Raw genomic sequence first — 44,208 nt, forward strand, 5'->3', positions numbered from 1 at the left:
TGTGTCCTACTTCCGTTTAAATAACGAAATCAACCGTCCTGTCAATGGACAAATCCCCCTCCACAAGGATCAGGAGGCCCTTAAAGCCTTTTTCAAGGAAAACGTTATCCCTAACAGCAAGCAATTCGATAGTATTTTGGATAAAATCAACTATCTTGTCGAGGAAAATTATTTAGAAAAAGAATTTTTGGAGCAGTACAGCCCAGAATTTCTCATTAAAATTGACCAATTTTTGAAAGACCAGAACTTCCAATTTAAGTCTTTCATGGCAGCCTACAAGTTTTATAACCAGTACGCCCTCAAGACAAACGACGGTGCTTACTATCTGGAAAGCATGGAGGACCGCGTCCTCTTCAACGCCCTCTATTTTGCGGAAGGTGACGAAGAATTGGCCTTGGATTTGGCAAACGAGATGATCCACCTGCGTTACCAGCCTGCAACTCCTTCCTTCCTCAATGCTGGTCGTGCTCGCCGTGGTGAATTGGTATCCTGTTTCTTGCTTCAAGTAACAGACGACATGAACTCTATCGGTCGTTCTATCAACTCTGCTCTGCAATTGTCCCGTATCGGTGGTGGTGTCGGTATTTCCCTTAGCAACTTACGTGAGGCAGGCGCACCAATCAAGGGCTACGAGGGGGCTGCTTCTGGGGTTGTTCCTGTTATGAAACTTTTCGAAGACAGCTTCTCCTATTCTAACCAACTTGGGCAACGCCAAGGAGCTGGGGTAGTCTATCTGGATGTTTTCCACCCAGATATTATCGCCTTCCTTTCGACTAAGAAGGAAAATGCGGATGAGAAAGTTCGTGTAAAAACCCTTTCTCTCGGTATCACTGTTCCTGATAAGTTCTACGAATTGGCTCGTAAAAATGAGGACATGTACCTCTTCAGCCCTTACTCTGTTGAGCTAGAATACGGCGTGCCATTCAGCTATTTGGACATTACAGCTAAATATGACGAGTTGGTGGCCAACCCTCGCATTCGTAAGACAAAAATCAAGGCCCGCGATTTGGAGACAGAAATTTCAAAACTCCAACAAGAATCAGGCTATCCGTATGTCATCAACATTGACACGGCCAACCGCAGCAATCCAGTTGACGGCAAAATCATCATGTCCAACCTTTGCTCAGAAATCCTGCAAATCCAGACACCAAGCGTCATCAACGATTCGCAAGAATATTTGACAATGGGTACTGACGTTTCATGTAACTTGGGTTCAACCAACATTGTTAACCTCATGAAATCACCTGATTTTGGCCGTTCTGTTCGTGCTATGACACGTGCCTTGACCTATGTTACTGACCATTCGCACATTTCTGCTGTGCCTTCGATTGAGGCAGGTAATGAGCGTGCACATTCGATTGGTTTGGGTGCCATGGGACTTCATTCTTACTTGGCGCAAAACTTGGTGGACTACGGTTCAAAAACAGCCGTTGAATTTACCAATATCTACTTCATGCTCCTCAACTACTGGACTTTGGTAGAATCAAACAACATTGCACGAGAACGCAAGGCGACTTTTGATAACTTTGAAAACTCAAAATATGCAGACGGCACATATTTCGATAAGTATGTGACAGGCAACTACCAACCACAATCTGACCGTGTTAAAGAATTATTCCAAGGTATTTTTATTCCAAGCGGACAAGATTGGGCTGACCTGCGTGATAAGGTGATGGTAGACGGTCTCTACCACCAAAACCGCTTGGCAGTTGCACCAAACGGCTCTATTTCCTATATCAATGATGTCTCTGCTTCCATCCACCCAATCACTCAACGGATTGAAGAACGTCAAGAGAAGAAAATCGGTAAAATCTACTATCCAGCAGCAGGCTTGGCAACGGAAACTATTCCGTTCTACAAATCAGCCTACGACATGGATATGCGCAAGGTGATTGATGTCTACGCTGCTGCTACTGAGCACGTCGACCAAGGTTTGTCACTGACCCTCTTCCTCCGCAGCGAATTGCCAAAAGAGCTTTACGAGTGGAAAAATGAGAACAAGCAGACAACCCGTGACCTCTCTATCCTGCGCAACTACGCCTTCAACAAAGGTATCAAGTCTATCTACTACATCCGCACCTTCACCGACGACGGAGAAGAAATCGGATCAAACCAATGTGAAAGTTGTGTGATTTAAGACACTAACATTCATTGATGCTAAAGCATCTAATGAATGAACGGTACTGACTATATGGTCAGTACCTAAGTGGCTTACTACCTCGAAAAGTCGTTAAGTTCGAACGACTTTTCTCAGGTCGTAACTTGCAAGGGATTAGCTGTTGGCAAGCCAACTACCTAATCTACGCCAACCGCTATGAGCGGATTAGCTAGTTACCATACGTCAATTTGTGCTGCTTGCGAACAAAGCAATCTAATGAACGTCCTTGGGGCGTTTTTTAGCAAAAAATATGATACAATAGTGTAGATATTTCTAGAAAAGAAAGAGAGAAATATGGAAACCTACTACAAAGCCATAAACTGGAATGCCATTGAAGATGTCATTGACAAATCGACCTGGGAAAAATTGACCGAGCAATTTTGGCTCGACACGCGTATCCCTTTGTCCAATGACTTGGATGACTGGCGTAAATTGACTGCCGAAGAGAAAGACCTGGTTGGCAAGGTCTTTGGTGGTCTGACACTCTTGGATACCCTTCAATCTGAAACAGGTGTTCAAGCCCTCCGCCAAGATGTGCGGACACCACACGAAGAGGCTGTTTACAACAACATCCAATTCATGGAGTCTGTTCACGCCAAGTCCTACTCTTCTATCTTCTCCACTCTTAACACCAAGTCAGAGATTGAAGAAATTTTTGAATGGACCAACAGCAATGAATACCTGCAACGCAAGGCTAAAATCATCAACGAAATTTATGAAAATGGCACAGCGCTCGAGAAGAAAGTAGCCAGCGTATTTTTAGAGACCTTCCTTTTCTATTCTGGTTTCTTCACTCCGCTCTACTATCTTGGAAATAACAAGCTGGCCAACGTTGCTGAAATTATCAAGTTGATTATCCGTGACGAATCTGTCCACGGTACCTATATCGGCTACAAATTCCAGCTCGGTTTCAATGAATTGACCGAAGAGGAGCAAGACAAGCTCCGCGACTGGATGTACGACCTACTCTATCAGCTTTATGAAAATGAAGAAGGCTACACTCGTTCGCTCTATGATAGCGTTGGCTGGACTGAGGAAGTTTTGACCTTCCTACGCTACAATGCCAACAAAGCCCTAATGAACATGGGACAGGACCCACTCTTCCCAGATTCAGCGGATGATGTCAATCCAATCATCATGAACGGTATTTCGACCGGTACATCCAACCACGACTTCTTCTCTCAAGTTGGTAACGGCTACCTGCTTGGTGAAGTAGAGGCCATGCAGGATGATGATTACCTTTATGGTTTGTAAAATAGATAAATAAAAAAAAGCAGTCGACCACTGCTTTTTTTCTATACCCCAACCAATATCATGCCGTAGGCAATCAGGTTGTTGACTAAATGGAGCGCCATTGAATAGCGGATATCTCGTTTGAGCAAGAAAATCCATCCCAGATTGACTCCCATTGTAAAGTAAATCAAGAACTGAGGAATGGTTGCTGGTCCGTGTGGTAGGCTGAACAAAAGCCCTGACACAATCAAGTAAATCCCCACTGTTTTCATGCTCTGCATTTTCGGGAAGAAATAGGTGGCCAGAAAACCACGGAAAATCAATTCTTCCAGGATAGGGGCAAATACCACTACGGAGAAAAAGGCAAGAATGGGGTAAGCAGAAACAAACTGCACCACTATCATCTGGTTTTGGCTTTCCTCTACAGGAATGAGAAACTGAATGACAAAATAGACCAGGTAGACCAGAATAGGCCAGTGTAGCTTGTGGAACCAGCTACTTTCGACGGTGTAGGCAATGGTCTTGCGTGGATAGACGACCTTCCAGAGGACCACAGCGAGGATTGTGGTCAGCACGATGCCGATAATGCCGCTAATCCAGACTGCTTGTTCCACAATTGGAGCTGGTAGCTCTGCTGCTAGTTGGTCCTTGAAGATGCCCAGCGAGATAAAGCTGCTGGTGACCTGGCTTGCTAGGAAATAAAGCACTATCAAGCCTAAGTGTTTGATAAATTTTAACATAGATAACCCCTAATCTACTTTTCTAAATTCAGCAATAGCATCCAGTCTGACCAAGCGAGTCGTGGTCTTACCGGCCTTGCCTGTCTGACTGAGCTTGACCCAATCCTCATCGCAGGCCCCAATCGTAAAATCCTGTCCAATCCCATCTTCAAAGACTACATGAACTGTAGCACCAACCAATTCTTCCACCATTTTTGACATGACATTTCCTCCATTTATCTGTTTTTTGAGTTTCTTGATCTGTTTTGCCAATTTCTTGACTTTTCCATCGTAGGAAAAATAGGATACAAACAGGAAACCAACCGCTGCAAGGGCAATATACTCCATACTTTCACCTCCGACTTATCCTAATGAACCATTCATGAGCATTTGCATCAAAAGCATGAGCAAAAATCCGATGATATTGTTGATGAAATGCACCAGCATGCTGTACTCCAAGCGTTTGCCTAGGCGGTAAATGAGACCTAGCACCAGCCCCATGCCCCCATACATAATCCAAGAACCAAGCCCTGTCGGAGCGTGCATGAGACCAAAGAGTAGGCTGGATAAGATGAGACCGAAGATAGATTCCTTGCCAAAGATTTTACCCATGATAAAGCCTCGGAAGACGATTTCCTCGACAATAGGAGCAAAAATAGATGTCAATAAAAACAAGATAATCGGAGGAAATCCCATATCTTCAATGGCTTGCTGATTGACTGTGTTGAGCCCTTCACCCGACAATTGCATGACAATGCCTGCTATGATTTTAACAGTAAAAACTGCGATAAATCCAAGACCTACATAGGCCAACATCTTGAGAAAACCGTCCTGCCAAAATTTTGAGAGTAACTTCGCTTTACCTGCTAAGAAGATTTCCAAACCTGTCACTACCAGCAAGGCAGCGCTTGCCCAAACTAGATTGAGCCCTTGGTAATTGTCCAACCGAACTAAAACAAAGGTCGCTCCTATATTTAATGCAAAAGCCAAGAGAAACCATAAAATATAGGGCCAATTTTTCACCATATTCCATTCTTTAATTTTCATCGCAATCTCCTTTTTTCTATATTATTTATAATAATTTTTTGCCATTTTTAACTGCATGACCATAATATAGATATGAATACCTCCTGCAATCAATAGGCCTGTCAATTCTACTTCTCCTTGAATAGCTGAAAGAGCAAAACAAAATAGATAAATCCCCGGTAAAATCATACTGCTCAAGTTCATCACGATTTCAAAAGACATTTTGTAGTTTGCCTGCAATTCTGCCTCATCCAACCCTAAAACGTTAGCCTTTACTTCTTTCAAGGTTGGCACAAGAGGCGCCTTAATACCTTTTATCTTATTGTGCCGTTTCATCAGCAACATTTGCATAACAGTGGTGTAAACCAAGACAACAAATGGCCAAATTGAAAAGAATATAAATAACCCATTAGAAGAAATATCCAATTTCAAATTGAGCATCAAACTGACCATTCCCAAAACTGACATAAGACCTGTAAATGTCACTGCGTACGAGTAGTCTAAACTCAGTACTCGATATAGTTCATCAATGCGCTCATCGTCATCAGCTAAATCCTTATATATTTTATAGTTCTTTTCTGCTTTTATAAAATAATAAAGCTGTGCCAATAAGGAAACAAGTGTCATGAACAAGAGTACTCCGCTAGCTATATCAAGGATAGTTTGGAAGGGTAGTTGCAAAGGATGATCTAATAAGCCAAAAAATCCAATTAAAAAACCTATAGGCGCACCAATTAAAACACCAATACCCAGTTGTTTACCCAATCTGAGAAGACTATTTTTTGATTTTTCTTTCTTCATCCCTCTACCTCCACTAATTGAAAGACATTCTCCATATTTTCGTTAAAAATCTGTGCTATACGCATGGCAATGACCACCGAGGGCGTGTATTCTCCCCGCTCAATCAAGCTAATGGTCTGCCGTGATACTTCTGCTAATTTTGCCAACTCAGTTTGGTTGAGGCTATCCCGTGCCCGCAACTCCTTGAGCCGATTTTTTAAGACATATTCCATGATGTTTCCTTTCTAGGCTTGGTAGATAATCAAGCCTTTTTCTGTTACAGCTACTTCTACCACCACTTTTTTGAATTTTGCCATCAGTAAATAGGTATAATAGAAATCCCCAATACAAGCTGCTGCATGCATGGTTGCTAGAACCTGATAAGCCCCTTTGTCAATCCAACCAAACATTGCAGATGCTGTCAACCCCAAACTAATCAGAACGAAGGGGGCAAGGGCAATTACAACTATTTGAAAACGATTATAAAGGGAGTTGGGACTGATTGCATAAGCCATCCCGCTTTTCCATTTAATTCCATATTTGACAGGATTTTTGGGACAAAAAATTTTAAAAAACAGTCCATGAATCCATTCATGAATGATAGTAAGCATTAGTAAAACAAATAGTGCTTCAATGAATTGCATCTCATTCGTAACATTTTGAAGCTCAACTTTAGAAGCTATAAATCCAAATAGCCAAAAAAACGGAAACACTAATAAAACTGTAGTTGCATACAACCTTACTGCCAACTTTTTATCGCTTCTAACATCTACTTCATATAATTTCTTTTTATTTTCCATTTTTCTTCTCCTTCTATTTCACCTAGCTCAAACTCAATAATCTTAGAGCAACTCCAATCAGTAAGCCGAATATAGTTGCCCCTGTAATCATAATCGCTGCCATATCTGCTGAAATGTATCGTTTCATAAAGTTCCTCCTATCTTTTCCTAGTTTTTTTCACTATTTTTCTTTTTGTTAAATTGCAGAACTAACACCAGTGTCGCCAGCAAAGGAGGAAAGAGGTAACTCAGTTCCGTCAAACTAAGGTCAAATCCTAGTAAGGCTAGAACTTTGAAGACCAAAATATTTATCAAGAATAAGCTGAGGAAAAGTACCAACACTTTCATTCCATTTTTAACTGTCTTGTTCATTTTTCTTATCCTTTTTGTTGCTGAGAGTATCGTCTAAAATAAGGAGAGAACTCATCATCATCAAGAGTATCATGGTATCTATCTCTTGACCAAATACAAAGAGTTGAACGAAACTATAAATCAAATATAGTGCAACTAGAACCTGCACTCCACGCACAACGCTTGTTCCTGTAATCAAAATTCCTTTTTTATTGCTATTGTTTTTCATAACGACCTCCAAGATCAATCAATACGCTTTTCTGTTTTCAATTCCTTATCCTAGAACCAGGCCGTCAAAGCCTGTCCAAACTCCAATCCAATGTGATAGAGAGTAAATATAATCTCTTTAATATCAATCAACGTAATAATAAGTAGAGTTAGAAGAACTTTCTCACGTTTGGTCCAATTATTGAAATTCACTTCAGATTTTGTAGGTGACATATTTTTACTCATGATGATTTCCCGCTTTCTTTATTTTTACTTACTTTATTCTTTTCCCGTTTTTCTCTTTTCTGCCAGCTAGTTTCCACAAGTTCTCATCTGTCACTACGATGGCACAAATGGCAAGAACGACATGAGTATTATCCAACTGCTGCCACTTCATGATGTCAGCTAGCAGGACAAAAACTAGATAGGCAATTGCCAGTACTTGTACGAAGCGCGCAATGTGAAGATTGTTTAACTTTTTCATAATAGTTTCCTACTTTCTTTTTATATGATGATTTCGCTTTCATCTCTTATCTTGATATCATTGTAACACTTCTTTTTCTTTTTGACAAGTATCTTTGTCAAAAAAACAATAAAAATTGTCAAAAAGTTTATAATGATAGTCAAAATGTAGCTGATAATGGGCAATTAGACAAGCAAAAAAGCCCAAATGGGCTCGAATTTATAATTCTGATAAATACTTTCTTAAATCCTCATAGGTTGATGAAGGCAGGTGTACGCCGGGGTTGGCCACAATATAACTGGTGACACGATTGGCAAAGTCGAGCAACTGGTCCAAGGATTTTCCACTAGCTAATCCTGCCAATAGAGCGCCAACATGACTATCCCCCGCTCCCACCGCGTCTACCACTTGCGCTGGATAAGACCTTTGCTCATGCCATTGTCCATCGTAGGCCAAAGCTCCAGCCTCTCCTCTGGTTACCACCAGCGCTTGACCGGTGCGTTCATTTAAGGTCTGCACAGCCTGCCTGATGTCAGTTTGACCTGATAATGTCAAAGCCTCTTGCTCATTAACATGGAGGATAGGAGACAAATCCAAGACTTGCTCCATACGCTGCTTAACTATCAGATGTCCTCGCGGTCCCGGCGCAAAAATGAGCTGGGCAGGAATAGTTTCCAAACTGTCCACTAATGCCTGACCTGTTTCTTCCTCCACTTCTAAACCACAAACGTAAACATAGTCGTACTCCGATAAATCCAACTGGTCCAGCCAAGTAGGGTCAAAATGGTATTCCACACCATGGTCGGACAGAAAGGTCCGTTCTCCGTCGCTTTCGATAAAGCAGTAACAACAGCCGTTGGCTCTTTCCACTAAAACCCGTGGTTCAATTCCAATTTTTTCCAGCTCATTCCTGACAAAATGACCGTAAATGCCCGTCCCTACAGGTGAAATGAAATCATAGTCCACACCCATGTGGTGCAGGATATTGACCACATTGAAAGCACAACCGCCCAGAGACAGGACCTGTTTGTCAATATGCGCATCGCCTTGCCGCCCCGGCAACTGATCCAGATAAATCATCACATCACAAACGGTCGAACCGATTACCAAACATTTTCCCATAGCAAAACCTCCGCTTTAAAGATAGTATAGCACAAAAACTCCCCTATCCAGAGATAAGAGAGTTTGGGAATGTTACAAATTTTCAGCGACAGCCTTCAACAAATCTGCAATCTTAGACGCATCGCTACCACCTGCCATGGCCATATCTGGCTTACCACCACCACGACCTGCTACGATTGGAGCAAGGACTTTGATAAGATTACCAGCATGCACATTACTTGATTTGCTGGCTACAAGGACATTGACCTTGTCACCGATAGAAGCAACCAACACCAAGACATCCGAGTAGTCTTTCTGCTTCCAGTTGTCAGCGAAGGTACGGAGAGCACCCGCATCTGAAACTTGGACCTGGCTAGCGATGTAGCGGACACCGTTTGTCTCTTTGACATCTTTGAAGACATCTCCAGCAGCTGCTGCCGCTGCCTTTTCTTTCAGACTAGCGTTTTCTTTTTGCAAATCGCGGAGCTCCGCAGCCAGTGCCTCCACTTTTGTCGGCACTTGGTCGATTTGTGGCACCTTAAGAGTCTGCGCAATAGCTTTGAGAGCATCCTCGCGGTCACGAAGAGCTAGGAAAGCTTCCTTGCCTGTCACCGCTAAAATACGACGGGTACCTGAACCGATACCTTCTTCTTTGACAATCTTGAAGAGGCCGATTTCAGCTGTATTGCCAACGTGGGTACCACCACAAAGCTCGATAGAATAGTCACCGATTGTAACCACACGGACCACTTTGCCATACTTCTCACCAAAGAGGGCCATGGCACCCATTTCTTTAGCCGTATCCACATCCGTTTCAACTGTGACAATATCCAAGGCTTCCCAGATTTTTTCATTGACTTCATTTTCAATACGACGAAGTTCATCAGCTGTCACTGCTTCAAAGTGTGTGAAGTCAAAGCGGAGGAATCCTTCCTCGTTCAAAGAACCAGCCTGGGTTGCATGCTCACCGATAACATTGTGAAGGGCAGCATGGAGCAAGTGAGTTGCTGTGTGGTTTTTCTCAACGCCACGACGACGGTTTGTGTCGATTTCAAGTGTGTAGGTTTGACCTAGTGAAATGCTAGCAGATAGTTCTACGGTGTGCAATGGCTGACCATTCGGTGCTTTTTGCACATCCACAACTGTTGCAACGACATCACCTGAAGCATTTTTAATCACACCACGGTCGGCAACCTGACCACCCATTTCAGCGTAGAATGGTGTTTGGTCAAAGACAAGAAGGGCTTGACCTTCTGACACAGCTTCTGTCCGCTCATTGTCCGCGATAATCACTGCCAACTTGGCATCTAAGCTAGTTTGACCATAGACAAAAGTTGAGCTTTCGGTAATACCTGCTAGGGTTTCATTTTGCATACCCATTGAGCCACCTTTAACAACGGCCGCACGGGCACGGTCCTGCTGTTCTTTCATGGCAACCTTGAAGCCTTCATGGTCAATCTTATAACCCGCATCTTCAGCCAATTCCTCGGTCAATTCCACAGGGAAACCATAGGTATCGTAGAGCTTGAAGATATCCTTACCTTCAAGAGTATCCTTACCAGCTGCTTTCAAGTCAGCCAAAAGTTCTTCCAAGTGACCGCTACCAGCATCAATGGTGCGAGCAAAGGTTTCTTCCTCACGTTTAACGATTTTCTCAATAAAGTCACGTTTTTCAAGCACTTCTGGGTAGTAGCTTTCCATGATATTGCCAACCGTTTCCACCAATTTGTACAAGAATGGCTCGGTGATGCCCAAACGGCGACCGTGCATGACCGCACGACGAAGCAGACGACGGAGGACATAACCACGGCCTTCGTTACCTGGAAGGGCACCATCACCGATAGCAAATGACAAAGCACGGATGTGGTCTGCGATGACCTTGAAGCTCATGTTATCGCCGTCTGGATCGTAAGTCTTACCAGAAATCTTTTCTACTTCACGAATGATTGGCAAGAAGAGGTCGGTTTCAAAGTTAGTCTTAGCCCCTTGGAAAATAGCTGCCAAACGCTCCAAACCTGCACCCGTATCGATGTTTTTATTTGGCAATTCCTTGTACTCTGAACGCGGAACTGCTGGGTCAGCGTTGAATTGTGAAAGAACGATGTTCCAAATCTCGATGTAACGGTCGTTTTCAATGTCTTCTTCCAGCAAACGAATGCCAATGTTTTCAGGGTCAAAATCTGTACCACGGTCGAAGAAAATTTCCGTATCTGGTCCAGAAGGTCCCGCACCGATTTCCCAGAAGTTATCCTCAAGCGGAATCAAGTGACTTGGCTCAACACCGAGAGCAATCCAGCGGTTGTAAGAATCCATATCGTCTGGATAGTAGGTCATGTAGAGCTTGTCTTTTGGAAAGGCAAACCATTCTGGACTTGTCAAAAGCTCAAAGCCCCACTCAATCGCTTCATCACGGAAATAATCTCCGATAGAGAAGTTCCCAAGCATTTCAAACATGGTGTGGTGGCGGGCTGTCTTACCAACGTTTTCAATGTCGTTGGTACGTATTGATTTTTGAGCGTTGGTAATCCGTGGATTTTCAGGAATGACAGATCCATCGAAATATTTTTTAAGCGTTGCTACACCAGAGTTAATCCACAAAAGAGTTGGATCGTTTACTGGGACAAGGTTTGCGGAAGGCTCAACAGAGTGGCCTTTTGATTTCCAGAAATCCAACCACATTTGACGAATTTGAGCAGAAGATAAATTTTTCATAATTAAGATACCAAGCCCGATTAGAAGGCGACTGAAAAATAGGAAACTGGCAGGAAATCCTTACTTCCTAGACAGTTTACTTTTTTTCCGAACCTTCCGGGCGGGTTCAGTTAGACTGATTAACTGAACCATTCCTTTCGTTTTTTGTTTGTTTAATGATGTTTAGCTTGATGCAGATTCCAGCATCTCCACATAGTCAATGGCGATGACTAGGGAAATAACTAAATCAGCATAGTCGTCGTGGTAAACTTTAACCGAATAATGAGAAGTTAGGTGAAAAAGTTCTTTGGAGATTTCAGCTACCAGCTGACCGTCGACCGTCCGCAGTCGAAAATCCAAATCCCAGATATTGCCCTCAAGAGCTAGCCCCAGATTTTCCACCGAGTATTTATCTCTAAAGAAAGTCAATTTCTGTTTCAGATAAAAGGAATGCCCGCTGGCCATGTCAATGGTAAATTGAGGTAGCCAGGTCAGAAATTTCTTGGTAATCTGACTGATTTCCTGTCCTTGGCTGTTTACAATAGTGAACCGCTTGGGAATTTCCAGGAAGGAACCCTGAACCTGATAGGCTAGATTGCCCTGACTATCCTGAATATCGAATTTTTCTCCACCAAAGGTGAACCGCTGTTTCACAAGAAATTCTTTCATGATAACCTCCAAAAAAATGACAAGAAACCAAACGAAGGGCGAAAAACCGCGGTACCACCTTCATTCAATGACTTGTCATTCTTCATTCAGAATCTGTATTCACAGGTAAGCCAACCTCGACTTAGGTACTAAGGTACTGAGCTCTGGATACAGGTTCTCACTATTCAATTGTGCTAACGAGTAGCAAGATGATTTACTCAGATGGCTCGCAGCGACCGCCAATTTTCTGAACTGAGTGGATAACCATCCATTCTCGATAGATTATTTGTTTTCATCTTTCTTTTCTCCAGAGCTTGATGAAGCATCTGTCGAAGACGAAGCGTCTGTTGAAGATGAATTAACTTCAGATGGAATATACTGAGAAAGAATGTTTTGGAAGGCTGGGTCTTTAACCTTAACGTTAGCTGCTTTCAACTCTTCTGAAACAACAGTCGAAATGAAGGCTGCATCGTTTTGCTTAGCTGTAAGAATGACTTCTTTCAACTTGTCTTTGTATTCTTTCCAATCTTTTGCTTTTTCAGTTTTGCTTTCCAATTTTACAACATAGTAACTTGTTGTATAAGTTGTCGGGTCAACCACAGGGACGATAGACGCACCAACTTGGCCATTGTCAAGTGCAAAGACTGCTTGTTGAACTTCTTTTGGCACTTCTGTTGAAGTAGAGTCAAACTTGACTTCTCCCCCCTTGTCCTTAGCCTTGCTGTCTGCTGAATTATCCTTAGCCAATTGGGCGAAATCAGCACCGTCTTCCTGAGCTTTTGCCAAGATTTCTTTCGCCTTAGCTTCGTCTGTCAATTGGATGACACGCGCAGTTACTTCTGGCGTATAGTTTTCATAGGCAGCCTTATAGTTGTCATCTGTCAACTCTTTTTCTGCTGCTTGTTTAACAGCATACTCAACCAATTTATTGGTACGGATTTGTTGCTTATAGCTCTCTGTATTCAAGCCAGCTGATGCCAGGGCCTGCTGGAATGAATCACCATACTGCTCTGCCATTTTATCAAAGGCCTCAGTGACTTCCTTGTCTGATACCTTGTCTCCGTAATTTTCTTCAAATACTTCTGTAATCAGCATAGACAAGAGAACCTGCTGAGCATTTGGATTGTTTTTTACTTCGTCATAGAATTCCGAAACAGTAATGGTTTGCCCTTTTAAGCTGACAATATCCTTATCAGTTGATGAAGTACAAGCTGCTAGGGTAACTGCTGCTAACAATGTTACCGCACCAGCAATAATTTTTCTTGATTTCATTCGAAAATTAACACTCCTTCTTTCTTTAACCCATCCATTATACCATAAAATCTTATAAAATTCTTAAATATCATCTAGATTCAGCTCAACATTTTCCAAATTTTTACGGAGCATCAGGAGCCCATCACTGAGTGAAACAAGACTGGCTGTCAAATCTGGATTATCCAAGGTCGCATTGAAGAGTTTCTGTAAACCCTTGTAAATGGTCCGCTGACCACGACGCACTTCCATGATGTCCTTAGCCACATCGCCTCCCTGGAAAATATCATCGATGACAATGATACCACCCAGCTTAACCTTCTTCAGAACTTCAGGCAAGAAAACGATATATTTGGACTTGGCAGAATCCATGAAAACAAAGTCATACTGGTCATCGACCAGAGTTGGAAGTAACTCCATGGCCTCCCCTTCCAGCAAGGAAATCTGCTTGCGACTATCATATTTGGCAAAATTTTCTTTGGCTAGACCAATCATTTCCTCGTTGCGATCAATAGTCGTAATCTGAGCATATGGACTATTTTCAGCCATCAAAAGGGCCGAAAAGCCGATTGCTGTACCAATTTCAAGAATATTCTGCGGTTGCAGGGTCTGCAAGAGCAGGCGGAAAAAGGCTACCGTCTCATGTGGGATGACCGGAATATTTTCCTTCTGAGCAAAGACTTCGAGCTCTTTCAAAAATCCTCTATTCTGCGCCTGACGTGTCCGCATAAAGTCCACAATTTCTTCCTTGACAACAGGCCGGCGCATATTGTGGTTTGCGTTTTCTGAGTATGATTGTACCATGTTTCCAAGTATATCACACGCCCGAAATTCGGTCAAGAATAGCTATTTCACAAGAAAAAGACAGGCTAGAGCCCATCTTTCCATGCTTGTGATATTTTCAGAATGCGTGCTATTTGTTCAGCTGTTCTTTCCAGGTTCACTTCCGCTAAAGCCAGCGACTCCTCTAAGCTCGCTAGTTTAGAGATAATGGGAAATGCGGCGCAGATATTTTCAAAAGGAAAATCAGGCAAATCGTCCGCAAGACTACCACATATCGCAACAACAGGTACTCCCTGCTTGACCCGGCGGGCAACACCAATCGGAGTCTTACCAGAAAGACTCTGTCGATCCAGACGGCCTTCACCAACTATCACCAGATTAGCCTGGCTAGAACGTTGTTCAAAATCCAGCTGATCCAGCACAAACTCAATACCCGAATGAATTGTAGCGCCGGCAAAGGCACAAAGCCCTGCAGCCATACCGCCGCCCGCACCAGCTCCTTCCTTTTCAATCAAATCAGGATTAACGAGCTGATAAAAATCGTGCATCTCCTTATCAACTTGGGCAAATCTTTCCGGTGCCAATCCTTTTTGAGCTGCAAATACATAGGTCGCCCCATTCTGCCCGCACAAGGGATTGGTCACATCAGTGATTAAATCAATCTGAATAGCAGCGCTATCAAATCCTGTATCGGATTTGGAATAGCTGACCACCTTGCCCAAATTGGCCCCTATCGGCTCCAACTCCTGACCATCCTTATCGAAGAATTGAAATCCCAAGCCAGCCGCCATGCCCATTCCACCATCATGACTAGCGGAACCACCCACTCCAATCATAATTCGCTCCATACCGGCCTCAACCAGATGGACAATGAGCTCCCCAAGTCCTCTGGTCTGAATCTGTAATGGAGCCCGACTTTCTATTGGAATAGAAGCCAGGCCCACAAGCTCAGCCATTTCAAACATGGCCAAACTTCCTTTTACCGCATATTGAACCTGAATGTTCTCACCAAAAGGACCGGTAACCTGGGTTGATTGCCTGTTTAATCCCAAACTATGCACCAGGCTATCCAGTGTCCCCTCTCCTCCATCTCCAAGCGGCATCAAATCGTAGGAGGCCTCTGGAAATACCTTTGAAAATCCATTTTTTATAACCCTAGCCACATCTGGAGCAGCCAAGGATTCCTTAAAAGAATCAGGCGCAATCAAAACATGCATCTAGCTGTCCTCCGAGCATCTACTCATTTTCGACTTGGAATTGAATCAAGTAATTCTTCTTATCCAGCTGACCGGTAAAGTTATCGCCGACTTTGATAAATGGTAACCTGTCTGTACTGTCTTCCGTCGCCTTAACCTTATAAATCTTGCCTTCCGACTGGATATAGTAGACCGTTGAGCCAGCAATCATCTGACTACCCAAGGCCTCGATTTTACCAGAGACAGTCTCGAGCTCTTCTGCCCCTTGTCCATCTGCTGTGCTTGCCAGACCTGACAAGCTAGAGGCATCTGCCCCGGATACCTGAGAAATCAAGGTTGCCACGTCATTGTTAACTGTCACCTGCTGGTAATCTTCGGCATCGACCAGGGCATAGGATTTTACTAGACCGGCGTCGTCCTTGAGAGAAACCAGGTAGTAGGCGGTGTCGGCTAGCTTGACCAGACTTGGTGCCGTTGCTTGGTAGCCTTTTTCTTGAACTTCTCCTTCAGCCGATTCTTGGGCGGCTGTCTCGGTTGCTGATGCCAGCTTGTAGTTGGTTATATCACGGGTCCGCATATTGACTAGAATAAAGCCCAGGTTAGATGAATCTGCTGTAGCTGAAGTAATCCCTGTGTAGAGATAGATATCCGAACCGATTGAAATATAGTTGTAGCTGTCAGTCGTATTTTTAACGCCGGTTTGGCTAAAGACCGTATTCCAGAAACCATTTTGATAAGTATAATGGTCATCAACACGGCTGATGACATTTTCGGCAGAGTAGACACGGTCCACCCATTCTGGAATGTCAGCTAAGCTATACCGCTTGCTTTCTCCTGTAACGGCATCTAGTACGATAGCACCTGTTGGGTCATTGGATGACAGACCGAATTTCGGTTGATAGATCGTAGCAATATAGTAGGGATTGCCCTGGTCGTCAACTTCAAAGGAGGGATTGCCAAAAATCGTGGTCGGATATTGAATTCGCAGATGACGCTTGGTATCATTGAACCAATATTCTGAATCGGAGAAATGCATGGCCTGTGCCAACTTGGCAAGCTCTGCTTTTCCTGTCGTCTGGTTGACCTTGACATAGTAGCCAATCCCGTCTTGATGGTTGCTCAGCCATTTCCAAAAAGACTTATATTCCAAAGGCGACACGCGAAAAGGTTGCTGGCCAATGGTAATCTGGCGGTAATCATCCGAAATACCGAACTGAGAAACCTTGTCTATGGTGCCTAGATAGGTATCTCCAATCTTCTCAGCTGATGCCCGATCCAGGAGAGCCAGTCTAGAAATATCTGTCTCTGGGAAATCCGCCTTGAAATCCGCATCCTGAACTGTGATGACACCAGCATAGTCCTTGGCACGGAAAATGCGAGTATTGAGAGCAGCGAGCAGGGTTAAGACAAGGACAATCCCCAGCAGCAGGCGACTAAACCAACGCAGATAGCTAGGTAGCCCGTTGGGCTTGAGCTGATAGGTGTCGACAGAACGATTGCGTCCAGAGATTTTTGTCACCTTCTGGACCATACCTCCTGCGGACGAGAAGACCAGTATCAACCAGACCAGCCCCAGTGATTGGAGCAAGAAGAACCAAAAACCCAGGCTCCAAATGTTGAGGGCTGGTAGATTGTACCAGTAGTATATAGCCATTTCTAGCACAAGAGCCAGCCAGGCTAATCCAATCAATTGTCTTTTCATAGAAATCTCCTCCATATCAATTCTAGTTATATTATAGCATATTTTCCCACTTGTGAAAGCGAAAACAATATTTTATTTCAGTTTTTCTCAGTCGCATCCATAGGGGAATTTTGATATAATGGAGCGATAGAAAAAGTGAAAAGGATAGAATATGAAACTCATCTCATGGAACATTGACTCCCTAAACGCGGCCCTGACTGCGGAATCGCCACGCGCCCTACTCTCGCGCGCTGTCATTGACACCTTAGTCGCTGAGGATGCAGACATCATCGCCATTCAGGAGACCAAGCTGTCTGACAAGGGACCGACCAAAAAGCATTTGGAAATTCTAGAAGGCTACTTCCCAGGCTATGCCAATACCTGGCGTTCTTCTGTAGAGCCTGCTCGTAAGGGCTACGCTGGCACCCTCTTCCTCTACAAAAACCACCTGACTCCTACCATTAGCTTCCCAGCAATCGGTGCTCCTACCACTATGGACTCTGAAGGGCGCATCATTACCCTGGAATTTGACGATTTCTACGTGACCCAGGTCTATACGCCAAATGCTGGCGATGGCTTGAAGAGATTGGCTGACCGCCAAATCTGGGACGTTCAGTATGCCGAATACCTATCACAGCTTGACAGCCAAAAGCCCGTCTTAGCAACAGGCGACTACAACGTTGCCCACAAAGAAATCGACCTGGCCAACCCAGCCAGCAACCGCCAGTCACCAGGATTTACCGATGAAGAGCGTGAGGGCTTTACAAACCTGCTTGCCAAAGGCTTCACCGACACCTTCCGTTACCTGCATGGTGACGTCCTCAACGCCTATACCTGGTGGGCGCAACGCAGCCGTACCAGCAAAATCAACAACACAGGCTGGAGAATCGACTACTGGTTGGTTAGTGACCGTATCGCTGACAAGGTGACCAAGTCGGCTATGATTGACTCAGGTGCTCGCCAAGACCACACACCAATTGTGATGGAAATAAGCATTTAATTTTTAGTTTATTAGATAATTCAAACCCGGCAAATGCTGGGTTTTTAAATGTATCTGATTTGAAAACGATTACTTTTTGTGGTATAATAAATATATAGATATCATTAAAGGAGGAAACATGAATAACAAGAAAATCGAACGAAAATCACTCACTGTATCAGCTATCGTCAACGGACTTAGCGGAACCGCTGGAGTGGCAGTCTATATCATCACTGGCATGAATGCCCTGCTCCTGGATGGCGTATTCTCACTGATTGCTTTCATATCATCTCTAGTCGCATTCTATATTTCAAAAAATAGCCACAAGAAAACAGCAACTTTTCCGCAGGGACTTTACTTTTTAGAACCTCTCTACGCCATTATGAAATCACTGGCGACCCTGCTCTTACTATTGTTTGCTGTCCTCGAAACCAGTGCAACAGCCTTTGCCTATTTTGTCAATGGCATTGGAAATCAGATGACCACAGGGCCTGTTATCCCTTATTCAGTTACGATGTTTTTCGTCTGTATTGCCCTTTATCTCTACAATCTCCACATGAGCTCCAAACTCAACCACATGTCAACGATCATTTTGGCAGAGGCAAAAGGAAATTTGGTCGACGGGCTCATCTCAGGGGCCATTGGCTTGGCAATCCTACTGCTATTCTTTGTCCCAATCAATGGACCGCTTGGATTTCTCCACTACACCGGTGACTTTTTCCTGACTGTGGCCTTGGCCTTGATTTCCTTTAAGGAGCCTTGGAATGGTCTCCTAACTGCCTTCAAGGAACTGGCCAACGGAACAACCCATGTGCCTGAAATCCATGAATCTATCTATCAAATTCTTGGTTCTTATCTTGACGAAGATGCTCAAGATATAGATATTCACATCTTCAAACAAGGTATGAACATCCGGGTAAAAATCAATCTGCACGATGTGGAACACCAGTTAGTGCAACAATTGCTGGCTGAAAAACCACAGATGCTCTATCTCCTGCAAAAACAGCATGAGTACATCTCAGTTGAATATGCTTTATAAGAAAAAATCTCGGCCTAGAAACCGAGATTTTCGTATGGTGTCTTGTAACCAATCTGAAGAATTTTCCCATCCTGAATGAGCAAGGGGCGCTTAATCAACATACCATCATTGGCCAACAAATCCAAGGCCTCATCAACCGTCAAGTCTGCAAACTTGTCTTTCAAACCCAATTCGCGATAGCTGTTGCCCGATGTATTGAAATACTTTTTCAACTCCAATCCAGTCGCATCCATCCACTCTTTCAATTGAGCAGCCTTGGGCGGTGTTGTCTTGATGTCGATAGCTTCAAATTCTAGACCCAGTTTTTTGAGCTCAGCCTTAGCTGCCCGACAGGTTGAACATTTTGGATATTCGTAAAATAAAATCATTTCCTCACCTCAAAATACGGATTTTCATGTTGCAGGAGCCAAATTTTTCTATCCAAGCCCCCAGCATAGCCAGTCAACTTCATGTCACTTGACAGAACACGGTGACAGGGAATGATGATAGACAAGGGATTTCTTCCCACTGCTCCACCGATTGCCTGACCTGATTGGATGTCCAAGGCCTTGGCAATCTGACCATAGCTTGTCATCTGACCTACAGGAATTTCTTGTAAAATTCGCCAGACCTTCATTTGAAAATCCGTCCCTCGTAAATCCAGTGGTAATTGGCTAAAGTCAGGGAATTTTCCAACAAAATACTCTGCCAATAAGCGTGCTGCCTGGTCCAAATGAGGACGAGGAGCGAGAGAAATTTCCTCTGCCACTCCCCTCTCAAAATACTTCTGACCATGAAACCAAGCCCCTACCAAGCCCTGGTCACTCGCAATCAAAGAAATGGGGCCTAGGGGACTAGTGTAGATTTGTTTGTATAGCATTATTTATGTTTAATGACACGAACCTTGATAATAGCATCCAGGTCTTCAAACTTAGCCACCAGGCTGTCAATTTTAGACTTATCTGACTCGTCTAAATCCAGCAAGGTATAGGCATAGTCACCCTTAGAACGGTTGATGATATTGTCGATGTTAATCCCTAGCTCAGACACAGCTGTCGTGATTGTCGCCACGATATTTGGCACATTTTTGTTGATCAAGGTAATGCGATACGGTGCATCGAGGAATTGCTTAACATTCGGGAAGTTGACAGAGTTAATAATCTCACCCGTCTCCATAAATTGACGAATGGTCTGACCAGCCGCAATGGCACAGTTGAGCTCCGCCTCCTCGGTCGATCCACCAACGTGCGGAAAGACTGTAATGTGCGGTTTGTTGAGGACCTCTTCTGTACCAAAGTCCGTCACATAGTTTTTAACAACACCTGCATCAATCGCCTCAAACAAATCAGCGTTGTTGACCAATTCACCACGGGCAAAATTGACCAAGGTAACCCCTTTTTTCATGAGAGCAAAGCTGTCTGCATTGAAGAGCTCACGAGTCTTGTCAGTCAATGGCACATGAACGGTGATGTAGTCTGACTGGGTAAAGATTTCCTTCAAATCATCCACGCGCTTGACGTGGCTAGAAATGGTCCATGCTGTCTCAACAGACACATACGGGTCGTAACCAAGGACATTCATACCTAGACGACGAGCATCATTTGCAATACGAGCACCGATAGCACCCAGACCGATGACACCGAGTGTCTTGCCAGAAATCTCTGTCCCAGCAAACTGCTTTTTACCTGCCTCGACCTGCTTTGGCACATCGTCGCCAGACAGGGTATTGGTCCAGGTAGTCGCACCGATATAATCACGAGCAGACAGGAGAATAGAGGCGATAACCGCTTCTTTTACCGCATTGGCATTGGCACCTGGGGTATTGAAGACCACAATCCCTTTTTCAGTTGCCACATCAATTGGAATATTGTTTGTACCAGCACCAGCACGGGCAATAGCCTTGAGATTTTCTGGAAAATCAAAGCCATGCAGGTTTTCAGAACGGATGATAAAGGCATCAGGATTGACTGCCTGATCCCCATCTATCTGGAAACGATTGCCCAGTTCCTTGAGACCAACCTGGTTGATATTATTAAAAGTTCTAACGCTAAATACCATTTTTTTACCAAAAAGGCGGATTAGCTTCCGCCCTACTTTCATTTTTTAATTTGAGTTTAGGAGCCAACGGTCATCTTCATTCACCTCTTGATATAGACTGCGTTCACTCTTGTGTTTGATTTTTTGATAGGCCAGGCGTTCCCCGTCAATGGGAACCTTGCCACAATAGACATAGCCCAACTTCAGCAAGATATGTTGCATAGCCTTATTTTGCTCGTGGGTATCACAACGGAAGTCTGGTCCCTTCTGGCCTTCAATCAAGCCCTGCAAGAAAGTCTGACAAAACTTTTGACCACGAACACTGGCTGACACTGCCACACGATGAAAGGTCGTATAGACTGGATTATTGTGCTGCCATTTTCCATCATAGATTGCTTCATAGGCCTCTTCCTGACCACGATGAACCGCTGCATAAGCCACAATCTTGCCATCTACCAAGCCCACATAACCCTTACCAGATAAGATATCCTCGATTGCCTCACTCGCGCTTGGATACTCTCCCTGCCATTGGTCAATGCCAGAGGCCGCTAAGTAAGCTCGTGCCTCTTGAAAGATTGCTTCGATGGCCCTGACTTCATTGGGATGTGCCAGACGGATTTCCATTAGGCATTCTCCGCAGCAAATTTCTTCATGAAGTCAATCAAGTCTACAACGCCTTGACGTGGGAAGGCATTATACAAGGAAGCACGCATGCCGCCAACGGAACGGTGACCCTTGATATTCTTAAAGCCTGCTGCAGTCGCTTCTTTAACAAACTTAGCATCCAATTCTTCGCTTGGTGATACAAATGGAATGTTGGCCACTGAGCGCTGTTCCTTGATGCGAACAGGGTTGGTGTAGAAAGCAGACTGGTCAATGTAATCGTAGAGCAGACCAGCTTTTTCGCGGTTGATTTTTTCCATTTCATCAACGCCACCGATTTCTTTGACCCATTCAAAGACAAGTTTTGAAATGTAGATAGAGTAAGCTGGCGGTGTATTGTAAAGTGACTCATTGTCTGCTTGGATACGGTAGTCCAGCATGCTTGAAAGTACTGGCTCGTCGTTGAGGAAATCTTCACGGACGATAACCACTGTCACACCTGCAGGGCCTATATTTTTCTGAGCACCTGCATAAATCATGGCAAAATCTTCCACATTATAGCGAGCCGCCAAGATGTTTGACGACATGTCACCAATCACAGGCACACCGTTGGTATCTGGAATGTCATAAACTGCTGTTCCTTCAATTGTATTGTTGGTAGTCAAATGCACATAGGCTGCATTTGGGTCGATGTCATTTTTGTCAAATGTAGGCAATTCTGCATAGGTAATTTCCTCAGAAGAACCCAGCAAAATTGGCTCAAAGTCAATAGTTTTAGACAGCTTGACAGCCTCAGTATAGGCTTTTTTGCCCCATGAACCACCAGCCAAATAGTAGGCTTTCTTGCCCTTGGCAAAATTGAGCGGAATCATGGTAAATTCAAGGGATGCACCACCCTGCAAGAAAATAACCTTATAGTTATCTGGAATAGCCATCAGCTCGCGCAGGGTCGCCTCAGCACCTTTAATAATATCGTCGAAATCCTTGGAGCGATGGGACATCTCCAACACACTCATTCCCGAACCATTGTAATCCAAAAATTCAGCTTGTGCCTTTTCCAGCACTGGTTTTGGCAAGACTGCAGGACCTGCAGAAAAGTTGTAGATTGTCATAAAATCCCTCCAAATTAAGATGAGCCTATTATACCACATGAAAATGAAATTTCACCATTATTTTCCATTTTTAGTGACTAAATATTCGGTTTATCATCAAATTTTTCCGAAAAATTTCATATATTATTCTGAAATAAACTTGTTTTTATACATTTTTCTAAAATTATATTATAAAAAGACCAGCCTAAGCCAGTCCATGATAGAGGTCATATACTTCTTGTTTTTTTAGTTGATAGCGTTTGGCAACTTCTTTAATAGCTTGATTTGGTTTGCGACCTACTGCGATTTCTGCCTCAACTTCCGCTACCAAATCGACCTGGTCTACGGAAGGAATTTCCTCATCGCTAGCTCCAGCTACAATAATCAAGCATTCGCCTTTGAGGGGATTATCTGCTAGAAAATCCAATAATTCTGAAATGGTCCCACGTTGGTATTCTTCGTAAAGCTTGGTCAATTCACGAACGATCGTCACCTGACGATCTCCGTAGACAGCGAGCATATTTTCCAAGGTATCAGCCACACGATAGGGAGATTCGTAGAAAATCTGTGTTTCTGGATACTGTAGCTTTTGCTGGAAAAATTCCTTTTGCTGACCTGATTTTCTAGGCAAAAAGCCGTAGAAAATATGCGGTTGCGGAGCCAAGCCGGAGGCAATCAGGGCTGTAATTCCTGCGGACGCCCCAGGCAATGCCACAACAGGAATATTTTCTGCAATAGCTGCCTTTACTAAGTCATGACCAGGATCCGAGATAGAAGGCATGCCTGCATCAGACACCTGGGCCAAGGATTGACCTGATTTAAGCAAGTTTATCAGCCCAGGAATTTTTTCATGGGCATTATACTCGTGAAAGGAGGTCTGCTTGGTTTCAATTTCGAACTGCTTTAGGAGAAGTCCTGTATTGCGCGTGTCCTCAGCTGCAATCAGATCAACATTTTTCAGCGTGTCAATAGCCCGCAAGGTCATATCTTGCAGGTTACCAATCGGTGTCGGTACCAGGTAAAGACTGCCGTAAGCTGTTTGTCCCTTAAATGATTTTTGTAGTTTCATCTTAATCTCGATTCAATATGACATCACAGAACATACATGGTTCATCATTGTCCCGACGTTGACCGTAGAAGTCGTTGCAAATATGGAAACCATCCAAATAAATAGCCTCCAGATTGCCTAGACTTGAATGCGTCGCCCTATTTTCAGTAGCAATCTCTTTCTTCAAACGTTCACGAATCTTGGCATTTTCCAATCGCAAAGCTGTATTTTCATCAATCACAGCCTGGAGATTTTTCTTAATCGATTCTACCTCAGCAAGAGTCTCAAATAAATTCTGCGAGAACCCATCCAAGGCATGAAAAATATCTTTTTTATCCATCTTATACTTTCTATTCTAACTAAGAGTGAGGTATTCTAGACAATTTTGCAGACTAACATTAGACTGCCACATTTTCTTCACCGTCAGCAATGTATCCAGCCTATCACGCGCATCCGCTTTATCCAGATTCTCCGCCAAAAGGATAGCCAGTAAATCCAGCAATTGACCCTGCTCCATTTTTTCAGGCACAAGCCCCACCAGGGTTCCCACCTGTAAATAAGCCAGATTGGGCTGCTCCTGCAGGAGGTCAATGAACTTTCTCGCTTGGACCAAGGCCTCCAAAAAGGACTTGTTTTTAGCTAGCTTTTGAGCTTCATCTTGACTGGAAACCAGCTGAGCCAATAAACTAACCTGGGTCTTTAGCAAACCAGATTCTTCTAAGCTACGTTCCAAAAGCGCCAGATTCTTTGGAAATTGGACAATCTGTGTCCGACTTTTGATGGTTGGCAACACTGCTTCCAATTGATTGGTCAACAGAAAAATGTAGATTTCTGACTGGGGTTCTTCTATGACCTTCAAGAGCGAATTGGCTGCATTGACGTGCATCTTCTCCGCATCCTTGATAATAAAGACCTGTTTCGATGATTCAAAACCAGATTGAGAAAAATTCTTCACGATTTCGCGGACCGCATCCGTCTTTATGGTATTACCCTGGGGTGATAATATGGTCACGTCCGAAAATTCCTGGCTCTCAATCAAACGGCAGGTCCGACACATTTCGCAGGGAAGGGAGTCTGTCTTTTCCGTACAGAAAATAGCCTTGGTTAAAAACAGGGCCATTTCAAAATTCCCAAAATCACCAGAAAACAGATAGGCATGTGCCAGATGGCTCCCTTGTAAAATATAAACGAAATCTTCAATCAGTTTCGGCTGCAAGTTGCTTAAATTCTTATAATTCATTTGCTTTCAATAGTCGCTCTTGGATGATACCGAGCGCGTCCTGGACAACAGCCTCTAGGGGCTGGCTGGAATCAATTTTGACAAACCGCTCTGGTTCTTTTTCTAAAATGGCCAAATAGCCTTGTCGGACCCGTCTGTGCATGTCCGCTTTTTCCATATCCAACCGGTCCACATCGCGTTCAGCATTGCGGGCGATTCTTGCCAGCCCTTCTTCGGCATCTATGTCGAAATAGAGGGTCAAATCGGGCTTGACCCCATCCGTCGCATAGTGATTGAGCCAGTCAATATCGGCAATATCTAGACCACGACCATATCCCTGATAGGCCACTGAAGAGTCAATAAAGCGGTCAATAATGACCATCTTCCCTTCTTGGAGTGGTGGTAAGACTTTCTCAACCAAATGCTGTCTCCTAGCAGCAATGAACAACAGGAGTTCCGTTTTATGATCCATGGCTGTATTGGCCGGATCAAGAATGATTTTCCGGATGTCTTCTGCGATGGTAACTCCACCCGGTTCTCTAGTAGTAATCACTTCCAGACCAAGTACCTGTAATTTAGGCAAGAGCTCTTGCAAAACCGTTGTCTTTCCAGCCCCATCTGGTCCCTCAAATGTAATAAAATGACCTTTTTCCATGATTACCACCTTTTTCATTGTTCTCATTATTGTAACAAATTTCAGCAGAAAAAGCACTTACAAATTGACTTGTATTTCAATAATAAATGACGTACAATATTAGTATATATAAACTCACATAGCTGAAAATTTTGTCGTGCCTAAGGAGAGACTATGCTACGTATTCGAAATATTTTGGCCATCATTATTGGCAGTGCCTTGTTTGCCTTTTCTTTGAACTATCTGGTCATGCCCAATCACCTATTTGAAGGCGGAGTGACTGGACTGACGCTCATTCTCTACTACTTGTTCAACATCCAGCCCTGGTTGATGAACATTCTCGTTAATATTCCACTATTCGTCATCGGCTGGAAATTGCTAGGCAAAAAAGTTCTTTATTTAAGTATTCTGGGAACCTTTAGCGTTACGGTTTGGCTGGCAATTTTTGAAAAATTCCCCCTGGCTATCAATCTGGAACATGACTTATTTTTGGTCAGCACCTTTAGTGGAATTTTGATGGGAATTGGACTGGGTTTGATTTTTAAAGCTGGGGGAACTACTGGCGGTAGTGATATTATCGCCCGTATCGGTCATAAGTATCTGCCCTATTCAATCGGTCAAATCATTTTAGCTGTCGATATCATCATCCTGACCTTTATCGTCCTTGTTTTTAAAGACTTGAGACTGGTCCTCTATACCCTGATGATGGTGGCCATTGCTACTCGTGTCATTGATTTCATTTCAGATGGTGGCTATGGCAGCAAGGGCCTGATGATTATTTCCCAGAAATCGCAGGAAATTGCTACTGCTATTGATACGGAGATAGAGCGCGGTGTTACCTTTATCAAGGCCGAAGGATTTTACAGTAAAACGCCAGTAAATATGGTTTATTCGGTCATTTATAAGAGCCAACTCCAGGAAACCAAGGAACTGATTCACCGCATCGACCCTCATGCCTTCATCACCATTACCGACGCCCACGAGGTCTTAGGGGAAGGTTTTACACTGGACAAAAATAAACAACCGCTTGAAAAACATTGAACCCTGGCCTCCCATATTCAGTCCATATAAAAAGTCCTTATTGAAACTTGTAAGGACTTTTTCATCTTGTTTTCCAAGCTATTCTACTTCAATATCATAGACTTGATAGGCTCAAATGTCCGACGGTGAATGGGGGTCACACCATGTTTTGTTAGGCCTTGTAAATGCTCTACAGTACCATAACCAGCATTTTTGGCAAAGCCATAACCCGGAAATTGACGGTCGTAGTCTGCCATCATCTGGTCCCGCGTCACCTTGGCAACAATAGAAGCTGCTGCGATGGACAAACTGTTGGCATCACCCTTGATGATGGAAGTCTGCTGGATGGTAGTGTCTAATGTCATGGCGTCAATCAAAAGGTGCTGCGGTTGCTGGTCCAGCTTTCCCAAGGACTCCAACATGGCTAATTTAGTCGCCTCGTAGATATTGACTTGGTCGATGATGTGATTATCCATCACACCAATTCCCACTGCTACTGCCCGCTCCATAACCTCCTCATATATGGCTTGGTGCTTGGCTTTGGGTATTTTCTTGGAATCGTTGAGGTGACGAATTTTGCAGCCCTTGGGCAAGATAACAGCTGCTGCCACCACGGGACCTGCTAGAGGGCCACGCCCGACCTCGTCAATCCCAGCCACAAACTCAAGCCCAATCTCATACAGAGCCTTCTCGTAGGCCAGCATGGTCTCCAAGCGTTCATCTTCTTGGATTTCTTTAAGAATGGCAGAGCGACGCTGCTTGATCGCAATCTGGACACCCGCTCGCTCATCCGCTTCAAATTCTGCCCAGCGAGGATCCGTCAAATCGGAAAATTGGGCCAACTGCGCCTTGATGTCTTTAATCGTTGCCATCGAAATCACTCACCTTGTCCAATGTGTAGACGCCCAACTTACCATCACGCACTTCCTTGACAAAGAGATTGTAGAAGCGGTCATAGTCGTCGCGGAAACCGAGTTTGCGGGTCCAGTCCATAATGAGTTCAGGCGTTTCCTGCTCCAAATCCATGCCCTTGAACCGCTCCTGCAGGCGGTCAGGATAATTGGCTTTGAAGTAATCTAATCCGAAAATCGTCACTTCGTCCATGGGCAAGAGCTGGTCTTTGATAGCCCCTGTCAATGCCAACTTGAGCCCGACTTCTTGGTCCTCAAATTTCGGCCAGAGAATACCTGGCGTATCGAGAATTTCCAAATCCTTATTAGACTTGAGCCACTGCTGTCCCTTGGTGACGCCGGGCTTGTTTCCTACGACAGCAATTTTCTTGCCTGCCAGACGGTTCATGAGCGTTGACTTGCCTGCATTTGGAATACCGATAATCATGGTCCGTAGGGTTTCGTTTTGAATACCACGTTCGCGGAGATGCTCTAGCTTATCCTTCATTAGTCTTTTGGCTGCGTCGGTCACTTTTTTGACTGTGGACTGCTCTTTTGAATTGATGGCCAAGGTTTTCACCCCTTGACTTTCATAGTAGCTCTGCCATTCTTTAGTACGGACAGGATCCGCCAAATCAACCTTATTTAAAATCATGAGTTTGGGTTTGTCGCCGACAATTTTGGTCAGCATGGGGTTCTGACTGGATAGCGGCAAGCGCGCATCGACCAAAATGGTCACGAAGTCCACGTGCTTAATATTTTCCTGAACCTGACGGCGCGCCTTGGACATGTGCCCCGGAAACCATTGAATAATTGCCATGGGATTAAAACTCCTTTACTTTAGGCTTTTGTGAGCCTAACTTGATATTATTTATAAGAAATGGGTAGTTATTGGGCAAAATCAAGCTTTTTAAAATAGATAGCTAACTCATCTATTCTACCATTTTTTTTATTTTCGTCTTCATTGTTTTATTTTCTTTTTGTCCTTATATCTCAGAAATTCTTCAAATCGGTCAATTTGAACAAAAAATGTTTTATGTGATGGATTAATAACTGCATCTCGAAATTTTTTACTCTTCTTCATTTCACGTAGCCATCTGTCCAAAGTGTGTATAGACAACCCAGACCAAATTTTTAAAATGGTTTTCTTATTACCCCAGCCACTTTCGATACCAAAATTCATATCCGATACTTACTATTTTTTGAATTCATAAATTGATCCACTTTCTTAACTCAAAAATAGTATGCCACAATTGCAGTGAAATTTAGACAAAAAATAACAGTAAGTCTTTTTCTGATGAAAAAAAGTTACATAGAAGTGATTAAATAAAGATTGTACAACGAAGAATAAGTTGATAACAACAATAGGCGAGGGTACTTCTCATGATTCGTTGTTACTACATCTTATTGACGACCATGAGACCTCACGGGATAAGTCGTACATTTTTCCTCGTTTACACAAGATATGAGGACCTTAGTCCGAGTTCAATTACACTCGTGAATTACGCATTTAGGTTACGACTACCTTTTTGTATTTTAGTTTTCTGAGCCACCTTGTACGCTATATACGCCTTCGTATCACGTTTCTGTTCGTAGTTCCACAATTTCACTATCCCTTCCTCTGACGATCTTGGTTTCTAGCGTCAGAATTAAAACGGTCTCTCCCCAGACCGTTTTAATCCGCTACCTCACGATAGTCAGGCTTGGGAGTCGCTATTGGGTTCACCTGTAGCGGGTGCCAACGGAGGACTTCCACCTCAGATGTACGACATGCCCGTCGTACACAGAAAAAGACAAACAGGCTCTATGAGACTGTAGTGGGTAAATCCACTGTAGAGATTATGGAGCCTTTTAGAGTGTAGAAAAAAGCCCCATATGACCTATAATGAAAAGCGAAAAAACTATCATTTAGAGAGACTCATATGGAACAATTCAATTTTATCACACAACTACTCGGAATTAAAGACCCTAATATCATTATTTTGGAGATTGTGGATGCCAGGAGCCGCAAAGAGGTCATCGCTAAGCTGGATTACCCTGCTCCCAAATGCCAACATTGCCAAGGGCAGATGGCCAAGTACGACTTCTAAAAACCATCCAAAATACCCTAAAACCGGGACCAATTGGTCAGCAAGAGCAGCCGCTCGGTCATTCAAGAGTATATCATCTCGCATGGCTCTTCCCCCACATTCTTATTTGACATATTTTCTCACATTTTCATGCAATTTTCAAGATTTCAATTGGCTTGTAGGCAAGAATTTCTATAAGTAACGAAGGAGGGAGAAAATAACTGCCAAGGTCACAAGGAAAATGATAGTCAGGTAAAAATAATTCCGTCTCTGCTTGTTTTTCTTAGGCTCAACATAGCGAGCTTCCTTAATTTGTTTCTCAATCGCTTCATCCAATAAAGGATTGCGTTTCTCTGTCATTTAGCGCTCCTCCTTCCCAAGTAACTGTTGGTATCCAGTAACAGATTCATTGCTAGTTTCTTCACGCTGCAAGGCTACCATCTGTGGATAAGATGCTGCAAAGCCTGCCAAGGCCATCACCATGTCAGTTGGCTGGCTGGCATCAAAGCGGTGGGCAGCTGGAATCAAATCACGGTTATGAATGGTTTGCTCAAAGGCCAAAATCACCATATTTTGCTCAAAGGCCTTGCGAACCGCATCCATTACTTCTCCACTATGATTGATATCGAGGTAGATATCGCATTCTTGGAACAACCGTTGTAGCTGTTTCTGTGAAATATTTGGATAGAGGGTAATATTTGACTTTGCTTCAAAAGCCATCAATCGTTGAGACATTTCTGTCAATGCGCCAATATGGAAGTGGAAGTCTGGTAGTGCTTGAGTTAGCTCCTCTAATTTCTCAATTTGATCTGAGTTAGTAAGGATAAGGATTTCCTTTCGTCCAGCGTTCTCACGCAAACTTGGATAGATATAACCTAGGTAAGCAATCTTGGCCTTTTGTTCCTCCGGCAAAATATCCATCATCTTCTGATAAACCTGACGCTGCTGCACCAAAACACGTTGTGTACGAACGTTGGAAGAATTCAACATGACTTTCATGTTTCCTGGAATGTCCTCCTGGATACCTTCCTGCCAAAAGAGGATATCTTGACCTGCTTCTGGACTGTTGTAGGAGAGGAAAAAAGGAGTCGATAAAGAGTTGTACCAAATCTCTGACAATTCCCAGCCCATTTCCGCAAAATAATGGCGGAACAATTCCACACGATTGTCAAAGAAATACACTTTTCCCTGCCAGTTTAACTGAATGTCACCCGTCATGAAATTCTCAACCAAGACCTCTTGTTTGGCCTGATTGAAATAAATACGGCTAGTCACCTTCTGCTCAGCATTAAAATAGGTTCGTGCAAACAACCAACCAAAGCGATTGTAGTGGTCTGTAAAACGTACCTTTTCATTTGGTCCAAACCAGTCAACATTTTTGATGCGACGAAGGTGCTTGGGTTCGGCATAAAAAATCTTTGCCTTCCGTTGGCTGTAATCCCAGACTTCCCCATCACCATTGGTCCCTGTAATTTCCCAAAAAGGAGGGACTTGGAGTTGGTTGAAATAAAGCGAGCGCCCCTGACCTGTCTCCATTTGGCAATAGTATGAATAGGCAGAGGTCACTCCCTCTGGTAGAAAACCATCATCATTAATGACAACGACAGGACCTTGAAAACCTGCCTGAGTCAGTGAATAATACAGATCCTTACTGGCCTGATGGAAGCTATCATATAATTGAATCATTTTAAACCTCCTCAATAAAGCGCAACCACGCTTTTTCCAATTCGACCGTCAGAAATTCCTTGGCACGGTCATAGGATGCCGCCTGCCAGTCTTCCAGCTGACCTGATTGGAATAGGTCCAGCAGTTTTTCGGCAAAGAGTCGGCCATAGACAGTCGGATCATCAATGTCCAAACGACTGATTAAGCTACCATTTCGTCCATCCTGCACAAAGGTTTGGTTGCCATAAGGAACATCCAAGCCAATAATCGGCAGTCCAGAACCAATGGCTTCCATCAAGGTCAAGCCAAAACCTTCTGAGGTCGAACCTGCCAAGTAGGCTTGGTAGTGTTTATAAACCTCTGTTAAATCATGGTGCCCCATCAAGCGAATAAAAGAGGACGCATCGTGTTCTTTGATCATGGCTTCCAAGCGACTACGTTGCCCACCCTCACCATAAATATCAAACTGAAGGTCTGGCAAGTGTTTTTGGGCCTGAATCACCGCATCCACCAGCCAATCAATGTGTTTCTCACTAGCCAGTCGCGAACAGGTCACCAAAGAGAAAGGACGACGGTCCAATTCGGGCTGGCGCAATTCATCCAAACTACCAACTGGTAAAGTAAAAATTTTCGGGCGGAAAGGCGTATAGGTCTCAAATTGGGCCGCCAGCGTTTCCGCTTGCGCCTTGGTTGAGGTAATAAAGGCATCAATCTTATCCGCATTCGAAAACTGATATTCGTAATAGTTATTCCAAAGAATGGTTTCTTCCGTCACAGAATTCATATTGTAATGCTCTGCATGAATCACGACCGCCACACGGGCCTCCCCTCGGTGGCGCAGAATCGCCTGACCTGTCCCAGTAGCACGATCAATCAAGATAATGTCCTCTTTTGTCAGAGTCAATCGGTCCAACATGCGACCAATCAACTCCTCTTTTGTACAAAGGATAGCATCAGGAAAACGGAAGATACTCTGGTCACCAGAACAGTTTTCTTCATAGGCGATAGAACCATCTTCGTTGAAAAATACCCGCACATTTAAAACAGGTGCATTATCCACTGGAGCATAGTATTCCGAAAACATCTTGGTATAGCTATAGTAGTCCTTGCGAATCAGCTTCCCTTTGGAAAGAAACTCTACCTTTTGCACATAGTCTGGATGATTTTTCCGTGTAAACACCAAGATGACCAAGTCCTTGTCTTTATGCTGGTATTTGACAGATTCGGGGCTCTGTGAAACCTTGGTAAAATCAGAATCTAGACTAGCTTCAAACTCCGTCAAAGGATAGGTTGTCGCTGCAATCTTGACATCGGTAAAAAAGCCATAGAGCCAGATAATTTCCTGGTCTTCAAAGCCAATATTGGCTGTAAAATGAGCCAGGTTTTCTCCTTGAAACATGTCTGTAAAAATAAATTTACTATCTTGGCCAATCTTTCTAAAAATGCTGGCCCGATAGGCTTGGGCATACTCTACTCCGCTGCTGGCCCAACCAATTCCACGGTTGACATTATAAATGGTCATCTTCTGTTCCTTTTCTTACACAAAATAAATAGAATGTTTTCCATCTTTCGATTGCTCTATGGTACTGAGCATAACATTTCGAGCGATTTTCTGTTTGACAAAATCAGACATCTGTTTGTAGGAACGCAGGGATTCTTGGTAGTATTCGGACATCCCATCCCTCTGGGCTGTAGATCGTGTTGTGACAACCCCCTTCAATTGTTGGAGACTGTCAACTTCTTCGACCCAGCACTCATCAATTGCCTTCAAAACAGACAAACGATAGAACTCTGACAAAGCTTCTTCTGACTGCAAAAGCGTCCCTTTTTTATCCACTTCTTCTTCCACCAATTTTAACAAATAGTTCTTAACGTCCTGGTCATCATCCAAGTCTAAAGCTCTTGGGAAATACCTGAAAGCATAGCTATAGTTGTCCAAGATATAGCGGCGTAGCTGATGGCGTGTTCGCTCCTTATTCTCGGCCAAATAGGAATCAATTACTTCTTCCATGATCTGGCGGACATTTCCCGCCAAGTTCTCATCATCAAGAATCAAGCGGTCCCGCAAGCCATAAATCTTCTGGCGCTGGACCCGCAGGCTTTCATCAAAGCGAATAGTTGATTGACGAGCGCTGACAGCGTTATCCTCACTCTTTTCTTGAGCTTGATGAATGGCCGCATGGAAGCGGCGACCTGTCAAAGCTCGACCATAATTTCTGCGATCTTCACGATTATGCTTTTTAAAGTATTTTTTGACCCATTCCGGACCATAGTTGGTCAACAATTCATCTTCCAAGGAGACAAAGAACTGAGACATGCCTGGTTCACCTTGACGGCCTGCTCGACCGCGCAACTGCCAGTCCATCCGACTATTGGCCATCCTCTCGGTTCCAACAACTGCCAAACCACCCAATTGTTCCACACCTGGTCCCAACTTAATATCAGTCCCACGGCCGGCCATAATAGTCGCACAAGTCACCGTCCCCAACTGACCAGCCTCTTTGATAATCAAGGCTTCTTTTGCCACATTATTAGCTGTCAATGTTGAATGGGCAATGCCTTCTTGCAAGAGCAGTTGCGAATAAATTTGGGTGATTTCCACAGTTCCAGAAATCAACAGCACAGGTTGTCCCTTGGCATGCAGCTCCTTAACTAGCTCCATCGTTGCATACAATTTTTCTGGAAGAGTGGTATAAATTTTATCTGGATAATCGATTCGTTGAATCGGCACATTGGTCGGAATGGAGATAACTGGAACCTTATAAGTCGAAATCAACTCATCCTCTGCCTGGTGTCCTGTACCTGTCATTCCTGCAAGTTTAGGGAACATGTTGAAGAGGCTTTGATAGGTAACTGAGCCCATGGCACGACTTTCTTTGGTTTTCTTCACATTTTCCTTGGTTTCCAAGGCTTGGTGAATACCAGATTGTAGACGGGTGCCTTCTAACACGCGTCCTGTTCGATTGTCCAAGAGTTTGACCTCATCATCCTGTACCACATAATCATAATTTTTCTTGTAGAGATAGTGGGCCCGTAAGGCTAGGTTGATATGGCGATTGAGCTCCCAGTTGTCTGCATTGTAAATGCTCTCTTCTGCGAAATAGTGTTCCGCATAGTCATTTCCCTTGTTCGTCAAATAGACTTCTTTTTTATCTGGGTCAAAGTAAAACTCCTCTTCTCCCAAAGTTAGTACAAACTGATCGCAGATATCGTACATATTGGATTGAACTCGAGGGGTCCCTGAGATGATGAGAGGAGTTTGGGCGCTATCTAGCAAGACCGCATCCGCCTCATCAACAATAACATAGTTAAAGTCACGTAGGAACTTCTCGCTCTTTGAAGAAGCAAGGTTATCAGACAGGTAATCAAAACCCAGACCAGCACCTGTTACATAGGTGATATCGGCTCCATAGACCATTCGTTTAGTCTCTGCATCTCCTTCTTGGTCATCATCATAGACACCAAGACCAACAGTTAGGCCGAGAAACTCATAGACCTGCCCCATTTCCAGAGCATCCCGCTTGGCCAGATACTCATTGGTGGTGACCAAAATCGCGCCTTTTCCTGATAAGGCATTGAGGTATAGGGGCATTGTCGCCGTCAGGGTTTTTCCCTCACCAGTCTTCATCTCCGCAATGGTCCCTTGATGGAGGGCAATTCCCCCCATCACCTGTACATCATATGGAAATTGACCTAGGACACGGTAACAGGCTTCCCTACAAACCGCAAACGCTTCTACCAGTATATCGTCTAGGTCCTCTCCTGCTTCCAAGCGCGCCTTAAAGAGACTTGTTTGATTCGCCAAGTCTTGATCGGTCATCCCTTCATAGGTATCGGACAGAGCATTAATCTGTCTGGTTAATTTTTTAATCTTTCTCAACCGAATCTGATTCAGCAAAGAAGTCTTGTATTGCATGGTTGCTATTCCTTTATCCTTTTTGGTGAATCAAGCGGCTCACCAATCTTAGTTCCTCAGGTTCCTGATCTGATGTGTAGCTACTGACCTGATTTCTTTCTATCAAAGGTTTGGCGCTATTTTCAGGTCCATAAATCGCAATATGGAAGAATTCCACCTGCCGACAACCTGCACTCATTAGGGAAATCCGATAGGTGAAGGCATCTTTAGGAAAGGTAAATTCTTCTTGCCCATTTCTGAGGATATCCCGTTGGATTTCCTCATTCTGGCGATTGAAATATTGAATTTGAAAATAGGCGGTCTGTTCAGGCGTGATGGTGACCTTTTGCTCTAGGCGATAGGTAACTCCTGGATAGAGCAAGGGGAGTTCTGGACAGGAACGATTGGCCTGGTAGTTAGTCCGAGATCGCCATGTTTTAATGGGTTTACCTGGTGAAAAATGAAGATTCTCAAAAAAAATCGAGTCTTTCTGTATCTGTATCATTGAACCGTACAGGTAGTTTACACCTGGGGTTACTCCTGTCCAGAGTAATTTTTGCACTAACGCTTCTACCATTACATGTCCCTTCCAAAATCATTTTTTAGAATCTTATGGTACTGAGCCATAAACCAACGGTTGATGGCTCGACTATTGTCGTTGTGTCGGCCTTCATACCCCTTACAGAAAATATGGACATCCTTATCCGCCAAATAATCAATCAGGCGTTCCATAGCATGGCCATCATAGTCATCCTGCTCCATATACGCAATCGCAAATTGAGTCGTATGAAAATCTGATTCGCCAAATTTATCCCAGAATCGTTGGTTAAAGGCTTCAACTGAGGCAGAATCAGCTCCACCGACCACATTCCGAATCATGTCACCACTGGTTTCAAACTCACCGGGACGCTTCAACTTCAAATTAGAAACAGTCTCTCCTAAGTTTGTAAACGGCTTCCCGACGATAACAGCATGGGGATTAAAATGAGACGCATAGTACAAGCCACCAAATGCTCCCATTGATAGACCGGAAAGAATAAGTTGGTTCGAATCAAATCCCAAATAATCCAAAGCTTCTTGAATCGCAGATTGTAAATGACCTTCTAATTCATCTGTTCCAGAATAGAAGCATCCTCCCTCCAAACGTGGATCGGCTATGAGTAGAAAGGGAGCTCCCAAGCGTTTCATCATGAAGAAACCTTCAAATCCTTCCGCTCCACGAAAACCAGAGAAATAAACATTCAAAGGTGGTTTCATATCTCCAGGGTTAAAGTAATGAAAAATTTCTTGGCGCTTGGCATCCGAATGACGCTTCCCCCCTAAGATAAAACGACCAAGTCCAGAACGCGAATAACGCCAATGGAGTACACCAGTCTTGATAGATCCTGTCCCTCTGGCAGAAACAGACACACTATAGAAACCAACCTCTGGATGTCGTGCTAGAACATAAGGTTCTTTCATTTCTTCTTCACTCAAAATCTGTTGCTCAAAAACATCCGCTAAAGATCCCTTACGGATCAGATCCAACTCTAGACGAAGTTCACAGTCTCCATTTTTTATGTATTCCAACCAGATTTCAAGAGACGTGGGAAAGGTCCCCAAGTTATAACGAAATGTCATTAGGGGTTGAAAATCCTCCCCAAAATCACCTGTAAACGTAACACCGACATTGCCCTCATAATCAACTTGACCTGTAAAGTTGGGATTAACATCAATCTCAGGGATCTTTAACTTAGCCCCATATTGTCCTGAAAAAAGGTTCATATGGAGAAAAGCGATCAACTCTTCCTGGCTTCCCTGTATAGGTAGGTAAGACATCACCTTTCTGCGGTAAAAACCAGTCGGAGCTATATCAAAGACCTCCACATTTTCTGTCATAAAGACAGCATAAGCTTCGATGCTATTCATCAAAGGTTCAAGTTGCTTTTCCGACAGAGAATCGGTTACCAGGATTCCTGTAAAGTAAAGAGGGACCTTGGGATTTTCTCCCATTTCTGCTAATTTTTCAGCAGGAATTTTTGCCAAAGCTGCATCGTTTAAGTCTTGGAGAAGGTCTGTAATGCCTTCTGCACTCGTATAAAGCCATTCCAGGTCTGCTGGAAGCTCCTTTCCTTGCGACCAATCTTGGCTTCCTATCTGTAAAATTTTCATTCTGTTAGCCTTTATTTTCTAATAATTCTTTCCACTGATCAATAATGCGACCGCTAGTGTAATCCCCCATTTTTTGAACAGTTGAAACAAGGGACCTATTCCAGTTTGTCAGACCATCAAAGTAATAAGCGACTGCTTCTGTCAGGTCTTTAATTCCCGTCACAATCCAACCATTTTCCCCATGCGTTACATACTCTGAAACTTGGCGATTGATTTGTGGAATTCCAGCGCTAATACTAGCAATCTGAGTATAAAGATGCGGAACCTGTCCCAAATCCAATACCAATCTGGTCGTATCTAGTTGGCGAATAATCTGATTTTCATTGGTAAAGGTATGGAAGCGAATGCTGGACAAGGTCATCTCTTGATCCTCTTCCAATTGGTTTTCACCAGCCTCTTCCGATACTTCCATGAACCGTTCAAGTGTGTATTTTTCCTGTAGAAGAGCAATCAATTCACTTTCCAAAGCCTTCATATTGCGTGCACGTTCATAGCTGACAATGTCCAATTCAATCAAGGGATTTTCTTCCATTAACTGCAATAAAACATGCAGAGTTTGTAAATAGTCTTCACGGCTTGCACCGTCTATCTGCCAGTAAATAATTAATTCCTTGACCGTCTGACTGCGTCCTAAACGCAAACGCGTATCAAACGGCGTCACCTTGCTTACATGGTGAGCAGGGGTTCCCAGCTGGGCCAAACTGTACTCAAGGGCCAGCTTGTTTTTCTCCGAATCCACTACCAGGACATCACCTTCCTGAGCCAAACGCTTTAAGTCACTGCCCTCTTGGAGACTGTAACGTTCTCCACTAAAGGACAACACTTTTTTCTGTTGTTCAAAAGCATCTAACAAGAGGCGATTGTGTTGCTCATGGACTGCCATAACCAAGTAGTCATGTTCTGTCATACGCAGACGTTTGAAGAAGAATAATTTCTCTAACATCAAATCATCCCAACTCTCATAAGCCAGCTGGAAGAATTCCTGATCTGCCCGTGGGTTGACGGTAATGAGATTGGAAGCTTCTGCCAAGTGCTCACGAACCTGCCAGACCCCTTTTTCATTCAGATAGTCCTGATGACTAGGCTGACCATCTGAAAAATAAAGGATACTCGATAAAAATCCACGATCATCAAACAGGTAATGGTAGGTGACTTCATTCTCCTTAAAGTATTCCACTTTCAAGAGATTGCCGTTTTCAGCAAAATGCACTTCCGCAATCCGTTCATCCCCAATTTTTACCAACAAGGCAAAGGGAGTATAGACAAAACGTGCTCCCTGTGGCCAAGTCAAATCCGTTACCTGGAGCACCTTGGTATTTTTGCTTTGGATATTTTGAATCTCGTCAAAGAAGGACCAGTATGGGGTTGAAAGAATATCTTGACGGTGCAAAAAATAGCGCAAATGGGGTTGGTACCCCAACAAGAGCATCATCGTTTCTTCACCCGCAGCCTGGAAGGTCTTCAATTGATTCACGGCATCGTCAAAGGTCATATTTTCAATGACGCGAAACCATAATGGGGCTTCCATATACCACTTACGATTTCCTTGATACCAGGATGGGACAAAATAAAACATAGTAACTCCTTTAAATAATCTCGTCGTATTCTCTCCATGAACGAAGAATACGAACCTGTTCCACTATGCCCAACAAAAGGGTAGTGACAATATAAATATTGTTGATCAACAGTGCGATACTGATTTGTCCTTGTTGGCTCCACACCAGGAGCAAAGGCACACCTCCCATCAAGCAGGTATAGATCGCACCAACCAAGGTTAAACGATTTAGATAGAAGGAAATGTACTTCCGAGTTGCCTCTCCTGGACGAACATTCTCGATATAGTCCCCGCTTTTCTGCATGTTTTCCGCGACTTCTGTCGGATCCAGATTGAAGTAGGCAAAACCAATGGCTAAGATGAAGAGCAAGAAGATATACACAAGAATTCCGAGTAATTCTGAAATACTTATCTTCCCAACCAGCTCCTGCAATATAGAATTTTCCGGAAAGACCTGCAACAGAGCTGAAATCAGAATTGGTGGCAAGGACATCAGCGTCATCGCATACATGAAGGGCATCCCTCCAGCCGGCGTCACCCGAATCGGGATATAGGTGGATTCGGCAAATGCACTGATAATCATAATCCGTCGAATCGGAATCCGGTACTCTGCTCTATAGATGACGACTGTAATCCAAATCAAGGCAGAAGCGATTAGTGCAATCACCGTAATCGTCAACAAAAATTCGAGGCCTCCCAATCGATTTTCTGAAAAATACCGGATGATATTGATGATAAAGGTTAAAATCATGTTGGAGACAATAATAACCGATGGGCCTCCTAAGCCCTTACGGCCATTCACATTTGCCAACCACATGAGGACAAAACTACCGGCAATCATCACTACCATTGTAATTCCCCTTAAGATTGGGAGTGAATAGTCACCAAACTGACTAAACTGATAGTAATCTGATAGGGAACTAACCCCAATGGACTGAATCAAGGCTACAATAAACATCAATAACATGCGGTAGCGATGGCTTTGTTGAGCAGTTAAACCTTTAATAGTCTTAAAGAGTGTCAAAAAACGCCACAAGATCATCCCTGTCATCCACGGACTCAGCCCGAGAGAAAATAGATTCAAGGTCGAAAACTGACCACCTGTTACCATGGCCAAGTTCTCCAAGGCACTATCTAATTTATATGCACCCGCTTCAATGCCTGCAGCAGGAAGGGTTGCGATTGGGATATATTTCCCCAACATATAGACAAATACGATGCCCACCATCCAGGTCAGACGGTTAGCTAGAGTAGAAGAACGATAGTTTCTCCATATATTTTTCATAATATAAACTTCCTATTCCTTATCATATCTAGGGATAAGATATTATCCCCACATATGATAAATCGAAGTTGCCCTCGTTAAAGGGCAGCTTCGATTCAACTAGTATGACTTGTTCATTCTTATTCGCTATTTCAAGAAAAGTGTTAAAAAATCATTTTTTAACTGCGTTTTTGCTCATGTCTTACTAGTTTTAAATATGTCTAAAAGAGTCTCCCAATTTTAGCACTATTGCTAGGCTAAGTCAATAAAAAGACTGTGAAAACACTAAGTTTTTTCAATGAATACATTTTCAATTTTCCTACGGAAAATATAGCTAGTTGGCACTTATTTTTCCTTTTTTGAGGCTACTTTTTCTAGTCTACTATTTTAAGGTTAAATGAATCTAAAAAATCTTATGCGCCAGCTTTTTCCATACAAACTGCTAACAGTTCCCTTACTTATCTATTAGTGTACTGTTTCTTTGTCTATTATTCAACTGATTATCGGTTTTTTCCATATTTAAATCAGAACTTGATACAAAGAAAGTAGCTGACATTTGCTAGCTACTTTTCTTTTTGCCTTCTAGCTTTGATTACTTTGCTTCTTCTTCGTCTTTTTTCCGACGTTTGTACAAACCACCAAACAAGAGGCCTGCTCCAAGCAATCCTGCCCAAGATGACGACTCCTCACCTGTACTTGGCAATACTGCAGACTTACGAGGAAGTTGTGAATCCTGTGAAGGAGTTGATTCTGATACAGACTCAGAAATGGACTCAGAGATGGACTCAGAAACTGATTCTGAAACAGATTCTGAAATCGATTCAGACACTGATTCTGAAATGGACTCAGAGATTGATAGTGACTGGCTAACAGATTCAGAAATCGATTCAATATTCATTGGTGGAAGCGGTGGGTTAACCAATCCAGGACCGTGTGAATGAATCTCTACACTAGATTCTGATACTGACTCAGAGATGGACTCAGAGACGGATTCTGAGATGGATTCAGAAACTGATTCAGAGATAGATTCTGATACTGACTCGGAGACGGATTCTGAAATCGATTCGCTGATTGATTCTGATACTGACTCAGACACTGATTCTGATACTGACTCAGAGATGGACTCAGACACTGATTCAGAGACTGATTCTGAGATGGACTCAGACACTGATTCAGAGACTGATTCTGAGATGGACTCAGACACTGATTCTGATACTGACTCAGAGACTGACTCAGAAATTGACTCCGATACCGATTCTGAAATAGATTCTGATACGGATTCAGAGATTGACTCGCTGACTGACTCAGAGACGGATTCAGATATTGATTCTGATACTGACTCAGATACGGATTCGCTTACTGACTCAGAAACGGATTCTGATACTGACTCAGAAATTGATTCAGAAACTGATTCTGATACTGACTCAGACACTGATTCTGATACGGATTCAGATACTGACTCAGAGACGGATTCTGAAACTGACTCTGATACTGATTCTGAAGTTGATTCGCTTACTGACTCTGAAATTGACTCCGATACCGATTCTGAAATAGATTCTGATACTGATTCAGAGATTGACTCGCTGACTGACTCAGAGACGGATTCAGATATTGATTCTGATACTGACTCAGATACGGATTCGCTTACAGACTCAGAGATGGATTCTGATACTGATTCAGATACGGATTCGCTTACTGACTCTGAGATGGACTCTGATACCGATTCAGAAATTGATTCTGAGATGGACTCAGACACTGATTCTGATACGGATTCGCTTACTGACTCTGAGATTGACTCAGACACTGATTCTGATACTGACTCAGACACTGATTCTGAGATGGACTCACTTACAGACTCAGAGACTGATTCTGATACTGACTCAGAGATTGACTCAGACACTGATTCTGATACGGATTCGCTTACTGATTCTGAAATGGACTCTGATACTGATTCAGAGATGGATTCAGAAACTGACTCTGAAATGGACTCTGATACTGACTCAGAGACTGATTCTGAGACTGATTCTGAAATGGACTCAGAAATTGACTCAGAGACTGATTCAGAAATTGACTCTGAGACTGATTCTGAGATGGATTCTGAAACTGATTCACTTACTGACTCTGAAATTGACTCAGAGATGGACTCAGATACCGATTCAGAGATGGATTCAGAGATGGATTCAGATACGGACTCTGAAACTGATTCAGAGATGGATTCTGAGACTGATTCTGAAATGGACTCTGATACTGACTCTGAAATTGACTCTGAAACGGATTCTGAAACTGATTCTGAAATGGACTCAGAAATTGACTCAGAGACTGACTCAGAGACTGACTCAGAGACTGACTCAGAGACTGATTCTGATACGGATTCGCTTACTGACTCTGAGACTGATTCAGAGATGGATTCTGATACTGATTCTGAAACTGACTCTGAAATTGATTCGGAGACTGATTCAGAGATGGATTCAGACACTGACTCAGATACGGATTCGCTTACTGACTCAGATACGGATTCACTTACTGACTCTGAAATTGACTCAGAGATGGACTCAGATACCGATTCAGAAATTGATTCGGAGATGGACTCAGACACTGATTCTGATACTGACTCAGAGACTGACTCAGAAATTGACTCCGATACCGATTCTGAAATAGATTCTGATACGGATTCAGAGATTGACTCGCTGACTGACTCAGAGACGGATTCAGATATTGATTCTGATACTGACTCAGATACGGATTCGCTTACTGACTCAGAAACGGATTCTGATACTGACTCTGAAATTGATTCAGAAACTGATTCTGATACTGACTCAGACACTGATTCTGATACGGATTCAGATACTGACTCAGAGACGGATTCGCTTACTGACTCAGAGATGGACTCTGATACCGATTCAGAAATTGATTCAGAAATTGATTCTGATACTGACTCAGAGACGGATTCTGAAACTGACTCTGATACTGATTCTGAAGTTGATTCGCTTACTGACTCTGAAATTGACTCCGATACCGATTCTGAAATAGATTCTGATACTGATTCAGAGATTGACTCGCTGACTGACTCAGAGACGGATTCAGATATTGATTCTGATACTGACTCAGATACGGATTCGCTTACAGACTCAGAGATGGATTCTGATACTGATTCAGATACGGATTCGCTTACTGACTCTGAGATGGACTCTGATACCGATTCAGAAATTGATTCTGAGATGGACTCAGACACTGATTCTGATACTGACTCAGAGACTGACTCAGACACTGATTCTGAGATGGACTCGCTGACTGACTCAGATACGGATTCGCTTACTGATTCTGAGATTGACTCACTTACAGACTCAGACACTGATTCTGATACTGACTCTGATGCCGATTCAGAAATTGATTCAGAGATTGACTCAGAGACTGATTCTGATACTGATTCGCTTACTGACTCAGATACTGATTCAGAAATTGACTCTGATACTGACTCTGAGATGGACTCAGACACTGATTCTGAAATTGACTCTGATACTGACTCTGAGATGGACTCAGATACGGATTCTGAGATGGACTCAGACACTGATTCTGAGATGGACTCACTTACAGACTCAGAGATGGATTCCGAGACTGATTCAGAGACTGATTCAGAGACTGATTCTGATACAGATTCGCTTACTGACTCAGAGATTGACTCTGATACCGATTCAGACACTGATTCTGATACTGACTCAGACACTGATTCTGAGACTGATTCTGAGACTGATTCTGAGATGGACTCAGACACTGATTCTGAGATTGACTCACTTACAGACTCAGAGATGGATTCTGATACTGATTCAGATACGGATTCGCTTACTGACTCTGAGATGGACTCTGATACCGATTCAGAAATTGATTCTGAGATGGACTCAGACACTGATTCTGATACTGACTCAGAGACTGACTCAGAAATTGACTCCGATACCGATTCTGAAATAGATTCTGATACTGATTCAGAGATTGACTCGCTGACTGA

The 44,208-nt window shown here is 43.4% G+C and carries 43 protein-coding genes and 2 pseudogenes (1 of these 45 cut by a window edge); 6 read left to right on the forward strand and 39 right to left on the reverse strand.

The features are described 5' to 3' along the window. Both nrdE and nrdF read left to right on the forward strand, forming a co-directional pair. Positions 1-2,137 carry the 3' portion of a class 1b ribonucleoside-diphosphate reductase subunit alpha gene (nrdE, locus tag ACHBIF_RS04975; protein ID WP_394719058.1) on the forward strand. The gene continues 23 nt to the left of window position 1, outside the view, so the window shows 2,137 of its 2,160 coding nt (coding positions 24-2,160); its start codon lies off the left edge, out of view; the stop codon is at positions 2,135-2,137. A gap of 315 nt (positions 2,138-2,452) precedes the next feature. Then, positions 2,453-3,412 carry a class 1b ribonucleoside-diphosphate reductase subunit beta gene (nrdF, locus tag ACHBIF_RS04980; protein ID WP_105122184.1) on the forward strand — a complete coding sequence of 320 codons (960 nt, stop codon included), beginning with the start codon at positions 2,453-2,455 and terminating at the stop codon, positions 3,410-3,412. A 41-nt stretch (positions 3,413-3,453) separates the two neighbouring features. On the opposite strand, the gene ACHBIF_RS04985 is transcribed toward nrdF, so the two are convergent. The 17 genes from ACHBIF_RS04985 to ACHBIF_RS05065 all read right to left on the reverse strand — a co-directional run bounded on the left by ACHBIF_RS04985 (position 3,454) and on the right by ACHBIF_RS05065 (position 17,088). Further along, a complete protein-coding gene (locus tag ACHBIF_RS04985; RefSeq protein ID WP_172021301.1) occupies positions 3,454-4,131 on the reverse strand; it encodes a type II CAAX prenyl endopeptidase Rce1 family protein in 678 nt (225 codons plus the stop codon). A gap of 9 nt (positions 4,132-4,140) precedes the next feature. Further along, on the reverse strand, positions 4,141-4,458 hold the full coding sequence (locus ACHBIF_RS04990; RefSeq protein ID WP_105111441.1) for a hypothetical protein: 318 nt from the start codon (positions 4,456-4,458) through the stop codon (positions 4,141-4,143). A gap of 15 nt (positions 4,459-4,473) precedes the next feature. Continuing rightward, the gene (locus tag ACHBIF_RS04995) at positions 4,474-5,157 is read right to left on the reverse strand and encodes a type II CAAX prenyl endopeptidase Rce1 family protein (protein WP_172079140.1); all 684 of its coding nucleotides are present in this window, start codon (positions 5,155-5,157) and stop codon (positions 4,474-4,476) included. Between the two features lie 21 nt (positions 5,158-5,178). Further along, positions 5,179-5,937, reverse strand: a complete 759-nt coding sequence (locus ACHBIF_RS05000) for a DUF3169 family protein (protein WP_394719062.1) — start codon at positions 5,935-5,937, stop codon at positions 5,179-5,181. Continuing rightward, on the reverse strand, positions 5,934-6,149 hold the full coding sequence (locus ACHBIF_RS05005) for a helix-turn-helix domain-containing protein (protein ID WP_172009114.1): 216 nt from the start codon (positions 6,147-6,149) through the stop codon (positions 5,934-5,936). The genes ACHBIF_RS05000 and ACHBIF_RS05005 overlap by 4 nt, the downstream gene beginning before the upstream one ends. 12 nt (positions 6,150-6,161) lie before the next feature. Beyond that, positions 6,162-6,716, reverse strand: a complete 555-nt coding sequence (locus tag ACHBIF_RS05010) for a DUF3267 domain-containing protein (RefSeq protein WP_394719064.1) — start codon at positions 6,714-6,716, stop codon at positions 6,162-6,164. Positions 6,717-6,863: 147 nt separating this feature from the next. Beyond that, positions 6,864-7,067 (reverse strand): hypothetical protein, encoded by a 204-nt coding sequence (locus tag ACHBIF_RS05015; protein WP_394719066.1) that lies wholly within the window; start codon positions 7,065-7,067, stop codon positions 6,864-6,866. Then, complete coding sequence (locus ACHBIF_RS05020; protein ID WP_394719068.1) at positions 7,051-7,275, reverse strand: hypothetical protein; 225 nt, start codon at positions 7,273-7,275, stop codon at positions 7,051-7,053. The genes ACHBIF_RS05015 and ACHBIF_RS05020 overlap by 17 nt, the downstream gene beginning before the upstream one ends. Positions 7,276-7,325: 50 nt before the next feature. After that, positions 7,326-7,487: a hypothetical protein gene (locus ACHBIF_RS05025; protein WP_161498001.1), complete on the reverse strand. Its 162-nt coding sequence runs from the start codon at positions 7,485-7,487 to the stop codon at positions 7,326-7,328. Positions 7,488-7,527: 40 nt separating this feature from the next. Then, positions 7,528-7,737 carry a hypothetical protein gene (locus ACHBIF_RS05030; RefSeq protein ID WP_105122177.1) on the reverse strand — a complete coding sequence of 70 codons (210 nt, stop codon included), beginning with the start codon at positions 7,735-7,737 and terminating at the stop codon, positions 7,528-7,530. A 198-nt stretch (positions 7,738-7,935) separates the two neighbouring features. Continuing rightward, complete coding sequence (locus ACHBIF_RS05035; RefSeq protein WP_394719071.1) at positions 7,936-8,838, reverse strand: carbohydrate kinase family protein; 903 nt, start codon at positions 8,836-8,838, stop codon at positions 7,936-7,938. Between the two features lie 72 nt (positions 8,839-8,910). Continuing rightward, positions 8,911-11,529, reverse strand: coding sequence for an alanine--tRNA ligase (alaS, locus tag ACHBIF_RS05040; protein ID WP_394719073.1), 2,619 nt, complete (start codon positions 11,527-11,529; stop codon positions 8,911-8,913). A gap of 162 nt (positions 11,530-11,691) precedes the next feature. Further along, positions 11,692-12,177 (reverse strand): LURP-one-related/scramblase family protein, encoded by a 486-nt coding sequence (locus ACHBIF_RS05045; protein WP_125265525.1) that lies wholly within the window; start codon positions 12,175-12,177, stop codon positions 11,692-11,694. A gap of 261 nt (positions 12,178-12,438) precedes the next feature. Further along, positions 12,439-13,428 carry a peptidylprolyl isomerase PrsA gene (prsA, locus tag ACHBIF_RS05050; protein WP_394719076.1) on the reverse strand — a complete coding sequence of 330 codons (990 nt, stop codon included), beginning with the start codon at positions 13,426-13,428 and terminating at the stop codon, positions 12,439-12,441. A gap of 63 nt (positions 13,429-13,491) precedes the next feature. After that, complete coding sequence (locus tag ACHBIF_RS05055) at positions 13,492-14,211, reverse strand: O-methyltransferase (protein ID WP_394719078.1); 720 nt, start codon at positions 14,209-14,211, stop codon at positions 13,492-13,494. Positions 14,212-14,276: 65 nt separating this feature from the next. Beyond that, entirely contained in the window at positions 14,277-15,407 is a 1,131-nt protein-coding gene (locus ACHBIF_RS05060; protein ID WP_394719080.1) for a glycerate kinase, read from the reverse strand. A 19-nt stretch (positions 15,408-15,426) separates the two neighbouring features. Next, positions 15,427-17,088, reverse strand: coding sequence for a hypothetical protein (locus tag ACHBIF_RS05065; RefSeq protein WP_394719082.1), 1,662 nt, complete (start codon positions 17,086-17,088; stop codon positions 15,427-15,429). Positions 17,089-17,239: 151 nt separating this feature from the next. On the opposite strand from ACHBIF_RS05065, the gene ACHBIF_RS05070 reads away from it, so the two are divergent. Beyond that, positions 17,240-18,067, forward strand: a complete 828-nt coding sequence (locus ACHBIF_RS05070; protein WP_172095951.1) for an exodeoxyribonuclease III — start codon at positions 17,240-17,242, stop codon at positions 18,065-18,067. A 118-nt stretch (positions 18,068-18,185) separates the two neighbouring features. Continuing rightward, positions 18,186-19,085: a cation transporter gene (locus ACHBIF_RS05075; protein WP_394719085.1), complete on the forward strand. Its 900-nt coding sequence runs from the start codon at positions 18,186-18,188 to the stop codon at positions 19,083-19,085. A 14-nt stretch (positions 19,086-19,099) separates the two neighbouring features. Here ACHBIF_RS05075 and ACHBIF_RS05080 read toward each other — a convergent pair whose 3' ends face one another. The 9 genes from ACHBIF_RS05080 to tmk form a co-directional block, all read right to left on the reverse strand. After that, positions 19,100-19,453 (reverse strand): arsenate reductase family protein, encoded by a 354-nt coding sequence (locus tag ACHBIF_RS05080; RefSeq protein WP_105122170.1) that lies wholly within the window; start codon positions 19,451-19,453, stop codon positions 19,100-19,102. After that, positions 19,450-19,947, reverse strand: coding sequence for a methylated-DNA--[protein]-cysteine S-methyltransferase (locus ACHBIF_RS05085; protein WP_394719118.1), 498 nt, complete (start codon positions 19,945-19,947; stop codon positions 19,450-19,452). The genes ACHBIF_RS05080 and ACHBIF_RS05085 overlap by 4 nt, the downstream gene beginning before the upstream one ends. Next, positions 19,944-21,122: a phosphoglycerate dehydrogenase gene (locus ACHBIF_RS05090; protein WP_394719087.1), complete on the reverse strand. Its 1,179-nt coding sequence runs from the start codon at positions 21,120-21,122 to the stop codon at positions 19,944-19,946. Before ACHBIF_RS05090 ends, ACHBIF_RS05085 begins: the two co-directional genes overlap by 4 nt. Before the next feature lie 45 nt (positions 21,123-21,167). Continuing rightward, on the reverse strand, positions 21,168-21,725 hold the full coding sequence (locus ACHBIF_RS05095) for a GNAT family N-acetyltransferase (protein ID WP_394719089.1): 558 nt from the start codon (positions 21,723-21,725) through the stop codon (positions 21,168-21,170). Further along, positions 21,725-22,816 (reverse strand): 3-phosphoserine/phosphohydroxythreonine transaminase, encoded by a 1,092-nt coding sequence (gene serC / locus ACHBIF_RS05100; protein WP_125265533.1) that lies wholly within the window; start codon positions 22,814-22,816, stop codon positions 21,725-21,727. Before serC ends, ACHBIF_RS05095 begins: the two co-directional genes overlap by 1 nt. A 184-nt stretch (positions 22,817-23,000) precedes the next feature. Beyond that, the gene (rsmI, locus tag ACHBIF_RS05105; RefSeq protein ID WP_394719091.1) at positions 23,001-23,864 is read right to left on the reverse strand and encodes a 16S rRNA (cytidine(1402)-2'-O)-methyltransferase; all 864 of its coding nucleotides are present in this window, start codon (positions 23,862-23,864) and stop codon (positions 23,001-23,003) included. 1 nt (position 23,865) lies between these two features. Beyond that, positions 23,866-24,183, reverse strand: a complete 318-nt coding sequence (gene yabA / locus ACHBIF_RS05110) for a DNA replication initiation control protein YabA (protein ID WP_394719093.1) — start codon at positions 24,181-24,183, stop codon at positions 23,866-23,868. Positions 24,184-24,198: 15 nt separating this feature from the next. Then, a complete protein-coding gene (locus tag ACHBIF_RS05115) occupies positions 24,199-25,083 on the reverse strand; it encodes a DNA polymerase III subunit delta' (RefSeq protein WP_394719095.1) in 885 nt (294 codons plus the stop codon). Next, positions 25,073-25,717, reverse strand: coding sequence for a dTMP kinase (gene tmk, locus ACHBIF_RS05120; protein ID WP_394719097.1), 645 nt, complete (start codon positions 25,715-25,717; stop codon positions 25,073-25,075). Before tmk ends, ACHBIF_RS05115 begins: the two co-directional genes overlap by 11 nt. 153 nt (positions 25,718-25,870) lie before the next feature. Between tmk and ACHBIF_RS05125 the strand changes: the two genes are divergently transcribed. After that, positions 25,871-26,737 (forward strand): YitT family protein, encoded by an 867-nt coding sequence (locus tag ACHBIF_RS05125; RefSeq protein WP_394719099.1) that lies wholly within the window; start codon positions 25,871-25,873, stop codon positions 26,735-26,737. Between the two features lie 83 nt (positions 26,738-26,820). Here ACHBIF_RS05125 and ACHBIF_RS05130 read toward each other — a convergent pair whose 3' ends face one another. The 3 genes from ACHBIF_RS05130 to ACHBIF_RS05140 all read right to left on the reverse strand — a co-directional run bounded on the left by ACHBIF_RS05130 (position 26,821) and on the right by ACHBIF_RS05140 (position 28,789). After that, complete coding sequence (locus tag ACHBIF_RS05130; RefSeq protein ID WP_394719101.1) at positions 26,821-27,588, reverse strand: ribonuclease HII; 768 nt, start codon at positions 27,586-27,588, stop codon at positions 26,821-26,823. Continuing rightward, positions 27,575-28,426: a ribosome biogenesis GTPase YlqF gene (ylqF, locus tag ACHBIF_RS05135; RefSeq protein ID WP_394719103.1), complete on the reverse strand. Its 852-nt coding sequence runs from the start codon at positions 28,424-28,426 to the stop codon at positions 27,575-27,577. Before ylqF ends, ACHBIF_RS05130 begins: the two co-directional genes overlap by 14 nt. A gap of 141 nt (positions 28,427-28,567) precedes the next feature. After that, positions 28,568-28,789, reverse strand: coding sequence for a DNA-binding protein (locus ACHBIF_RS05140; protein WP_172067882.1), 222 nt, complete (start codon positions 28,787-28,789; stop codon positions 28,568-28,570). Positions 28,790-29,528: 739 nt separating this feature from the next. On the opposite strand from ACHBIF_RS05140, the pseudogene ACHBIF_RS05145 reads away from it, so the two are divergent. Next, positions 29,529-29,693 (forward strand): annotated as a pseudogene (locus ACHBIF_RS05145) (ISL3 family transposase); the annotation flags it as partial. 174 nt (positions 29,694-29,867) lie between these two features. On the opposite strand, the gene ACHBIF_RS05150 reads toward ACHBIF_RS05145, so the two are convergent. From ACHBIF_RS05150 to ACHBIF_RS05195, 10 genes and pseudogenes are all read right to left on the reverse strand, one after another. Next, entirely contained in the window at positions 29,868-30,035 is a 168-nt protein-coding gene (locus ACHBIF_RS05150) for a hypothetical protein (protein WP_172095958.1), read from the reverse strand. Further along, entirely contained in the window at positions 30,036-31,361 is a 1,326-nt protein-coding gene (gtfB, locus tag ACHBIF_RS05155) for an accessory Sec system glycosylation chaperone GtfB (protein ID WP_394719106.1), read from the reverse strand. A 1-nt stretch (position 31,362) separates the two neighbouring features. Next, positions 31,363-32,862, reverse strand: a complete 1,500-nt coding sequence (gene gtfA, locus ACHBIF_RS05160; RefSeq protein ID WP_394719109.1) for an accessory Sec system glycosyltransferase GtfA — start codon at positions 32,860-32,862, stop codon at positions 31,363-31,365. Between the two features lie 15 nt (positions 32,863-32,877). Continuing rightward, the gene (secA2, locus tag ACHBIF_RS05165) at positions 32,878-35,256 is read right to left on the reverse strand and encodes an accessory Sec system translocase SecA2 (RefSeq protein ID WP_394719111.1); all 2,379 of its coding nucleotides are present in this window, start codon (positions 35,254-35,256) and stop codon (positions 32,878-32,880) included. Between the two features lie 13 nt (positions 35,257-35,269). Then, on the reverse strand, positions 35,270-35,812 hold the full coding sequence (asp3, locus tag ACHBIF_RS05170; protein WP_172058948.1) for an accessory Sec system protein Asp3: 543 nt from the start codon (positions 35,810-35,812) through the stop codon (positions 35,270-35,272). After that, a complete protein-coding gene (gene asp2 / locus ACHBIF_RS05175; RefSeq protein ID WP_172058947.1) occupies positions 35,812-37,386 on the reverse strand; it encodes an accessory Sec system protein Asp2 in 1,575 nt (524 codons plus the stop codon). Before asp2 ends, asp3 begins: the two co-directional genes overlap by 1 nt. Before the next feature lie 4 nt (positions 37,387-37,390). Continuing rightward, complete coding sequence (gene asp1 / locus ACHBIF_RS05180) at positions 37,391-38,962, reverse strand: accessory Sec system protein Asp1 (protein WP_394719114.1); 1,572 nt, start codon at positions 38,960-38,962, stop codon at positions 37,391-37,393. Positions 38,963-38,972: 10 nt separating this feature from the next. Beyond that, the gene (gene secY2 / locus ACHBIF_RS05185) at positions 38,973-40,226 is read right to left on the reverse strand and encodes an accessory Sec system protein translocase subunit SecY2 (RefSeq protein WP_394719116.1); all 1,254 of its coding nucleotides are present in this window, start codon (positions 40,224-40,226) and stop codon (positions 38,973-38,975) included. 571 nt (positions 40,227-40,797) lie between these two features. Next, positions 40,798-41,127, reverse strand: coding sequence for an LPXTG cell wall anchor domain-containing protein (locus ACHBIF_RS05190; protein ID WP_394719120.1), 330 nt, complete (start codon positions 41,125-41,127; stop codon positions 40,798-40,800). 1,530 nt (positions 41,128-42,657) lie between these two features. Next, positions 42,658-44,193: pseudogene (locus ACHBIF_RS05195) on the reverse strand (DUF445 family protein); the annotation flags it as partial. Positions 44,194-44,208 lie beyond the last annotated feature (15 nt).

This window comes from Streptococcus sp. A11, from assembly GCF_043674225.1.
GTDB classification, from domain to species: Bacteria; Bacillota; Bacilli; order Lactobacillales; family Streptococcaceae; genus Streptococcus; species Streptococcus suis_V.

What these genes read in the sequence shown, in the direction of transcription:
- nrdF (WP_105122184.1), top strand. Translation starts at nt 2,453, where the DNA reads ATGGAAACCTACTACAAAGCCATAAACTGGAATGCCATTGAAGATGTC.
- ACHBIF_RS04985 (WP_172021301.1), bottom strand. Translation starts at nt 4,131, where the DNA reads ATGTTAAAATTTATCAAACACTTAGGCTTGATAGTGCTTTATTTCCTA.
- ACHBIF_RS04990 (WP_105111441.1), bottom strand. Translation starts at nt 4,458, where the DNA reads ATGGAGTATATTGCCCTTGCAGCGGTTGGTTTCCTGTTTGTATCCTAT.
- ACHBIF_RS04995 (WP_172079140.1), bottom strand. Translation starts at nt 5,157, where the DNA reads ATGAAAATTAAAGAATGGAATATGGTGAAAAATTGGCCCTATATTTTA.
- ACHBIF_RS05000 (WP_394719062.1), bottom strand. Translation starts at nt 5,937, where the DNA reads ATGAAGAAAGAAAAATCAAAAAATAGTCTTCTCAGATTGGGTAAACAA.
- ACHBIF_RS05005 (WP_172009114.1), bottom strand. Translation starts at nt 6,149, where the DNA reads ATGGAATATGTCTTAAAAAATCGGCTCAAGGAGTTGCGGGCACGGGAT.
- ACHBIF_RS05010 (WP_394719064.1), bottom strand. Translation starts at nt 6,716, where the DNA reads ATGGAAAATAAAAAGAAATTATATGAAGTAGATGTTAGAAGCGATAAA.
- ACHBIF_RS05015 (WP_394719066.1), bottom strand. Translation starts at nt 7,067, where the DNA reads ATGAACAAGACAGTTAAAAATGGAATGAAAGTGTTGGTACTTTTCCTC.
- ACHBIF_RS05020 (WP_394719068.1), bottom strand. Translation starts at nt 7,275, where the DNA reads ATGAAAAACAATAGCAATAAAAAAGGAATTTTGATTACAGGAACAAGC.
- ACHBIF_RS05025 (WP_161498001.1), bottom strand. Translation starts at nt 7,487, where the DNA reads ATGTCACCTACAAAATCTGAAGTGAATTTCAATAATTGGACCAAACGT.
- ACHBIF_RS05030 (WP_105122177.1), bottom strand. Translation starts at nt 7,737, where the DNA reads ATGAAAAAGTTAAACAATCTTCACATTGCGCGCTTCGTACAAGTACTG.
- ACHBIF_RS05035 (WP_394719071.1), bottom strand. Translation starts at nt 8,838, where the DNA reads ATGGGAAAATGTTTGGTAATCGGTTCGACCGTTTGTGATGTGATGATT.
- alaS (WP_394719073.1), bottom strand. Translation starts at nt 11,529, where the DNA reads ATGAAAAATTTATCTTCTGCTCAAATTCGTCAAATGTGGTTGGATTTC.
- ACHBIF_RS05045 (WP_125265525.1), bottom strand. Translation starts at nt 12,177, where the DNA reads ATGAAAGAATTTCTTGTGAAACAGCGGTTCACCTTTGGTGGAGAAAAA.
- prsA (WP_394719076.1), bottom strand. Translation starts at nt 13,428, where the DNA reads ATGAAATCAAGAAAAATTATTGCTGGTGCGGTAACATTGTTAGCAGCA.
- ACHBIF_RS05055 (WP_394719078.1), bottom strand. Translation starts at nt 14,211, where the DNA reads ATGGTACAATCATACTCAGAAAACGCAAACCACAATATGCGCCGGCCT.
- ACHBIF_RS05060 (WP_394719080.1), bottom strand. Translation starts at nt 15,407, where the DNA reads ATGCATGTTTTGATTGCGCCTGATTCTTTTAAGGAATCCTTGGCTGCT.
- ACHBIF_RS05065 (WP_394719082.1), bottom strand. Translation starts at nt 17,088, where the DNA reads ATGAAAAGACAATTGATTGGATTAGCCTGGCTGGCTCTTGTGCTAGAA.
- ACHBIF_RS05070 (WP_172095951.1), top strand. Translation starts at nt 17,240, where the DNA reads ATGAAACTCATCTCATGGAACATTGACTCCCTAAACGCGGCCCTGACT.
- ACHBIF_RS05075 (WP_394719085.1), top strand. Translation starts at nt 18,186, where the DNA reads ATGAATAACAAGAAAATCGAACGAAAATCACTCACTGTATCAGCTATC.
- ACHBIF_RS05080 (WP_105122170.1), bottom strand. Translation starts at nt 19,453, where the DNA reads ATGATTTTATTTTACGAATATCCAAAATGTTCAACCTGTCGGGCAGCT.
- ACHBIF_RS05090 (WP_394719087.1), bottom strand. Translation starts at nt 21,122, where the DNA reads ATGGTATTTAGCGTTAGAACTTTTAATAATATCAACCAGGTTGGTCTC.
- ACHBIF_RS05095 (WP_394719089.1), bottom strand. Translation starts at nt 21,725, where the DNA reads ATGGAAATCCGTCTGGCACATCCCAATGAAGTCAGGGCCATCGAAGCA.
- serC (WP_125265533.1), bottom strand. Translation starts at nt 22,816, where the DNA reads ATGACAATCTACAACTTTTCTGCAGGTCCTGCAGTCTTGCCAAAACCA.
- rsmI (WP_394719091.1), bottom strand. Translation starts at nt 23,864, where the DNA reads ATGAAACTACAAAAATCATTTAAGGGACAAACAGCTTACGGCAGTCTT.
- yabA (WP_394719093.1), bottom strand. Translation starts at nt 24,183, where the DNA reads ATGGATAAAAAAGATATTTTTCATGCCTTGGATGGGTTCTCGCAGAAT.
- ACHBIF_RS05115 (WP_394719095.1), bottom strand. Translation starts at nt 25,083, where the DNA reads ATGAATTATAAGAATTTAAGCAACTTGCAGCCGAAACTGATTGAAGAT.
- tmk (WP_394719097.1), bottom strand. Translation starts at nt 25,717, where the DNA reads ATGGAAAAAGGTCATTTTATTACATTTGAGGGACCAGATGGGGCTGGA.
- ACHBIF_RS05125 (WP_394719099.1), top strand. Translation starts at nt 25,871, where the DNA reads ATGCTACGTATTCGAAATATTTTGGCCATCATTATTGGCAGTGCCTTG.
- ACHBIF_RS05130 (WP_394719101.1), bottom strand. Translation starts at nt 27,588, where the DNA reads ATGGCAACGATTAAAGACATCAAGGCGCAGTTGGCCCAATTTTCCGAT.
- ylqF (WP_394719103.1), bottom strand. Translation starts at nt 28,426, where the DNA reads ATGGCAATTATTCAATGGTTTCCGGGGCACATGTCCAAGGCGCGCCGT.
- ACHBIF_RS05140 (WP_172067882.1), bottom strand. Translation starts at nt 28,789, where the DNA reads ATGAATTTTGGTATCGAAAGTGGCTGGGGTAATAAGAAAACCATTTTA.
- ACHBIF_RS05150 (WP_172095958.1), bottom strand. Translation starts at nt 30,035, where the DNA reads ATGACAGAGAAACGCAATCCTTTATTGGATGAAGCGATTGAGAAACAA.
- gtfB (WP_394719106.1), bottom strand. Translation starts at nt 31,361, where the DNA reads ATGATTCAATTATATGATAGCTTCCATCAGGCCAGTAAGGATCTGTAT.
- gtfA (WP_394719109.1), bottom strand. Translation starts at nt 32,862, where the DNA reads ATGACCATTTATAATGTCAACCGTGGAATTGGTTGGGCCAGCAGCGGA.
- secA2 (WP_394719111.1), bottom strand. Translation starts at nt 35,256, where the DNA reads ATGCAATACAAGACTTCTTTGCTGAATCAGATTCGGTTGAGAAAGATT.
- asp3 (WP_172058948.1), bottom strand. Translation starts at nt 35,812, where the DNA reads ATGGTAGAAGCGTTAGTGCAAAAATTACTCTGGACAGGAGTAACCCCA.
- asp2 (WP_172058947.1), bottom strand. Translation starts at nt 37,386, where the DNA reads ATGAAAATTTTACAGATAGGAAGCCAAGATTGGTCGCAAGGAAAGGAG.
- asp1 (WP_394719114.1), bottom strand. Translation starts at nt 38,962, where the DNA reads ATGTTTTATTTTGTCCCATCCTGGTATCAAGGAAATCGTAAGTGGTAT.
- secY2 (WP_394719116.1), bottom strand. Translation starts at nt 40,226, where the DNA reads ATGAAAAATATATGGAGAAACTATCGTTCTTCTACTCTAGCTAACCGT.